The 56015-nt window shown below is 64.6% G+C and carries 53 protein-coding genes and 1 tRNA gene (2 of these 54 only partly in view); 33 read left to right on the top strand and 21 right to left on the bottom strand.

The features are described from left to right. The 3 genes from trpA to V6M50_RS10705 all read left to right on the top strand — a co-directional run. Window positions 1-557, top strand: the 3' portion of a protein-coding gene (gene trpA / locus V6M50_RS10715; RefSeq protein ID WP_332818549.1) for a tryptophan synthase subunit alpha. The gene continues 241 nt to the left of window position 1, outside the view; the window shows 557 of its 798 coding nt (coding positions 242-798); the start codon falls outside the window, past its left edge; it ends in the stop codon at window positions 555-557. Continuing rightward, on the top strand, window positions 554-1405 hold the full coding sequence (gene accD, locus V6M50_RS10710; RefSeq protein WP_332818548.1) for an acetyl-CoA carboxylase, carboxyltransferase subunit beta: 852 nt from the start codon (window positions 554-556) through the stop codon (window positions 1403-1405). Before trpA ends, accD begins: the two co-directional genes overlap by 4 nt. A gap of 124 nt (window positions 1406-1529) precedes the next feature. Next, a complete protein-coding gene (locus V6M50_RS10705) occupies window positions 1530-2879 on the top strand; it encodes a bifunctional folylpolyglutamate synthase/dihydrofolate synthase (protein ID WP_332818547.1) in 1350 nt (449 codons plus the stop codon). Between the two features lie 10 nt (window positions 2880-2889). On the opposite strand, the gene V6M50_RS10700 is transcribed toward V6M50_RS10705, so the two are convergent. Together V6M50_RS10700 and V6M50_RS10695 are read right to left on the bottom strand one after the other, a co-directional pair. Continuing rightward, window positions 2890-4446: an AmpG family muropeptide MFS transporter gene (locus V6M50_RS10700; protein WP_332818546.1), complete on the bottom strand. Its 1557-nt coding sequence runs from the start codon at window positions 4444-4446 to the stop codon at window positions 2890-2892. A gap of 102 nt (window positions 4447-4548) precedes the next feature. Next, window positions 4549-4986, bottom strand: a complete 438-nt coding sequence (locus V6M50_RS10695; protein WP_332818545.1) for a response regulator — start codon at window positions 4984-4986, stop codon at window positions 4549-4551. A gap of 156 nt (window positions 4987-5142) precedes the next feature. Here V6M50_RS10695 and V6M50_RS10690 point away from each other — a divergent pair, with 156 nt between their 5' ends. The 3 genes from V6M50_RS10690 to V6M50_RS10680 all read left to right on the top strand — a co-directional run bounded on the left by V6M50_RS10690 (window position 5143) and on the right by V6M50_RS10680 (window position 7543). After that, window positions 5143-6003, top strand: coding sequence for a pseudouridine synthase (locus tag V6M50_RS10690; RefSeq protein ID WP_332818544.1), 861 nt, complete (start codon window positions 5143-5145; stop codon window positions 6001-6003). A gap of 5 nt (window positions 6004-6008) precedes the next feature. After that, window positions 6009-6551: a 16S rRNA (guanine(966)-N(2))-methyltransferase RsmD gene (rsmD, locus tag V6M50_RS10685; protein WP_332818543.1), complete on the top strand. Its 543-nt coding sequence runs from the start codon at window positions 6009-6011 to the stop codon at window positions 6549-6551. A gap of 62 nt (window positions 6552-6613) precedes the next feature. Further along, a complete protein-coding gene (locus V6M50_RS10680) occupies window positions 6614-7543 on the top strand; it encodes a DMT family transporter (RefSeq protein WP_332818542.1) in 930 nt (309 codons plus the stop codon). On the opposite strand, the gene V6M50_RS10675 is transcribed toward V6M50_RS10680, so the two are convergent. After that, window positions 7538-8824 carry an MFS transporter gene (locus tag V6M50_RS10675; protein ID WP_332818541.1) on the bottom strand — a complete coding sequence of 429 codons (1287 nt, stop codon included), beginning with the start codon at window positions 8822-8824 and terminating at the stop codon, window positions 7538-7540. The genes V6M50_RS10680 and V6M50_RS10675 overlap by 6 nt on opposite strands. A gap of 233 nt (window positions 8825-9057) precedes the next feature. On the opposite strand from V6M50_RS10675, the gene V6M50_RS10670 reads away from it, so the two are divergent. From V6M50_RS10670 to V6M50_RS10645, 6 genes are all read left to right on the top strand, one after another. Beyond that, a complete protein-coding gene (locus tag V6M50_RS10670; protein ID WP_332818540.1) occupies window positions 9058-9939 on the top strand; it encodes an OmpA family protein in 882 nt (293 codons plus the stop codon). Between the two features lie 194 nt (window positions 9940-10133). Next, on the top strand, window positions 10134-11006 hold the full coding sequence (locus tag V6M50_RS10665) for a Rossmann-like and DUF2520 domain-containing protein (RefSeq protein WP_332818539.1): 873 nt from the start codon (window positions 10134-10136) through the stop codon (window positions 11004-11006). Between the two features lie 61 nt (window positions 11007-11067). Next, complete coding sequence (locus tag V6M50_RS10660) at window positions 11068-13365, top strand: ATP-dependent helicase (protein WP_332818538.1); 2298 nt, start codon at window positions 11068-11070, stop codon at window positions 13363-13365. A gap of 74 nt (window positions 13366-13439) precedes the next feature. After that, entirely contained in the window at window positions 13440-14330 is an 891-nt protein-coding gene (locus V6M50_RS10655) for a DUF4349 domain-containing protein (RefSeq protein WP_332818537.1), read from the top strand. 53 nt (window positions 14331-14383) lie between these two features. Further along, on the top strand, window positions 14384-15433 hold the full coding sequence (locus V6M50_RS10650; RefSeq protein ID WP_332818536.1) for an aspartyl/asparaginyl beta-hydroxylase domain-containing protein: 1050 nt from the start codon (window positions 14384-14386) through the stop codon (window positions 15431-15433). A gap of 22 nt (window positions 15434-15455) precedes the next feature. After that, window positions 15456-16619 carry an acyl-CoA dehydrogenase family protein gene (locus tag V6M50_RS10645; RefSeq protein WP_332818535.1) on the top strand — a complete coding sequence of 388 codons (1164 nt, stop codon included), beginning with the start codon at window positions 15456-15458 and terminating at the stop codon, window positions 16617-16619. Between the two features lie 17 nt (window positions 16620-16636). Here the strand turns inward: V6M50_RS10645 and V6M50_RS10640 are convergent. Beyond that, window positions 16637-16712, bottom strand: a tRNA-Ala gene (locus V6M50_RS10640). Between the two features lie 99 nt (window positions 16713-16811). Between V6M50_RS10640 and V6M50_RS10635 the strand changes: the two genes are divergently transcribed. Further along, entirely contained in the window at window positions 16812-17828 is a 1017-nt protein-coding gene (locus tag V6M50_RS10635; RefSeq protein WP_332818534.1) for an NADP-dependent oxidoreductase, read from the top strand. 12 nt (window positions 17829-17840) lie between these two features. Here V6M50_RS10635 and V6M50_RS10630 read toward each other — a convergent pair whose 3' ends face one another. Further along, the gene (locus V6M50_RS10630; protein ID WP_332818533.1) at window positions 17841-19244 is read right to left on the bottom strand and encodes a DEAD/DEAH box helicase; all 1404 of its coding nucleotides are present in this window, start codon (window positions 19242-19244) and stop codon (window positions 17841-17843) included. A gap of 114 nt (window positions 19245-19358) precedes the next feature. After that, the gene (locus tag V6M50_RS10625) at window positions 19359-19883 is read right to left on the bottom strand and encodes a hypothetical protein (protein WP_332818532.1); all 525 of its coding nucleotides are present in this window, start codon (window positions 19881-19883) and stop codon (window positions 19359-19361) included. 201 nt (window positions 19884-20084) lie between these two features. On the opposite strand from V6M50_RS10625, the gene V6M50_RS10620 reads away from it, so the two are divergent. Together V6M50_RS10620 and V6M50_RS10615 are read left to right on the top strand one after the other, a co-directional pair. Further along, window positions 20085-21509: an FAD-binding oxidoreductase gene (locus V6M50_RS10620; protein ID WP_332818531.1), complete on the top strand. Its 1425-nt coding sequence runs from the start codon at window positions 20085-20087 to the stop codon at window positions 21507-21509. A 122-nt stretch (window positions 21510-21631) separates the two neighbouring features. Further along, entirely contained in the window at window positions 21632-22411 is a 780-nt protein-coding gene (locus V6M50_RS10615; protein ID WP_332818530.1) for a SapC family protein, read from the top strand. 245 nt (window positions 22412-22656) lie between these two features. On the opposite strand, the gene V6M50_RS10610 is transcribed toward V6M50_RS10615, so the two are convergent. Further along, window positions 22657-22923, bottom strand: a complete 267-nt coding sequence (locus V6M50_RS10610) for a DUF1674 domain-containing protein (RefSeq protein ID WP_332818529.1) — start codon at window positions 22921-22923, stop codon at window positions 22657-22659. Here V6M50_RS10610 and V6M50_RS10605 point away from each other — a divergent pair. After that, the gene (locus V6M50_RS10605; protein ID WP_332818528.1) at window positions 22922-24223 is read left to right on the top strand and encodes an RsmB/NOP family class I SAM-dependent RNA methyltransferase; all 1302 of its coding nucleotides are present in this window, start codon (window positions 22922-22924) and stop codon (window positions 24221-24223) included. The two genes, V6M50_RS10610 and V6M50_RS10605, sit on opposite strands and share 2 nt — an antisense overlap. Here the strand turns inward: V6M50_RS10605 and V6M50_RS10600 are convergent. From V6M50_RS10600 to V6M50_RS10590, 3 genes are read right to left on the bottom strand one after another with little or no spacing between them, the layout of a single operon-like run. Continuing rightward, a complete protein-coding gene (locus tag V6M50_RS10600; protein WP_332818527.1) occupies window positions 24215-25987 on the bottom strand; it encodes an adenylate/guanylate cyclase domain-containing protein in 1773 nt (590 codons plus the stop codon). The two genes, V6M50_RS10605 and V6M50_RS10600, sit on opposite strands and share 9 nt — an antisense overlap. Then, entirely contained in the window at window positions 25984-27156 is a 1173-nt protein-coding gene (locus tag V6M50_RS10595) for a TIR domain-containing protein (protein ID WP_332818526.1), read from the bottom strand. Before V6M50_RS10595 ends, V6M50_RS10600 begins: the two co-directional genes overlap by 4 nt. A gap of 60 nt (window positions 27157-27216) precedes the next feature. Next, window positions 27217-28938 (bottom strand): DUF885 domain-containing protein, encoded by a 1722-nt coding sequence (locus V6M50_RS10590; protein ID WP_332818525.1) that lies wholly within the window; start codon window positions 28936-28938, stop codon window positions 27217-27219. 129 nt (window positions 28939-29067) lie between these two features. Between V6M50_RS10590 and V6M50_RS10585 the strand changes: the two genes are divergently transcribed. From V6M50_RS10585 to V6M50_RS10570, 4 genes are all read left to right on the top strand, one after another. Further along, complete coding sequence (locus tag V6M50_RS10585; RefSeq protein WP_332818524.1) at window positions 29068-30381, top strand: MFS transporter; 1314 nt, start codon at window positions 29068-29070, stop codon at window positions 30379-30381. Window positions 30382-30507: 126 nt separating this feature from the next. Then, window positions 30508-31176: an RBBP9/YdeN family alpha/beta hydrolase gene (locus V6M50_RS10580; RefSeq protein WP_332818523.1), complete on the top strand. Its 669-nt coding sequence runs from the start codon at window positions 30508-30510 to the stop codon at window positions 31174-31176. After that, on the top strand, window positions 31173-32093 hold the full coding sequence (gene cysK / locus V6M50_RS10575) for a cysteine synthase A (RefSeq protein WP_332818522.1): 921 nt from the start codon (window positions 31173-31175) through the stop codon (window positions 32091-32093). Before V6M50_RS10580 ends, cysK begins: the two co-directional genes overlap by 4 nt. A gap of 36 nt (window positions 32094-32129) precedes the next feature. Next, window positions 32130-33254, top strand: coding sequence for a cell wall hydrolase (locus V6M50_RS10570; RefSeq protein WP_332818521.1), 1125 nt, complete (start codon window positions 32130-32132; stop codon window positions 33252-33254). An 89-nt stretch (window positions 33255-33343) separates the two neighbouring features. On the opposite strand, the gene V6M50_RS10565 is transcribed toward V6M50_RS10570, so the two are convergent. The 6 genes from V6M50_RS10565 to V6M50_RS10540 all read right to left on the bottom strand — a co-directional run bounded on the left by V6M50_RS10565 (window position 33344) and on the right by V6M50_RS10540 (window position 39882). Then, window positions 33344-34483, bottom strand: coding sequence for a zinc-binding dehydrogenase (locus tag V6M50_RS10565; RefSeq protein WP_332818520.1), 1140 nt, complete (start codon window positions 34481-34483; stop codon window positions 33344-33346). Between the two features lie 258 nt (window positions 34484-34741). Then, entirely contained in the window at window positions 34742-35143 is a 402-nt protein-coding gene (locus tag V6M50_RS10560) for a hypothetical protein (RefSeq protein ID WP_332818519.1), read from the bottom strand. Window positions 35144-35231: 88 nt separating this feature from the next. Then, complete coding sequence (locus tag V6M50_RS10555) at window positions 35232-35975, bottom strand: 3'(2'),5'-bisphosphate nucleotidase CysQ (RefSeq protein ID WP_332818518.1); 744 nt, start codon at window positions 35973-35975, stop codon at window positions 35232-35234. Between the two features lie 2 nt (window positions 35976-35977). Further along, a complete protein-coding gene (cysN, locus tag V6M50_RS10550) occupies window positions 35978-37882 on the bottom strand; it encodes a sulfate adenylyltransferase subunit CysN (RefSeq protein WP_332818517.1) in 1905 nt (634 codons plus the stop codon). Next, complete coding sequence (gene cysD / locus V6M50_RS10545; protein ID WP_332818655.1) at window positions 37882-38733, bottom strand: sulfate adenylyltransferase subunit CysD; 852 nt, start codon at window positions 38731-38733, stop codon at window positions 37882-37884. The genes cysN and cysD overlap by 1 nt, the downstream gene beginning before the upstream one ends. A gap of 246 nt (window positions 38734-38979) precedes the next feature. Next, a complete protein-coding gene (locus V6M50_RS10540) occupies window positions 38980-39882 on the bottom strand; it encodes a LysR family transcriptional regulator (protein WP_332818516.1) in 903 nt (300 codons plus the stop codon). Window positions 39883-39982: 100 nt separating this feature from the next. Here V6M50_RS10540 and V6M50_RS10535 point away from each other — a divergent pair, with 100 nt between their 5' ends. The 6 genes from V6M50_RS10535 to V6M50_RS10510 are packed head-to-tail and all read left to right on the top strand — an operon-like array spanning window position 39983 to window position 42947. Then, the gene (locus V6M50_RS10535) at window positions 39983-41152 is read left to right on the top strand and encodes an isovaleryl-CoA dehydrogenase (protein ID WP_332818515.1); all 1170 of its coding nucleotides are present in this window, start codon (window positions 39983-39985) and stop codon (window positions 41150-41152) included. Then, window positions 41149-41499 (top strand): hypothetical protein, encoded by a 351-nt coding sequence (locus V6M50_RS10530; protein WP_332818514.1) that lies wholly within the window; start codon window positions 41149-41151, stop codon window positions 41497-41499. Before V6M50_RS10535 ends, V6M50_RS10530 begins: the two co-directional genes overlap by 4 nt. Next, window positions 41496-41846 carry a hypothetical protein gene (locus tag V6M50_RS10525; protein WP_332818513.1) on the top strand — a complete coding sequence of 117 codons (351 nt, stop codon included), beginning with the start codon at window positions 41496-41498 and terminating at the stop codon, window positions 41844-41846. Before V6M50_RS10530 ends, V6M50_RS10525 begins: the two co-directional genes overlap by 4 nt. Further along, window positions 41843-42268: a VOC family protein gene (locus V6M50_RS10520; RefSeq protein WP_332818512.1), complete on the top strand. Its 426-nt coding sequence runs from the start codon at window positions 41843-41845 to the stop codon at window positions 42266-42268. Before V6M50_RS10525 ends, V6M50_RS10520 begins: the two co-directional genes overlap by 4 nt. After that, window positions 42265-42666: a VOC family protein gene (locus V6M50_RS10515; protein WP_332818511.1), complete on the top strand. Its 402-nt coding sequence runs from the start codon at window positions 42265-42267 to the stop codon at window positions 42664-42666. The genes V6M50_RS10520 and V6M50_RS10515 overlap by 4 nt, the downstream gene beginning before the upstream one ends. After that, entirely contained in the window at window positions 42663-42947 is a 285-nt protein-coding gene (locus V6M50_RS10510; protein ID WP_332818510.1) for a hypothetical protein, read from the top strand. Before V6M50_RS10515 ends, V6M50_RS10510 begins: the two co-directional genes overlap by 4 nt. 21 nt (window positions 42948-42968) lie before the next feature. Here V6M50_RS10510 and V6M50_RS10505 read toward each other — a convergent pair whose 3' ends face one another. After that, window positions 42969-45053, bottom strand: coding sequence for a M13 family metallopeptidase (locus tag V6M50_RS10505; protein WP_332818509.1), 2085 nt, complete (start codon window positions 45051-45053; stop codon window positions 42969-42971). A 146-nt stretch (window positions 45054-45199) separates the two neighbouring features. On the opposite strand from V6M50_RS10505, the gene V6M50_RS10500 reads away from it, so the two are divergent. From V6M50_RS10500 to V6M50_RS10470, 7 genes are all read left to right on the top strand, one after another. Then, window positions 45200-46798: a carboxyl transferase domain-containing protein gene (locus V6M50_RS10500; protein ID WP_332818508.1), complete on the top strand. Its 1599-nt coding sequence runs from the start codon at window positions 45200-45202 to the stop codon at window positions 46796-46798. Between the two features lie 41 nt (window positions 46799-46839). Beyond that, window positions 46840-47523: a CPBP family intramembrane glutamic endopeptidase, BDIM_20840 family gene (locus V6M50_RS10495; protein ID WP_332818654.1), complete on the top strand. Its 684-nt coding sequence runs from the start codon at window positions 46840-46842 to the stop codon at window positions 47521-47523. Continuing rightward, on the top strand, window positions 47520-47870 hold the full coding sequence (locus V6M50_RS10490) for a DUF3088 domain-containing protein (protein ID WP_332818507.1): 351 nt from the start codon (window positions 47520-47522) through the stop codon (window positions 47868-47870). Before V6M50_RS10495 ends, V6M50_RS10490 begins: the two co-directional genes overlap by 4 nt. Continuing rightward, a complete protein-coding gene (locus tag V6M50_RS10485) occupies window positions 47867-48172 on the top strand; it encodes a hypothetical protein (protein WP_332818506.1) in 306 nt (101 codons plus the stop codon). Before V6M50_RS10490 ends, V6M50_RS10485 begins: the two co-directional genes overlap by 4 nt. Continuing rightward, window positions 48169-50109 carry an acetyl/propionyl/methylcrotonyl-CoA carboxylase subunit alpha gene (locus V6M50_RS10480; protein ID WP_332818505.1) on the top strand — a complete coding sequence of 647 codons (1941 nt, stop codon included), beginning with the start codon at window positions 48169-48171 and terminating at the stop codon, window positions 50107-50109. The genes V6M50_RS10485 and V6M50_RS10480 overlap by 4 nt, the downstream gene beginning before the upstream one ends. A gap of 112 nt (window positions 50110-50221) precedes the next feature. Continuing rightward, complete coding sequence (locus V6M50_RS10475) at window positions 50222-50674, top strand: MaoC family dehydratase (RefSeq protein WP_332818504.1); 453 nt, start codon at window positions 50222-50224, stop codon at window positions 50672-50674. After that, complete coding sequence (locus V6M50_RS10470; RefSeq protein WP_332818503.1) at window positions 50674-51525, top strand: HpcH/HpaI aldolase/citrate lyase family protein; 852 nt, start codon at window positions 50674-50676, stop codon at window positions 51523-51525. Before V6M50_RS10475 ends, V6M50_RS10470 begins: the two co-directional genes overlap by 1 nt. 122 nt (window positions 51526-51647) lie before the next feature. Here the strand turns inward: V6M50_RS10470 and V6M50_RS10465 are convergent, their stop codons facing one another. The 4 genes from V6M50_RS10465 to V6M50_RS10450 form a co-directional block, all read right to left on the bottom strand. Then, window positions 51648-53147 (bottom strand): phospholipase D-like domain-containing protein, encoded by a 1500-nt coding sequence (locus V6M50_RS10465; RefSeq protein WP_332818502.1) that lies wholly within the window; start codon window positions 53145-53147, stop codon window positions 51648-51650. 45 nt (window positions 53148-53192) lie between these two features. Then, window positions 53193-54995, bottom strand: coding sequence for an acyl-CoA dehydrogenase C-terminal domain-containing protein (locus V6M50_RS10460; RefSeq protein WP_332818501.1), 1803 nt, complete (start codon window positions 54993-54995; stop codon window positions 53193-53195). 54 nt (window positions 54996-55049) lie between these two features. Beyond that, window positions 55050-55481, bottom strand: a complete 432-nt coding sequence (locus V6M50_RS10455; RefSeq protein WP_332818500.1) for a MerR family transcriptional regulator — start codon at window positions 55479-55481, stop codon at window positions 55050-55052. Window positions 55482-55547: 66 nt separating this feature from the next. After that, a protein-coding gene (locus V6M50_RS10450) for a hypothetical protein (protein ID WP_332818499.1) crosses the window boundary here: on the bottom strand, window positions 55548-56015 show its 3' portion. 75 nt of this gene lie beyond the right edge of the window; 468 of the gene's 543 nt are visible here — the last part of the coding sequence; its start codon lies off the right edge, out of view — the gene reads right to left on this strand; the stop codon is at window positions 55548-55550.

Raw genomic sequence — 56015 nt, 5'->3', positions numbered from 1 at the left:
TCCGAGATCGTCATCCCGCCATTCCGCTTGTGCTGATGGGATACGCCAACACGATGGTGAACCCACAACTGGAAGACTTTGCAGAGATGGCTGCGTTGGTTGCAGACGCCGGTGTGGATGGCATCATTTGCGTCGATATTCCGCCTGAAGAGGATCGGGAACTCGACGCGTATCGGCAGTATGGAGTCGACATCATCCGCCTCGCCACGCCCACGACCGACACGGCGCGCCTGCCCGCCGTACTCAACGGCGCAGGCGGTTTCCTCTATTATGTCTCGGTCGCCGGCATCACCGGCCTCCAGCAGGCCGCGCAGACGAGCATCGACGAGGCCGTCGCGCGCCTGAAAGCCGCCACCGATCTGCCCGTCGCGGTCGGCTTTGGCGTCCGCACCCCTGCGCAGGCGGCCGAGATCGCCAAGGTCGCCGATGGCGTGGTCGTCGGTTCGGCCTTCATCGACATCATCGCTGAGCATGGCGACGCCGCCCCGCCCTATGTCGAGGCCTTCACCCGCTTACTCGCCGATGCTATTCACGGCGCAAAGGAGATCGCCGCATGAGCTGGCTCGACCGCGTTCGCAACGCCCTGCCCTTCGCCGCCAAGCGCGATACCGCCGACAATCTTTGGCACAAGTGCCGCCAATGCCAGCAGATGGTGTTCGTCAAGGAGTGGGAAGACAATCTCAACGTCTGTCCGCGCTGCGACCATCACGACCGCATCGGCGCGACCGAGCGTTTCGCGCAGCTCTTCGACGGCGGACTGCACGAGATGATCGCCGCCCCCGCGGCGCCCGAGGACCCGCTGAAGTTCCGCGACACCAAGAAATATGTCGATCGCATCAAGGCGGCGCGCGCGCAAACCGGCGACCGCGATGCCTATCAAAATGCCTTCGGCCGCATTTCGGGCCAGGGTGTCGTGATCGGTGTCCAGGATTTCGCCTTCATGGGCGGGTCGATGGGCGTCGCCGTGGGCGAGGCCTTCGTCGCCGGGGTCGAACAGGCGATCAAGCGCGGCACGCCCTATATTGCGATCACCGCCGCGGGCGGGGCGCGCATGCAGGAAGGCACGCTGTCGCTGATGCAGATGCCCCGCGCCACCGTCGCGCTCGCGCGCCTGCGCCGCGCGGGCCTGCCCTATATCGTGCTGCTCACCGATCCGACGACGGGCGGCGTGACCGCCAGCTATGCGATGCTCGGCGACGTGCAGATCAGCGAACCCAAGGCGCTGATCGGCTTTGCCGGCCAGCGCGTGATCGAAAATACGATCCGCGAAAAACTGCCCGAAGGTTTCCAGCGCGCCGAATATCTGCTCGATCACGGAATGATCGACATGGTCGTGCACCGCAAGGAACTGCCCGAAACACTGGGTCGCCTGATCGGCTATCTGGCGCCCGAAAAGGCGGCGTGAGGCTTCCTCAATCCTCGTCATTGCGAGGAGCCGAAGGCGACGCGGCAATCCAGAGTCGCCTAAACCGCCCTGGATTGCTTCGCTTCGCTCGCAATGACGCTGATTATTTCTAGGCAAAGCCCTAATGCCCGACCACGCCCACAGCTCCGACCCCGCCGTCCAGGCCCAGCTCGACCGCCTCGCCGCGCTGTCGCCGGGCCGTGACATCCTCGGCCTCGAACGCATCGCCGAACTGTGCGCACGCCTCGGCAATCCGCAAAACCAGCTTCCGCGCACCTTCCATGTCGCGGGCACCAACGGCAAAGGGTCGACCTGCGCCTACCTCCGCGCGATCCTTGAGGCGAGCGGCCGCCGCGTTCACAGCTACACCAGCCCGCACCTCGTGCGCTTCAACGAACGCATCCGCATCGCCGGGACGCTGATCAACGACGCGCTGCTCGCGGTATTGCTCGAGGAGGTGCTGGATGAGGCCGAGGGGCTGCAAGCCAGCTTCTTCGAAGTCACCACCGCCGCCGCCTTCCTCGCCTTCGCGCGCATCCCGGCCGACGATTGTATCATCGAGGTCGGCCTCGGCGGCCGCCTCGACGCAACCAACATCATCCCGGCGCCCGCGGTTTGCGGCATCGCCTCGCTCGGCATCGATCATGAAGCCTTCCTGCTCGAACCCGAAGCCGGGACGCCCGCCGAACCCGCCGCGCGCATCGCGTGGGAAAAGGCGGGGATCATCAAACCCGACACACCCGTTGCAACCTTCAGCTACCCGCCCCTCGTCCGCGACGTCATCGCCGCCAAGGTCGCCTCCGTCGGCACCACGCTCTTTCCAGAGGGCGACGGCTGGACCGTAGAAGCTGACGGCGACGGCTTTCGCTGGACGTCGAAACTGGGTTCGATCGACCAGCCGCTGCGCCCACGCATGGCCGGCGCGTACCAGATGCGCAACGCCGGGCTCGCCATCGCGATGCTTCGCCTCGCCCTCGGCCCGCAGCCCGCCGACGCAGACATCGCGCGCGGGGTCGCCGACGCCAATTGGCCGGGGCGAATGCAGCTGCTCGGCCCGGGGCCACTGACCGCGCTGATGCCGGACGGCCATGACATCTGGATCGACGGCGGCCACAATCTCGATGCCGCGATGCAAGTCGCCAGTTTTCTCGACGATACGCTGGCGCGGCGCGAGCCGGTCGACCTCGTTCTGGGCATGCTGGCGAACAAGGATGCCGCCGCCTTCCTGCACATGCTCGCGCCGCATGTCCGGCGCGTGATGACGGTTCCGATCACCGGACACGACCATCACGACCCCGCTAGCCTTGCCAGGATCGCCCTCGGCGCAGGCATCGCCGCGGCGGTGCCGCGCGCCGATGTGGCAAGCGCGGTGCGCGCGCTCGCCGCCGACAGCCCGGCGCGAAACATCCTCATCGGCGGATCGCTCTACCTCGTCGGGCAGGCGCTCGATTTCAACGGGGAATGGCCGGTCTAGTCGAGCGGCCTTACGCGGTCTTCGGCGCCTTGCCCTTCCACGCCAGCAGCATACCGGCCACAAAGGCAATGAGCGAAGCGGCGAGGATATGGGTGCCGAGTTCGAGCTGCTGGTACATCAGCACGCCGACGAGGCCCGCGACGATCAGCGTGAAACCGAAAATGCGCCACGCGCCGACCGGCTGCTTGAGTTGCTGGTCATCGACAACGGCGGTCTGGCGGATGCTTTCCACTACATAGCCCTTGTTCCACAGGATCCAGAGCAGCAGCATCCCCGGGATCGCGGCGACCACCGTAAAGCCCCAGAAGCCGACCCAGCCAAGCTTCTCGGCGACGATGCCCGCCGGTCCAGCCATGAAGGTCCGCCCAACGCCGGCAAAGGACGACAGCAGCGCGAACTGCGTGGCGGTATAGGCGATGCTCGACAGGCCGGAGAGATAGGTGGTGAACACCGTCAGCCCGATGCCGCTCGTCAGATTTTCGGTGACGATCGCGGCGACGAGCATCCAGTAATGGTTACCGGTGGCGGCCAGGATCATGAACATGACGTTCGAGAACATCATCATCAGCCCCGAAATCAGCAGCGCGCGGCCCATGCCGAGCCACAACAGGAAAGGAGCCCCTAGCGCCGAACCGACAATGAGTGCCCCAAAGCCCCACATTTTATTGGCGGAGATATAGTCGAGGTCGGGAAAACCCAGGTCGACGATCATTGGCCCCAGCATCGTCTGCCCCATCGCATCGCCGACCTTATAGACGAGAACGAAACCGAGGATCAGAAACGCACCGTGGCGCGTCAGGAATTCGCGGAACGGGTTGACGACAGCCTCGGTCAGCCACTGCCCGGCCTTCATCCCCGCGGCATGTTCGAACCGGTCGACGAACTTGCCCGGCCCTGCCCACAGCGCGCCAATGATCGCGGGAACGATGCAAAAGGCGGTCAGGCCATAGGCGGTCGCCCAGCCCAGCCCCAGCCCTTCGCTCGACGCGAAATAGATCGTGCCCGCGCCCGCGATCAGATTGCCGGTGCGATACCCGAACTGGTTCGTTGCGGTGCCGTGCGCGAACTCGTCTTCTTCCAGAATCTCGATACGATAGGCGTCGATAACGATGTCCTGCGTCGCCGAGAGAAAGGCGGTGATCAGCGCCCAGACCGCGAACAGTCCGATGTCGCCGGGCTTCGGGTCGCTCGCGCCGAGCTGCCAGATCGCGACGAACAGCAACGCCTGGATGAAGAACAGCCAGCCGCGCCTTTGTCCGAACGTCTTGGTGAGGAATGGCAGCGGCAGCTTGTCGACCAGCGGCGCCCACAGGAATTTGAGCGTATAGGGAATACCCAGCGCGACCGCGAAGCCGATCGTCGCGGTGTCGATCCCGACCTTGGCAAGCCAGAAGGTCATCGTCGCGATCAGCAGCGTCAGCGGAAAACCGCTCGATATGCCGAGCAGGAAGGTAATCATCGGATTTTTGCGCAAATAGGGCCGGAACGCCGGGATCGATAGCGCGACGATCACCAGCCCGCCGAGGATCGCAACAAAAATAATAAACCGAATCAGATCAACCGACATGCCGATGCTCCCCGCGCATCCGCTCGGCGGACGCCTTGTTATGGGCCAAGGCCTATAGCCTTGGCTTCAAATTGGAAGCGGCTATTTATCGGCTGATCGCGCTCACGCCGCGGCGGGGCGCCAATAGGTCTGCAATCCGCTGACCTTGCGCGGCGGCTGGTTCTTGCACGTCATCGTTTCGACCGCGCGCAGCGCCGCGACGAGCGCCGAGGCGCTGTGTGGTTTGCCGAGGCAGGCGACCGCGATGTCGGCGGCGTCTTCGGGGCATTTTCCGGTCACCAGCAGCACCGCGATCCCGCGGTCGCGCGCGATCCGCGCCACCTCGCGCCCGGTCATATGGCCGGCAAGGCCCAGGTCGAGAACGACCGCATCGATCGCTTCGCCCGCAATGATCGGCACCGCGGCTTCGCCCGAATCGACCGTCGCGATGACATCGTAGCCGCTGTGTTTCAGCGTCCGCTCATTGTCGAACGCGACCAGCGGATCATCCTCGATGATCAGCAGCCGCTTGATGCAGGACGGGCGATGGACGAAGAGCATATACACTCCCTTTAACGTCGCCATGACTCGCTCCCGGCCTCCGTGCAAGATTGCTTCTGCTTGCCATCGACGAAGCGACACTTTTCCGGCTATGAGCGTGATCACAACGCAACACTTTTCATCCCGAATAACGACAAGAAAGCCGCATCTGTTCCCATGAACACACGCCGCCCACCCCGCCCCGCGCCCCGCGCGGCGCCGAAAGCCCTTGGCGATCGCGACGCCCCGAAAGGCCGCCGTGCCGCGCGCGGCGCCGCATCCGCGCTCAAAACCAAACCCGCCGAGGCCGAGCGCGAGGACGGGCCGCAGCGGATCGCGAAGCTGCTCGCGCGCGCCGGCGTCGGCTCGCGCCGCGACGTCGAGCGGATGGTCGAGGAAGGACGCATCGCGCTGAACGGCCAGGTCATCGTCCACCCCGCGCCTTTGCTCACCTCGCTCGAAGGGCTGACCGTCGACGGCAATCCCGTCGCGAAGCCCGTCTCGACACGCCTCTACCGCTTCCACAAACCCGCGGGCTGCATCACCGCGGCGCGCGATCCCAAGGGCCGCAAGACGATCTACGACTTGCTGCCCAAGGGCCTGCCGCGCCTGATGCCCGTCGGCCGCCTCGACTATAATACCGAGGGGCTGCTGCTGCTCACCAACGACGGCGAATTCAAACGCCAGCTCGAACTTCCCGCCAGCGGCGTCGAGCGCACCTATCGCGCGCGCGCCTTCGGCGACATCAGCCAGGCGCAGCTCGAGGAGCTCGCGATGGGGATCACGATCGACGGCGTCACCTACGGCAAGATCGACGCCAATCTCGAACGCCGCACCGGGCGCAACCAGTGGGTCGAAATGACGCTGACCGAAGGCAAGAACCGCGAAGTGCGCAAGGTGCTCGAACATTTCGGGCTGCAGGTCAGCCGCCTGATCCGCACGCGTTACGGCGCGTTCGAACTCGACGGCCTGCCGATGGGAGCGGTCGATGTCGTGTCGCGCGACGAATTGTTCAAATTCCGGCGGCATATGGGCTGATGGCGATGCGCGTGATTGCCGGAGAATGGCGGGGCCGCAAGCTGGTCGCGCCCAAAAACGATACAACGCGCCCGACCGCGGACCGCACGCGCGAGACGCTCTTCTCGATGCTGACGAGCCGCCTCGGCAGCTTCGAGGGGCTGGTCGTCGCCGACCTGTTCGCGGGGTCGGGCGCGCTCGGGATCGAAGCGCTGTCGCGCGGCGCCGGGCAATGCCTGTTCGCCGAGCAGGATCGCGACGCGCTCGATGCGCTGCGGAGCAATCTGTCGTCGCTCGGCGCCACGCCGCGCGCCGATGTGCGCGCCGGATCGGTCCTCGGCCTCGGCCCCGCCAAGCGCACTTACGACCTGCTGATGTTCGACGCCCCCTATGGCACCGCCGCGGCCAGCGTCGCGCTCGACAAAATGAATCGCCTCGGCTGGATCGGCCCCGACAGCTGGGTGTCGGTCGAAACCGCGCACAGCGAAACCATCGATGTTGCGGGCTTTGCCGTGGACACCGAGCGCAAGGTCGGGAAGGCGCGTCTGACGCTGCTCACCCCGATTTAGCGGCCGCTTTGATCGCAAGAAGCGGGACGCCGCGGCCGAGCGTCCACCGCTAGGGAATTCCCATGATGCAGCCGATACGATATCGCATGGAGGCCGGCGAATGGTCCATCCTGATCCTTCTTTCGGTCATGTGGGGCGGCTCGTTCTTCTTTCTCGAAATCGCGCTCGACGAATTGCCGCCGCTGACGCTTGTCCTGTGCCGGCTCGGGCTTTCGGCCTTGCTGATGGTCCTGTTCATGGCTTTCACGCGGCGCGCGATGCCTCGGCGTCCGGGGCTGTGGCCCGCGCTCTTCCTGCTCGCCGCGCTCAATAATGCCATCCCTTTCACGCTGTTTGCCTATGCCCAGACCCAGATCGCCAGCGGGCTCGCCTCGATCCTCAATGCCACAACGCCCTTGTGGGGCGTTATCGTCGCCCATCTGCTGACCTCCGACGAAAAGGCTACGCCGGCAAAGCTGGGCGGCGTGCTGGCAGGGATCGCCGGGGTTGCCGTGATGATCGGCGGCGATGCGCTGGACTGGCGCGGCGGCACCATGCTGGCGCAGCTCGCCTGCCTTGGCGCGACCCTGTGCTATGCGCTGGCGGGGGTTTACGGCCGCCGCTTTCGGGCCTGGGGCGTGCGGCCGCTGGAAGTGGCGACGGGCCAGTTGATTGCGGCCACGCTGTTGATCCTGCCGCTCGCGCTGTTCGTCGAGACGCCCTGGCATCTTCCAGTCCCGGGGATGCGGACGCTGTTCGCGGTCGCCGGACTGGCCATCCTGTCGACGACGGTCGCCTATTTTCTCTACTTCAGCCTGATCGAACGCGCCGGCGCGACCAATGCGCTCCTCGTCACCCTGCTCATCCCGGTCACCGCGATCCTGCTCGGCACATTGGTGCTGGGCGAGATACTGCGTCCGCGTCACTGGGCGGGCATGGCCCTGATCGCGGCCGGACTGGCGGCGATCGACGGCCGCCTTATCGACCGGTTTCGCCCGGACCCAAAACTATAGCCGTGCGGCGCCGCGCGGCGCGCGCCGGACCATCATCAGCCCGCCCCAGCTCACCGCGCCCGCCAGCACCAGATACAGCCCGACCGTCGCCGTGCCGCCGCGTTCGCTCAGCCATTGCGCTATGATCGGCGCCATCGCCCCGCCCAATATTCCGCCCAGGTTGAACGCCACCGAGGCCCCCGTATAACGCACGCGCACCGGGAACAAAGTCGTGAGCCACGCCCCGAGCGGGCCATAGACCAGCCCCATCACGAACAGCGCGGCGGCCAGCCCCAGCCCGACGATGAACCACGATCCCGACGCCAGCGACGGCCCGAACAGGAACCCGACCAGCACCGTCGCGCCGCATCCCCACGTCAGCACCTTTTGCGTGCTCGACGCATCGCTCGCATAGCCGGCAAAGACGATACCCACCGCCATGAACAGGATCGCGCCGAGCTGGATCAGCAGGAACTGCTCCTTCGGATAACCCAGCTCCGTCGTCCCGTGCGCGAGTGCGAAGGCGGTCGCGAGATAGAAGATGGCAAAGCAGGCGACGACCGCAAAGGTCCCCGCAAGCGTGGCGACCAGATGATGCCGCAGTAGTTCGCCGATCGGCACCCCGACCGGCGCCTCCTTCTCCAGCGCCTCGGCAAAGGCGGGCGTCTCGCCGATCTTGAGCCGCACCCAAAGCCCCAACCCGACGAGCACCGCCGAGACGAGGAACGGAATGCGCCATCCCCATGCCGCGAAATCGGCGTCGCTCAGCCACAGCCCGAGCAGCAGGAACAGCCCGTTCGCCGCGATGAAGCCGACCGGCGCGCCCAGCTGCGGCGCCATGCCGAAGCGCGCGCGCCATCCCGGCGGCGCATTCTCGACCGCAAGCAACGCCGCCCCGCCCCATTCGCCGCCCAGCCCGAAACCCTGCCCGAAACGCAATATGCAAAGCAGCAGCGGCGCCACCCACCCGACCATCGCATAGGTCGGCAGAAAGGCGATCAGCAGCGTCGAGGCACCCATCAGCATCAGCGACGCAACGAGCGTCGACTTGCGCCCGATCCGGTCGCCATAATGGCCGAACACGATGGCGCCGACGGGTCGCGCAAAAAAGGCGAGCCCAAAGCTCATGAAGCTGAGCAGCAGCTGCGCCGACGGCGACTCCGATGGAAAGAACAAAGGCCCGAACACCAGCGCCGCCGCGGTGCCATAGATATAGAAGTCATAAAATTCGACCGCGGTGCCGACAAGGCTCGCGGTCAAAATGCGGCGATGCGCGCGATAGGGTGCCAGATTCACGGCCAAAGCCTCTCCCCATTTGGTGACGGCGCCGCTTTGAACGCCCTGCCCCGTCCCATCAAGCGGAATGCGCGTTTGTCCGAACGCGCAAGATTGCGCTTGTGCAGTGCAGACTTATCGACGCGCCGTGCAAAGCGGCCGATGACCTGCGCAACTATCGACCTTGCCGCGAGTATTCTTGTGCCAGAAAGGGCCACATAAACACGCGGGCCCTGCTGATCCAATTGAAGGAGTAGGGTATGGGTGCAATTTCCAAGAGTTCAGGATCTCTGTTGCTGCTGGCCATGCTGGCCGGGCCAGCGACGGGCAGCCTGGCTGCGCAGCCGCAGGACACGTCCGGTGGCGAAGTCATGACGACCGTCTATGGCACGGCTCCGCCTGAAGCGGCAGAGATGACCAAGGGGCCCGAGATCGAAGGCATCATCTCCGCGCGCAGCGAAGGCAGGATGCAGGTCACGACCGCCGACGGCAACAACACGATTATCGCGCTCAATGAGAACACCCGGATCAAGTCCAGCGGTGGATTTTTGGGCCTCAACCGCAACAAGCTGGCCGCGGATTCGCTGCTCAACGGCCTACCGGTCAGCGTCGAGACATTGCAGGGCGGCGGCGACCTGGTGGCGAGCGAGGTCGAACTCAAGAACAAGGACCTCCGGACCGCATCGATGATCCATACCGGCACCAACCAGCGCTTTGCCGAACAGACCGCGGCAACCGAGGCGCTGCGCAGCCGCGTGGGCGATATCGACCAGTATAACGTCAAAGCCACGACGAACGTGAACTTCGACACCGGCAAGGCCGTGCTGTCCAGTCAGGCGCAAGCCGATCTCTGCGCTGCGGCAACCCAGGCCGAGGCGACGGATAACGCTCTGTTGCTGGTCGTTGGCTACACCGATTCCACGGGAAGCCAGGAACTCAACCAGGCGCTGAGCGAAAAGCGAGCGAGCCGCGTCGTCAATCATCTTCAGCAGGCCTGCGGCTGGAAACCCTATCGCATGCTGACCCCCACCGGCATGGCCGAAGCCGACCCGACAGCGGACAATAGCACCGCCGAAGGCAAGGCACAGAACCGCCGCGTTGCGGTGAACATTCTGGTCAGCAAGGGTCTTGACGGTCTGTAAGACGCTCGGGGTGGGCTTCGCCCACCCCGGGATTTTCGGCTGGGAAACGCCAATTCGGTCGTGACCGAAATTCGAAATCGGCGGCATTGGCGTGGGGCATGAGGTTGGCCGAAAGCGGCTGCTAGCCGTCACTTCATTCTCCGGTCGACAAGCGCGTTGGCGAAACCGCCGCGGCCGCGTTACACCCACCGGCCATGACATATCCTCCATTGCATCAACTCGGCATCATCGGTTCGGGTCGCGTGGCGCAAGCGCTCGCGCTGGCGCTCAGCCCGCATTCGGCCGCGCCGCCATTGCTGTGGGGTCGGTCGCCGGAAAAGCTGCGCGCCGCGGTCGCGCGCGTTGGCCGCGCAGCCGCCGCGTCCTCCGCCGATCGCCTGACGGCCGATTGCGATGTCATCGCCATCGCGGTTTCCGACGATGCTGTGGCGGCCATCGCGGCAGATACGGTCCGCACGATGCCGACAGGCCGTGCGCCTTTTGTTTTTCACGTCAGCGGGCGCAGCGGCGCCGCCATTCTCGAACCGCTCCGCGCTGCCGGCGCGCTGACGGCGGCGATCCACCCCGCCATGACCTTCACCGGGCATCCGCAGAACGAGGTGGTGCGAATGGCGCAGGCGCGTTTCGCAATCACCGGCTCTACGCCGGAAGCCATCGAACGGGCGAGAAGCATGGTCGGCTTGCTCGAAGGCACCGCCGTCGAAATCGCCGAGGAACGACGGTCGCTCTATCATGCCGGCCTCTGCCACGCGTCCAACCATCTGGTGACGCTTATGGCCGGCACATCGCGCGCTTTGGAGGTGGCGGGTGTCGACGACCCGGCGATGCTGCTTGCACCGCTCGTCCGCGCGGCACTGGAAAACAGCCTCGAGTCGGGCTTTGCGGCGCTGTCGGGGCCGTTGCTCAGGGGGGATAGCCAGACGATCGGCGATCATGTGGACGCGCTCGGCGCATATTGTCCCGAACTGCTCCCCGCCTATCGCGCCATGGCGCTCGCCACGGTGGATGAATTGGAACGCGACGGCTCTCCCCAAGCCCTCGCGATGGTTCGGGGCAAGCTCGCCTAGCTGACGGCAAACAGCCTCAGCGCACTGGACAGCCCGGTCGCTGTTCCCTAATCGTTCGCGCGTGACCGATACCCCTGCCCTTGTGCCCGATGCGTCCGATCCGCCCTATCTCGCTGGCCTGAACGGCCCGCAGCGCCAGGCGGTGCTCACCACCGAGGGCCCGGTGCTGATGCTCGCGGGCGCGGGCACCGGCAAGACCGCGGCGCTTACCGCGCGGCTCGGACATATCATCGCGACGCGGCGCGCCTGGCCGTCCGAAATCCTCGCGGTCACCTTCACCAACAAGGCGGCGCGCGAGATGCGCGAACGGATCGGCCGCATGATCGGCGATGCGGTCGAGGGTATGCCGTGGCTTGGAACGTTCCACAGTATCGCGGCAAAAATGCTGCGCCGCCACGCCGAGCTCGTCGGGCTGCAAAGCAATTTCACTATCCTCGACACCGACGACCAGCTTCGCGTGCTCAAACAGCTGATCCAGGCAGAGGGGCTCGACGAGAAACGCTGGCCCGCGCGCCAGCTTGCCGGCCTCATCGACAAATGGAAGAACCGCGGCCTCGTGCCCGGGGATCTCGACGCCGCCGACAAGGAATCCTACGCTGACGGCAAGGGCCAGCATTTCTACGCGCTCTATCAGGCGCGGCTGAAGACGCTCAACGCCTGCGATTTCGGCGACCTGCTGCTCCACATGCTGGTGATCCTCAAAAACCACCGCGACGTGCTCGCGCAATATCAGGACCGCTTCAAATATATCCTCGTCGACGAATATCAGGATACCAACGCCAGCCAATATCTCTGGCTGAGATTGCTTGCGCAGACCCGGAAAAATATCTGCTGCGTTGGCGACGACGACCAGTCAATCTATTCGTGGCGCGGCGCCGAGGTCGCGAACATCTTGCGCTTCGAAAAGGATTTTCCCGGCGCGACCGTGATCCGGCTTGAACAGAATTACCGCTCGACGCCGCAGATCCTCGCCGCCGCCTCGGCGCTGATCGCGCAGAACAGCGGCCGCCTCGGCAAGACGCTGTGGACCGAGCTCGAGCCCGGCGACAAGCTCCGCGTCGTCGGCGTGTGGGACGGCCCCGAAGAAGCACGGCGCATCGGCGAGGAACTCGAAAGCCTCCAGCGCCAGCGCGTCTCGCTCGACCACGCCGCCATCCTTGTCCGCGCGCAGTTCCAGACGCGCGAGTTCGAAGACCGCTTCATCGCGATCGGCATGCCATACCGCATCGTCGGCGGTTATCGCTTCTACGAGCGCGCCGAAATCCGCGACGCCCTCGCCTATCTCCGCCTCGTCCAGTCGAGCGCCGACGATCTGGCGTTCGAACGGATCATCAACACCCCGAAACGCGGGCTCGGCGACAAGGCGCTCGCGCGCATCCACCAGTTCGCGCGGGCCGAGCAGGCCCCGCTGCTCCACGCCGCGTCGCGGATCACCGAGACCGACGAACTGACCCCGCAGGCACGCCGCCAGCTTGCGAATTTTGTCGCCCAAATGCGCGGCTGGCAGGAAAAGGCCAACCAGCTCTCGCACCCCGAACTGACGCAGCTGATCCTCGACGAATCGGGCTACACTGCGATGCTCCAGGCTGACCGCAGCGTCGAAGCCGCGGGTCGCCTCGAAAACCTCTCCGAACTCGTCCGCGCGATGGAGGAATATGAAACGCTCGAGGAATTCCTCGAACATGTCAGCCTCGTCATGGACCGCGACCAGAACGACGACACCGAGACCGTCACGATCATGACGATCCACGCCGCCAAGGGCCTCGAATTCGACCATGTCTTTCTCGCCGGGTGGGAGGATGGCGTTTTCCCGTCGCAGCGCTCGATGGACGAAGGCGGCACCGCCAGCCTCGAGGAAGAACGCCGCCTCGCCTATGTCGCGATCACCCGCGCCCGCCAGCGCGCGAGCATCTATCACGCCGCGAACCGGCGCATCTATGGCCAGTGGATGAGCAGCATCCCCAGCCGCTTCATCGCCGAAATCCCGCCCGAACATGTCGACAGCGAAAACAGCTTCGGCGGCGGGGCATCTTTGTGGCGCGCCAACTGGTCGGCGCAGGGCGATCCCTTCGCGCATGTCGCCGAGCGCCAATCGGCGCGCACGATGACGCGCGGCCCGGCATGGCAGCGCGCCGTCGCCGGCTCCTCGACCGTCACCCGCGCCCCGGCACCGTCGGAGCGTGGTCCCGCCGCATCGGTCGGGGCCAAGGCGCGCGCCGATCTCGCGATCGGCATGCGCGTGTTCCACGAAAAATTCGGTTATGGCGGCATCACCGACATCGACGGCAACAAGCTCGAAGTCGACTTCGAACAGGCGGGCAGCAAGAGAGTCCTCGACAGCTTCGTCAAGCTCGCCTGATTCTTATTGTCAACTATATCAGTTATGATATGTCGTCCCATGCGGCCACGAGTCGCGTTTTGGGAGAATCTTCAATGAAAATGAAGCTCTTAGCGGGCTTGATGGCGCTCGCCCTGGCCGGCTGCTCGGAACGGGCATCCAAGGATGCCGCGACCACTGAAAGTCCCGCCGCCGCCGAAGCCGCAGCCGATGCCGGTTCTCCCCGGATCGGCATCGAAGCCGCCCCCGGCGTCGCCTTCGACTATGCCTATACCTTCCGCCTCGCCGACGACCGCATCTCGAAAGTCCAGGAAGAGCATGCCGCCGCCTGCGAAACGCTCGGCGTCCAGCGCTGCCGCATCGTCGACGTCCGCTACCAGCTCACCGACGAAAAGCTCGTCGAGGCGCAGACCCAGTTCAAACTCGACCCCGGCATCGCTCGCAAGTTCGGCGCCAATGCGATCGCGAGCGTCGAAAAGGCCGAGGGCGTCCTCGCCGACGCGAGCGTCGCCGGCGAAGATGTCGGCACCGAAATTCTCGCCTCGCAACAGCGCAGCGCCGGTTCCGAAGCCGAAATCGCCCGGCTCGAAGGCCGGCTGAAATCGGGCGGGCTCGACAAGCGCGAACGCGCAGAACTGCTGGCGCAGATCAGCCAGCTGCGCCGACAGATTGGCGACGAGCGTCAGAGCCGCCGGTCCGGAGAAGCACGCATCGCCTGGACGAGCGTCGCGTTCAATTATGTCAGCGACGGCGGGTTGCCGGGCATCGGACATGAAAATCCCTTGGCCAGCGCCGGTGAGACGCTGATGCGCAGCGGCAGCACGGCGCTGACTTTCGTCCTTACGCTCGGCGCGGCCATCCTGCCTTGGGGACTCCTCCTCGCGCTGCTCCTTGCCTTCTGGCGCAGCCGGTTCGTGAGCGCCGTCCGTCAACAATTGCGGGCAAAGCCCGCGGCGAGCGATCCGGCGACGCCGCCCGCAAGCTGAAGCACGGCAGGGCGTCGCTTGCAAAGGTCCGGTGCCGCGTTATGGCAAGAGCCATGACGGGGCAGGCAACATGGCTGGACCAGGCGCGCGACGCCCACCACCGCGGCGATGTCGCGGCGGAAACCAAGGCGCTCGACGATGCGATCCGCGCCGACCGCGGCAATATCGCGGCATTGCTCGCCATGGCCGAACTCAAACGCCGCTTGGCCGACGACCGCGCGGCGGGCAGCTTCTACCGTCTCGCGCTCGGCACCGCCGCCAATGCGCGAAGTGTCCCCCCTGCCCTCCATCCGGGCCTCCAGCGCGCCGAACAATTTCTTGCCGCGACCGATCGCGCCTTTGCCGATCATTTGCTCGGCCAGTTGCGCAGCGCAGGGATCGACGCCGGCACGGCGACGCCGCGCGTCGCCGAGGCCTTGCGGGTGCTCGCGGGCGAACAGCCGCTCTACCTGCAACAGCCGAGCATGTTTTATTTCCCCGGCCTTGCGCAGCGTCCCTTTTTCGAGCGCGATATGTTCGACTGGGTGCCCGATGTCGAAGCCGCAACCGATGCGATCCGCGCCGAATTGCTGGCCTTGGTCGACACCGCGTCCGATCGCTTCGGCCCTTATGTCACCGCCAGCCCCGACCGTCCGCCGCCGAACAATCCGCTGCTGGACAAACCCGACTGGGGCGCCGCCTGGCTGTGGAAGGACGGGGTCGTCGCCGACGGGATGGAAACGCTCTGCCCGGCGGCGCTCGCCGCGCTGGAGCACGCTCCGCAGCCGGTGATCCCGGGCCGCGCGCCGCTCGCGCTCTTCTCGCGGCTCACCCCCGGAACGCATATCCAGCCGCATCACGGCATGCTCAACACCCGCCTCATCTGCCACCTGCCGCTGATCGTGCCCGACGACTGCGGATTGCGGGTCGGTGCAGAGACGCGAAGCTGGCGCGAAGGCGAACTGCTGATTTTCGACGACAGTTTCGAACATGAAGCGTGGAACCGCGGCACCCGCGATCGCACGATCCTGCTGTTCGAAATCTGGCGCCCCGACATCGACGCCGACGAACGCGAGCAATTGACCCGCATTTTCTCCGCGATCGACAGCTATGCCGAACAATGAAAGCCAAAGGGACAGGAAGACGATGACCAATCCGGGAATGGACGCCGACATCTACGAAGCCTTCATCGAACAGCTGCAGCGCTATGTCCGCGAGCGGCTGATCCCGGCGGAAGACCAGCTCGAAGAACTTGGCCGCGTTCCCGACGACATCCTCGCCGAAATGCGCGAGATGGGCCTGTTCGGCGTCACCATGCCGGAGGAATATGGCGGGGCGGGCATGAACGTCAGCCAGTATGTCGGCTTCATCCGCGAGATCGCCTATGCCTCGCCTGCCTATCGCTCGATCATCTCGATCAACATCGGCATGGTGTGCAAATCGCTCGTCGGCTTCGGCACCGAGCAGCAGAAGGAGCACTGGCTCCCCAAACTGGCCATGGGCGCCATCGCCGCCTTCGGCCTCACCGAACCCGACAGCGGGTCGGACAGCGCGGCGATGAAGACCCGCGCGGTGCGCGACGGCAACGGCTATGTGCTCAACGGCACCAAGCGTTACATCACCAACGCGCCCTTCGCCGACGTCATCCTCGTGATGGCGCGCACCAATGCCGAGGCGCTGCCCAAGAACGCCCATGTCAGCGCCTTCATGGTCCCGCGCGACGCGCCCGGCGTGTCGATCGGCAGGCCCGATGGCAAAATGGGCCAGGCCGGATCGCAGATCGCCGACGTGATCCTCGAGGATGTGCATGTCGATGGCGACGCGCTGCTCGGGGGCGAGGAAGGCATCGGGTTCCGCGCCGCGATGCAGAGCCTCGACAACGGCCGCCTGTCGGTCGCCGCGGCCAGCGTCGGCTATGCGAAGCGAATGCTCGACGCCGGCCTTAAATATGCAATGGAGCGCAAGGCGTTCGGTGAGCCCATCGCCAATTTTCAGCTGATCCAGGCGATGCTCGCCGACAGCAAAGCCGAAATCTATGCCGCCGAATGTATGCTTGCCGACGCCTGCGCACGCGCCGATCGCGGCGAGAAAATCCTGGTCGAAGCGGCAGCGACCAAGATGTTCGCGAGCGAAATGTGCGGGCGCGTCGCCGATCGCGTCGTGCAGATCCACGGCGGCGCCGGCTATCTCAAGGAATATCTGGCCGAACGCTTCTATCGCGACTGCCGCATTTACCGGATTTATGAAGGGACGACGCAGATCCAGCAGCTAGTCATCGCAAAGAACATGATTCGCGATTTTGCGGGCTGATGGATCGGAAGGGTCGCTGGTGGAGCCGAGGGGAATCGAACCCCTGACCTCTGCAGTGCGATTGCAGCGCTCTCCCATCTGAGCTACGGCCCCGCGACCGGCGGGGTCTTAACGGCACTGTTTGGCAGTGGCAACGGCTTTTCTGACGAATGCCGCTGTCGCCGGGTGAAATTGAGGAATGGGGGGATTCCGATGGCCAAGGCATGGCATTTGACCAGTCGTCCGCAAGGACTGCCGACGAGAGATAATTTTGCGCTTCGCGAGGTGCCCGACGGGCCGCTGGACAAGGACCAGATGCGTGTCCGCAACCTGTGGCTTTCGGTCGACCCCTATATGCGCGGACGCATGAACGAGGCGAAAAGCTACGCCGCGAACTTCCAGATCGACCAGCCGATGACCGGCGGCGCGATCGGCGAAGTCATCGAAAGCGCGATGGAAGGTTTCGCGCCGGGCGACCTGATCCTCCATATGGGCGGTTGGCGCGACGGCGGGATCATCGGCCTCGACATGATGCCCAACAAGCTCCCCACCGAGGCGCTGGCCGCGGGCCTGACCCCGCAGACCTTTCTGCACAATATGGGGCTGACCGGCGGCACGGCATGGATCGGCCTGCTTCGCATCGCCGCCGCCAAGCCTGGCGATACGGTGTTCGTTTCCGCCGCGGCGGGTGCGGTGGGCTCGGCGGTCGTGCAGATCGCCAAGGCCCGCGAAATGACCGTGATCGGTTCTGCCGGCGGCGCCGAAAAATGCGCGTGGGTCAGGGATTTGGGCGCCGATGCGGTGATCGATTATAAGGCGGAACCGGTGCTTTCGGGGTTGGCACAGGCGCTGCGGGATCTCGGGAAATCCGGGGTCGATGTCTATTTCGACAATGTCGGCGGCGAGCATCTCGACGCCGCCTTTGCGGTCGCCAACGATTTCGCGCGCTTCGCCATCTGCGGAATGATCGACGTCTATAACGACACCAAGCCGCAGGAGATGAAATATCTCGTCCGCGCCATTCCGGCGCGAATCCGCATGGAAGGCTTTATCTACACCGACCAGTTCATCGACTGCATGGAAGAATTCCATGCCGACATGGGCGGACTGATCGCGAGCAGCGCCGTCACGATGCGCGAAACGGTACACGACGGGCTGGAATCGGCGCCGGACGCCTTCCTCGGCCTGTTCTCCGGCGGCAATATCGGGAAAATGCTGGTCAGGCTCTGACCAGCACCCGCGTCAGCTACCGAAACCGACCGACAGGAAACCCGGCATCGGGCCGTTCCAGCCGTCGTCCGGACCATCCTGATCGTCGTGTCTGGGCGACGGTGCCGGTTTGCGATCGGCGCGGGGCTTCCGCTCTTCGCGCGGCTTGGCCGGCTGCGCTTCAGCGGCAGCTGCAGGGCGTGACTCCGGCGCCTTATCGGGCTTCGCGGCACTTCTGCCGCGCCCGCCGCGCGCCGAACGTTCGCGCCTCGGCTCGCCTTCTGCTTCGTCGCGGGCCGGTTTAGCCGCTTCGGCCGCCGGTGCCCCGCCGCCATGGACGGGAATCTTGTACCCGGTCAGCTTCTGGATGCTGTCGATCGCCTCGTCATCGGATGGCGTCACCAGCGTAAAGGCGCGTCCCTGGGCGCCCGCACGGCCGGTACGGCCGATGCGGTGGACGTAATCGTCGGGGTGCCACGGTGCATCGAAATTGAAGACGTGGCTGACGCCCTTGACGTCAAGGCCGCGCGCCGCAACGTCGGATGCCACCAATATGTTGATCGTACCGGCCTTGAACCGGTCGAGTTCGGCGGTGCGGCTCGACTGGTCCATGTCACCCTGAATCTCGCCCGCCTTGTAGCCGTAGCGCTGCAGCGATTTTGCCAGTTCGCGCACGGTGGTTTTGCGGTTGCAAAAGACGATGGCGGTGCCGACCTTCTCGGCCTCGATCAGGCTGCGGAGCGTATCGCGCTTGTTGCGTTCGGAGGTCTTGACCAGAAACTGCTCGATATTCTCGTTCCGGCTCGCCGGACGCGCGACCTCGATCGTCTTCGGGTTCGACAGGAATTTGTCCGCCAGCCGTTTGATCGGCGCGGGCATCGTAGCCGAAAAGAGCAAGGTCTGCCGAGTCGCGGGCAGCTTGGTACAGATATTCTCGATGTCGGGGATGAAGCCCATGTCGAGCATCCGGTCGGCCTCGTCGATCACGAGCAGGTTGCAGCCGGTCAGCAGGATCTTGCCGCGTTCGAACAGATCCATCAGGCGGCCCGGCGTCGCGATCAGCACGTCGACGCCCTTTTCCAGCGCCTTGACCTGATCGCCCATCTGCACGCCGCCGATCAGCAGCGCCATCGACAGCTTGTGATACTTGCCGTATTTTTCAAAATTCTCCGCGACTTGCGCTGCGAGTTCGCGCGTGGGTGCGAGGATCAGCGAGCGCGGCATCAGCGCGCGAGCGCGGCCGTGGGCAAGAATATCGATCATCGGCAGCACGAAGGATGCGGTCTTGCCGGTCCCCGTCTGCGCAATGCCGATGATGTCGCGCATCATCAATACCGACGGGATGACTCCCGCCTGAATCGGCGTCGCTTCATTGTAGCCCGACTCGTCGATGGCGCGCAAAAGTTCGTCGGAAAGGCCGATGTCGGCAAATTTCATAAGGTTAACATGTCCGGAAAAGAGGATGCGCCCAGCCGCCCACGCAGGCGAGCGTTGCCGCGGCCCTTGGGCAAATAGCGATGAAAAGTCAAGGAAAGGCTATTAAAAGCGCGATCAATCGTCGTCGCGGACCGGAACCATCAACCGGAACTTGTCGATCTCGCACTTGGCGCCGGTTCGCGCGTGAATCTGGTCGCGATCCTCGCAGAGCTGCCCGTCCTTGCTGCCCTGCATGTAGAAACCGGCATAGAAGTCGAGCGCGCGGCAGCCGCGATTGAGCTGGGCGCGCAGCCGCTGCCGCTGCCGCGTGATCAGGTCGATGCTGTCGCGCTGGACCGCCTGCATCCCCAATATGTTGCGCATCGACACGCATTTGGGCGCCTTTTTCTCTTTCCAGACGACCGGCAATTCGGTGGCGCGCCTGGAAGGCGCCGGTCCCGCGGCGAAATTGTTGAGCGGCGAACGTTGCGCGGGCACACGGATGATGAGCTGCTGTTCGATTACCACTTGCCAGAAGGACGCGGTCTGTTCGGGGGTTCGCTGGGACACTGCAACCAACTGCTCCGGCGCGGCAACGGGCGTCGCCGCGTCAGCCGCCGGTGCGGAGGCCGCGAACCACAGGAATGCCGCCGTCAGCACAACCGCGCTGCCGCTCCTTCGGCGTCCTGACAAAAGATGCTGCTCACCTGTGGCTCCCGCGTCCAAGTCCGCTGGACGAAAAGATACTATTCGTCCATCGCCCCCTTTAACAAGGATGATTGAACATCAAATGAACTGCTGTCGACCCCTGCCCGCCCGCGGCCCGGTTTGCGGCGGTGAAAATTTCCGGAGTGGAACGGCATGACGCGCCCGCCATCTGCATCGCTGCTCGATGCTCTCGCAAAATTGCTCGGTCCGAAGGGATATAGCGCCGACACTGATGTGATGGCGCCGTGGCTGACCGATTGGCGCGGCAAATATCATGGACGTGCCGCGGCGATGCTGTCGCCGGCAACCACCGGAGAGGTGGCCGCGATCGTGCGCCTCTGCGCCGAAGCACAGGCCGCGCTCGTGCCGCAGGGTGGCAACAGCGGCATGGTCGGCGGGGCGACCCCCGATGCAAGCGGCGATCAATTGCTGATCAGTCTGCGACGCATGAACCGCGTGCGCGGGATCGACACCGCCGCGCAGGTCGCCGTTGCCGAGGCGGGTGTGATTCTCGAGAATTTTCACAATGCCGTCCTGGCGCACCAGCTTCGCTTTCCGCTCACCCTGGGGGGTAAGGGATCGGCGACCATCGGCGGGCTGGTGTCGACCAACGCGGGCGGCACGCAGGTACTTCGCCACGGCACGATGCGTGCGCTGGTGGCCGGCGTGGAGGCCGTACTGCCCGACGGCAGCATTTTCGACGGGCTCGCGCCGCTCAAAAAGGACAATCGCGGCTATGACCTGCGGCACCTGTTTTGCGGCGCCGAGGGGACTTTGGGGATCGTCACCGCCGCCTGTCTGCGCCTCGTCCCCTCGGCCGCGGCCCGGCGCACCGCGTGGATCGGGGTCGATTCGCCCGAAAGCGCGCTCGTGCTCCTGCGCCGGCTCGATACCGCGATCGGCCGCGAACTCGAAGGGTTCGAACTGATTCCGCATGGCTGCCTTGATGCCGTGCTGCGTCATATCCCCCAGACGCGCGCGCCGCTCGCGGCCGCGCATCCCTGGTATGTCCTGACCGAGCTCGCGGGTGAAAACGACCAGTCCTTGGGCGAGGCGCTCGAACAGCAGCTCGCCGCGGCGCTGGATGCCGGGCTGATCCGCGACGTCGTGATCGCCAAAAGCGATCGCGAGAGCGACGATTTCTGGCGGCTCCGCGATTCCATTTCCGAGGCCGAGCGGGCCGAAGGGCCGGCGCTGCAGCACGACATCAGCGTCCCCGTCGACCTGATGCCGGCCTTCATCGCCGAAAACCCAGGCCGGCTGGAGCAAGCCTTTCCCGGCGCGCGCGCCTTGTCTTTCGGACATCTGGGCGACGGCAATGTCCATCACCACGTCCAACCCCCAGCGGACGGCGATGGCGCCGCGTGGCTTGCGGCGCATGGCGCTGCGGTCAGCCGGCTGGTCTATTCGCATGTCATCGAACTGGGCGGGTCGATTTCGGCCGAGCATGGCATCGGGCAAATGAAGCGCGACATCCTCGCCGAACTCGACAGCCCGGCGCGATTGGCCGCGCTGCGCGGTGTCAAGGCGGGGCTCGATCCGGTAGCCATCTTCAATCCCGGCAAACTGATCGCCTGACGGGTTTATCCGGCCGCCGGGCCGTTCCGCGCCATCGCCCTCTTGCGCCGAGGGACGCGGGTCAATAAGGCGCTTTATCTTTTTAGTCCCCGACCGTCGGGACACCCTACCGGAGTTCGATCATGGCCACTGCGCCCGCCCCTGCCAACCTGCCGCTTTTCTACAAGGACCTCGCACCGCTTTCGAGCGTCGACCATGCCGATTTTCACGCGCGCCCGCTCGACAAGGCCGATTTCCTGATCAACCAGCACGCGATCCCGCTGACGTCCGACGAGTTCGTGTCGGCTTGCCGCTTTTTCCCGATCGTTTTTTCGGCGGGCGACAATCCGGTTCCGCTCGCGCTGATGGGCCTCAACGAAGGCGTGAACACCTTTGTCGACGACGAGGGCAAGCTGGTCAATCCGGTCTATGTTCCGGCCTATATCCGCCGTTACCCCTTCCTTCTCGCCCGGCTTCAGCAGGATTCGGAAGAATTGTCGCTGTGCTTCGATCCGACCTCGAACGCCATCGGCAAGTTCGAGGAAGGCGATGCACTGTTTGAAAACGGGCAGCCCACCGCCCCCGTCCAGGCCGTTCTCGAATTCTGCAAGAATTTCGAAGAAGCCGGCCAGCGCACCGGCATGTTTGTCGACGAGCTGAAAAAGGCCGACCTGCTGATCGACGGCGAAGTCAGCATCCAGCAGGAAGGCAGCGACAAACCCTATATCTATCGCGGTTTCCAGATGGTCGACGAGAACAAGCTGCGCGAACTGCGCGGCGACGTCCTGCGCAAGTTGATGCAGAACGGCATCCTTGGCCTGATCTTTGCCCACCTCTTCTCGCTGCAGCTGATGCGCGAAGTTTTTGCCGAGCAGGTCAAAGCTGGCAAGGTGCCGGAAATCGTGGAGGTTCCGACCGTCTGAGGACGTTGACGCCCAGGGCCACCGTGGCAGACGCCGGCAGCACCGCCGGTTTGCGTCATGCCAAGGTGGCCATATGGCTGACCGGCGATCGGGCTGGCGATGATCGTCAAATCCGGTCTCGCCATGTCGGTCGGGGATGGGCCGCGCAAAACGCGCGCCGCAGCGACTTTGAAACAATGATTTGTCCGTCGCGCGGGACTTATCGGGCGGATAAGCCCCTTTTGACCGTTGCGCTGTCCGACGCGTCAGAAATCTATTGCGAGCCCCTTGAGCTCCCAGTCGCCATAGCGCACCGGATTGCGCCCGCCCGGTTGATCTTCGGGCTTGTCCTCGCGGACCGGCTCGGGCGCGGGGACCGGGTCGTTGGTCCAGCTTGCGGGCGCCTTTACATGCGCGGGTCGCTTCGTCGCGCGGCGCGTTTCGCCGATGGTGCCGTTTTTGCTGCTGTCGATCATGATGCCGTCCCTATAGGATTTTCCATGCCCCACGCCAACCTCGCCGATTCCCGTCATGAATGACCGCCGTCCACCCCGAAAACGGCGCGCGTCGAACGAAGCCGATCCGCCGGGCACCGCGCAGCGCCGCGCGGCGCTGCGACTTCTCGATGCGATCCTGCGGCGCGGCGATCCGCTGGACGTCGCGATGCACGCGGCGGCGCAGGGCCTGACCGGCGCCGACCGCGCCTTTGCCGTGGCGATTGCATCCGAAACGCTGCGCTGGATGGTCGATCTCGACGCGTTGATCGACAGCGCGACGACCGAAATCCTGCCCGATGACGTCAAGGCGCGCTCCGTGCTGCGGATCGCGCTGGCGCAATTGCTGGTGCTCAAAAGCCCCGCCCATGCGGTTGTGTCGACGGCCCTGCCGCTTGTCGCGGGCGGGCCACGACGACTGGTGCACGCGATATTGTCGCGCGCGCAGCAGGAGGAATGGCAGCTCCCCGAACGCGCCACCCTGCCGGCCGCCACAGCGGAACGATGGACCGGGCAATGGGGCGCCGAGATGACCGACGCCGCCGAGGCTGCGTGGAGCGCCCCGCCGCCGATCGACCTCAGCTTCGCCGCCGAGCCGGGGGCCGACGAATGGCCCGATGCCGCGTCGTTCGCGCCGCGTCATCGCCGCCTGCCGCGCGGGCAGGCGGTCGAGGACATGCCGGGCTATCGCGAAGGCGGTTGGTGGGTGCAGGATGTGGCGGCAAGCGTGCCCGCGCGCCTGCTCGGCGCCGGCGAAGGCCGGACCGTACTCGACCTTTGCGCCGCGCCGGGCGGAAAGACGATGCAGCTCGCGGCGGCGGGATGGCATGTCGTCGCGGTCGATGCCAGCGCGAAACGGCTCGACCGGCTGCGCGCCAATATGGAACGCACCGGCCTTTCCGCCGACATCGTTCAGGGCGATATTCGCTCGTGGGCGCCCCGGGAGCCTGCCGATGCCGTGCTCCTCGACGCACCCTGCTCGGCGACGGGCATTTTCCGGCGTCATCCCGACGTGCTGCATCGTATCGAGCCCGCGCAAATTGCGGAAATGGCCATATTGCAGACCGAATTGCTCGCGCGCGCGGCACGCTGGGTCAAGCCGGGCGGCGTCTTGATCTATGCGACCTGCTCGCTCGAACGCGCCGAGGGCGAGGATCAGGTGTCGACTTTCCTCGATCGTCACAAGGGTTGGGCGATCGACCCCGCCCGCACCGTTGAGCTGCCAAGCGCTGTCGCCCCCGATGCCAACGGCCTTGTTCGCACCGTGCCCGGCATGCTCGCCGACGCCGGCGGTCTCGACGGCTTTTTCATCGCGCGATTGCGCGCGCCGTCAGATTGATCGGCGCGAGAGGCGATAGAGTGCGAGTTCGCCATAATCCTTGGCGAGCCGGACCTTGCCGACATAGTCGCAGTCGAAATCGCGGGAATTGGCAAGCGCCAGCATCGCGGCGAGCGGCTGCGTGCAATAGACCTGCCCGACCAGCGTGACCGGTTCGATCCGCGCGGTGCGGGTCACTTCGGTGCCGTACCATAGTTCGTTGCCGACGACAGGATCGTGGCCGCGATAGATCGGGCCGAAATGAATGCCGGTGCGCATCCCGGCCTTTTGCCCGTCGAGCCCGAGTTCGGGTGGAAGGACGTTTAATTTCTCCTGCATAGCCAACGCGATGCGCGCCGCCGTTGCCGGATTGCCGATGATGGCATAGACGGCATCGCCCCACGTATTGCGGAACAGCACGGCATCGCCGAAATCGTCGAGGATGCGGCCGATGCCACCCATCACGTCGCGGGCGAAAATCGGCAATTCGGCCTCGCCAAGCTTTGAGAAGCCGGCGAAATCGGCGAATAATATGGCGTAGAGCCCGCGCCGCGTCCCCTCCGGCGGTTTCGGCGCGGGAGGGAAGTCGAGGTTGCGGTCGAGATCGCCGACGGCAATGGCCAGCGTCTCGCCGCCATGATCCTGCCACAGCGCGATGTCGGCATTGGTCCCGGCAATAACGGCCGACGGACGCGCGGCAATCTCGGGATCGACCACCGCCAGCTGGATCGCGATCGTCTCCAGCTCGCGCGCGCGCAGCTTGGCGAGGCCCATCGCGGTGTGCGAACCAAGGATGAACTGGCAATCGTCGCTGACGTAGCGCGCGCTGCTGGCGAAATGGACCATCGCGGCCCGGTCGCGGCACCGGACGTAGCGCGCCAGCCATGCCTCGCCCCCCGAGGCGACCGATTGCGCTACGAAATCATCCTCGGCAAAGGGCAGCACGATGGTCAGATCGATTCCGCGCGCCAATGCTTCTTCGGCGAACAATATGTCGGCGCCGCACGCGAGCGGGCCGATTAGCGCCGACAATGGCTGGGCGTCGAGCGCGGCGGCGATGGCGGACCGGGCGTTTTCCTCGCCTACCCCGCCCGCGCGGAACATGCGGCCGCAATATGCACCCACTGGCGGCGGACGCAGCAAATCGACGATCGCCTTCGCATGGACGGCATCGATTGCGCCGCTATCGGCAAGCCGCGCGATCTGGCGACACGTCGAAGCGCGGTCGCCGGCACGCGTTCCCGCCTGGTCTTTGGCTGTCCGCGCGTGGATGAGCGCCTCGTCGCCGCGCCCGAGCAGCAACAACGCCTCGACCAGTGTCGCCTGGTCCCAATAATTGTCGCCCGCGCCATTGGCGGCGATCGGCTCGGCGAACGCCGCGGCGCGGTCGGGTTCGCCCAGCATCGCATAGAGGCTTGCCGCATTGATCGCAGGGAAGAAGGCGCCCGACGCCCGCCACGCATGGTCATAGGCCGACGCCGCCTGCCGCAGCGACGCCATGCGGCGCGCGCCGTCATGGTCAAAGGCTTCGTCCTTCCAGATACGCCCCGCGAGCGCGAGGCTGTCGACGTCGCCGGTCGCGGCGAGATCGAGTTGCTCATAAAGGTGCATCGCGCCCAGGCTGTCGCCCGAGGCGGCGAGCGCGCGTACCATCAGGTAGCGCAGTCGGGGGCTGTCCACCCCCTCGCGCCGCGCCGCGGCCGCGCAGTCGAAAGCACTGAGGGCATCGCCCTCGCCCAGACGATGCGCGACCTCGGCTTCGACGGCTTCGGCCGGCGACGTCATTGCGCCGCGGTTTCGGCCGATTTCAGCAAGGCGACATTCGTTTTCTCGATCGGCGACAGCGAGACATTGCCGGTCGTCGGGCGATACCAGTCGAACTGGCTGAAATGCGCGCGCAGCGCCGAGTCATTGAACAGCATCCCGCGGCGAGCGAATATTTCGTTGCGTGCGATGCGCAGTTCGAGCGCGCTGTAATTGCCGAGCTCATCGGCCGTTAGCAGGCGTTCGGACGAATCGGGGATGACGACACCGCTGCCGCCGACACCCGCCGGCATCGGTCCCGCGGGTTGGACGGGAGCCGCGGACGCGCCGCCTTCGATCAGCCGGATATATTTGCGGAACATGAAGCCCGTCGTGCCGTCGGCCTTGCGGACGCGCCACCATTGGCCGGGCTGTTTGTAGGTCAGGAATTTCTCGCCCTCGAGCGCCTTGCCGACGATGGCGGCTTTCACGCTCTTGCCCGAACGAATGTTGGTGAAACCGTCGGGGTCGTCGATCGTCGCGGCCAGCGTGAAGGCCTCGCTCGGGGCTCCTGCCGTCGAGGCGGCGACCTCCGGGGCTGACGTCGCGCCTTCGGCCACGACGGGACGCTCGGGCGTTGCGGGAGCAGGCGACAACAGCTTCCACGCAAACAGGGCCACAGCGATCGCCGCCAGTCCAAGCAAGGCCCAGGGCAGGAAGGATGACTTTTGCGCAGGGTGCGCCGCCTGTCCGTCGCCTTCGAACTCCGCTGGCGCTGCCTTCGGTGCGGGCGTCAACAGCGGTGCCGGGACCGCGGCGTCACGCCCGCAAAGCTCTTCGAGGCTCATCAGCACCTTGCGCCAGCCGCGATGGTCGGTCTCGCCATGCCAGTCGCTGAGGTCGGCGAACTGGATCTGGTTGAACGGAAGCGGCGGCATCACATCGTCGATCGCCGTCTGCACCAGCTTCTTCTGGTTGCGCGCGACATCGGCCTCGGCACGCACCCATTCGGACTGCGCCGACAAATGCGACCAGACAACGATCGCCGCCTTCGCGCTGCCGATCTTTTCGGTGATGACATCGCTGTACGAACGATGCGGCGGCAGTTCGGCATCCCACCAGACGTCATAGCCCGCCGCGGTCACCGCCGCCGCAATATCCGCCACCCGCGCCTTGTTGTCGCGCGAATAGGAAATGAACACATCGACCATCGGCTAGCCCCCTTTTGAAAGGAGGCTAGCCATCAATGGTTCGATTTGCCAGCCCGGGGCTCAGAAGACCGCTTTTGCCGTCTTTTCCTTCATCATCGCCGCGCGCACCATCGGGATCGGCGGGCCGCCATAGGACAGGAATTCGTCGTGGAATGCCTTCCATTTCGTCTTGTCGCCCTTGGTCCAGTCGTCGCGCAGCTTGCGGATCATCAGCTTGCCCATCGTGTAGTTGAGATAGGCCGGATCATAGGTGCCGCGCGCCGCTTGTTGCCGGGCGTTGCCCTCGTCCTGATAGCATTGCTCCTTGAACAGCTTTTCGCTGTCCGCGACCGTCATGCCCTTGGTGTGAAGCCCGATCGCCGACAGGTAGCGGCAATCGCGCAGCAGCGCGTTCGACAGCTGGCCGATATGCGTTTCGGGGTCGCCCGCGCCAAGCCCGGCGTCCCACATCATTTCCTCGGTATAATGCGCCCAGCCTTCGGCGAACGCATAGCCGACGAACAGCTTGCCGAAGATGCTTGTCGCGCGGTTCGAATGGAGGAAATTGAGGAAGTGGCCCGGCCACACCTCGTGGACCGAGGTGAACATCAGATCCTTGCGCCCCGGCACGAAGTCGGCCTGCGTCTGCTTGTCCCATGTCGGATCGGGCGGCGAGATATAATAGACCGACGGCAGGCCTTTTTCATACGGCCCGGGAATGTCGATATAGGCGCTGTTCTGTCGGTTATAGGGCGGCGATTCCTCGACCTGTGCCTGTTCGGTGCCGGGGATGGTGACGAGATCCTTTTCGACGAGGAACGCACGCAGCGCGGGCAACTGGCGCCGCGCTTCGGCGACCGGACCGTCGGCGGGCTTGTCGGCGTTCATTTTCTTCATGCAGTCGGCGATCGTCATGCCCGCGGCATAGGTCGCGCAAGCCGCCTTCAGCGCATCCTGATTGCGCTTGAGATCGGCCTGCCCGATCCGCTCGAGTTCGTCGAGCGAGGTATCGACGCCCTCGTTCGTCAGGATCATCTTCGAGAATTTCTCGGCGCCCAGCGCATAGCCGTCGGCGGTCCCCGGCTGCGACCCGACATATTTGGCGAGGTCGGACATCGCGGCGCCAGCCTTGGCCGCCGCTTCGTCGAATTGCTTTTGCAGCGCCTCGTCCTTGACCGAGGCAAAGGCCGCCTTGGCGTCACCCTTATAATAGTCGGCAAAGCCACCGAAGCCCGCGGTGCCGTATTTGACAAAGGTCGCAGGTAGCGGAAGCTTCAGGTTCGCCTTGATCTGCGCCGCGGCCGCCGGGACCTTCTCGGCATAAGCGATGAACGCCTTCATCCGCGTCGTCGCGTCGGCATAGGGCCGCGCGATATAGACATTGGGGTCGAGCGCGCCGGTGTAGAAGGCCGGGTTCTTCTGCGCGAAATCGGTGTCGCGCAGGAAGAACAGTTGCCCCTGGGCGACGTGGATCAGATAGTCGCGTTCGAACTTCTCGGACGCGCTCATCTCGCCATCGAAGGCTTTCGCATCGGCGATGGTCTTTTCGAGATAGGCCGCCTGCTTTTCCAGCCCCTCGGGCGACCAGTCGGGCAATTGCCCATCGAATTCATGCTTGCCCTGATAGACCGCGAAATTCGGATTGAGCGGGAAATAGCCCTTGAGGAAATTGTCGCGGAACTCGGTCCAGTTCTTCGCGCTCGGGGCGGTGGCCGATTTGTTATCCGACGCGTTGCACGCGGTGAGGACCAGCAACGTCGCCGCCATCGCGGCGCCGCCGAAGCGAGCAAATTTGCTTTTCATTCGAGAATCTCCCTGAACTCCGATGCGAGCGCTTCTGCCAGCGGCTCCGGTCGATGGCACCCGATAATCGACGAACGGCAAAGCTATGCCATCTGGACAGCCGCGAAAAGCGGGCTACGGCGAAAGACAATGGCGACGATCCCCCCAGCAGATGGCGACGAACCGGTAATGCCGGCAGCAACGCCCAAGGCCCCCTCCCCGCTCAGCTATCCCGACTTTCGCTATTTCTGGCTCGCGCGCTTCACCGCGGTGATGGCGACGATCGCGATGGTCGTGGTTATCGGTGTCCAGCTCTATGACACCGCGCGCACCGACTATGGCATGTCGGTTCACGAAGCCTCGTTTCAGCTGGGCTTGCTCGGCCTCTTCCAGTTCGTTCCGCTGGCGGTCCTGACGCCGGTGGCAGGATGGGCCGCCGACCGGTTCGAACGGCGCAGTGTCGCGATCTTCTCGAACCTCGTCGACCTTGGGATCGCGGCGACGCTCGGCTGGTTCACCTGGACCGACGGGCTGACCCTTCCCCTGCTGTTCGGCCTTGCGGCGCTGCACGGCGTCGCACGCGTCTTTTCGGGGCCGGCGATGAGCGCGATCGCGCCCAATATTGTTCCTCCGGCGGTGCTGCCCCGCGCGATCGCGATGAGCAGCATCGCGTGGCAATCGGCGTCGGTCATCGGCCCCGCTGCCGGCGGACTTATCTTTGCCGCACATCCTGCGTCGGTCTATGTCTTCGCCGTCCTGTTGCTCGCGATCTCGGCCTTCACGATCAGCCGCGTCCGCCCCGTCCTGCCGCCGCCCGCCGAAGTGCGCCGTCACCCGTTGCGCGAAATGGCCGACGGGCTGCAGTTCACCTGGCGCGAACGCTTCCTGCTCGGCACGATCACGCTCGACCTGTTCGCAGTGATCCTTTCGGGCGCGACGGCGCTCTTCCCCGTTTTCGCCCGCGACATCTTTCATACCGGGCCCGACGCCGTGGGATTCATGCGTGCAGCGGTCGCGCTGGGGTCGGTGGCGGTCGGCGTCGGCCTTGCGATCCGCCCGATCGAACGCAACGTCGGCGTAAAAATGCTCTGGGCCGTGGCGGCATTCGGCGCCGGGACCGTGGCGTTCGGCCTGTCGACGAACCTCCTGCTGTCGCTGGCACTCCTCGTTGTGATGGGCGCTGCCGACATGTTCTCGGTCTTTGTTCGCGGCACGCTGATCCAGCTCAACACACCCGATCATATGCGCGGACGCGTCAGTGCGGTTTCGGGACTCGCGATCTCGGCGTCGAACGAACTCGGTGAAATGCGCGCAGGGTCGATGGCAGCGGCCTTCGGCCCCGTTTTCGCGGTCGTATTCGGCGGCGCCGCGGCGATCGGCGTCACCGCGCTCTGGGCGTGGATTTTCCCCGAGCTGCGCCGCGCCCGTACGTTTGAACCGCAGTTCAAACAAGGCAGCGATTAGCATCTCACCGTTCGCCGCAATTCATCCTCATTCCGTCTATCGCCTATTGTCAATTTAATCAGTTGAGTTATCTATCACACACCCGTCTCCGCGGTTCCCCTCTCTCCCAACGATGGAGCGACCGCCATGTATGATTCGAACATCCGCCACAAAATCCTGACCATTCCCGGCCTTTACAACAGCGGCCCGACCCATTGGCAAAGCCTGTGGGAACGCCGATTCACGCGTTGCGAGCGAATCGAACTCGGCGGCTGGGACGAGCCGCTGAAGGACGAATGGGTCGACCGGATCGCAGCCGCAATCGATGCCGAGCACGAACCCGTCCTCATCGCCGCGCACAGCCTCGGCTGCCACGCCTTTGCCCACTGGTTCGCGTCGGCAAGCAGCGTCGCACGCGACCGCATCGCCGGCGCGCTGCTTGTCGCGCCACCCGACCTGACGCAGCTCAAGCGAGGGGGGCGGGCGGAAAGCTTCACCGACTCGCCGCCGCTGTCGTCGCAGACGCCGATGATCGTCGTGGCCAGCGATGACGATCCCTATGCCAAAACCTCCTATGTGTGGCGGCTTTCGCGGCACTGGGACGCCCGTTTCGTCAACGCCGGCCCCTTCGGTCATATCAACGCGGACTCGGGCGTGGCGGACTGGCCTTATGGACAGTATCTGCTCGCCTCGTTACAACCCGCGGCGACGCCGGCGCTGGCGGACGAGGCACACTGGCTCCGCGCCGGAGACTGGCCAAATCGTGTCCGCCGCGACCCGCGGTTCGAATTCAAGGAAAGAGCGCACCGATCATGAAAGCCAATTCGATCCTCGATACCATCGGCAACACGCCGCATATCCGCATGGCAAAATTGTTCCCCGACGCCGAAGTCTGGGTGAAGTCGGAGCGCAGCAATCCCGGTGGATCGATCAAGGATCGGATCGGCCTCGCAATGATCGAAGCCGCCGAAAAGGACGGCAGCCTGAAGCCCGGCGGCACCATCGTCGAGCCGACTTCGGGGAACACCGGCATCGGCCTGGCGATGGCCGCCGCGGTCAAGGGATACAAGCTCGTCCTCGTCATGCCCGAAAGCATGTCGGTCGAGCGCCGCCGGCTGATGCTCGCCTATGGCGCGACCTTCGACCTGACGCCGCGCGAAAAGGGCATGAAGGGCGCGATCGAGCGCGCGATCGAACTGGTCGAAACCACCCCGGGGGCGTGGATGCCGCAGCAGTTCGAGAATGAAGCCAATATCGAGGTCCATTTCCGCACGACGGGCCCCGAAATCCTCGCCGACTTCAAGGATAGCCCGATCGACGTGCTGATCACCGGCGTCGGCACCGGCGGCCATATCACCGGCACCGCGCAGTTCCTGAAACAGCATTGGCCGAACCTGAAAGTCTATGCGGTCGAGCCCGAAGCCTCGCCGGTCATTTCGGGCGGCCAGCCCGCGCCGCACCCGATCCAGGGCATCGGCGCCGGTTTCATCCCGCGCAACCTGCACACCGATCTGCTCGACGGCGTGATCAAGGTCGACGCCGCAGCCGCGAAGGATTTCGCACGCCGCGCCGCGACCGAGGAAGGCCTGCTCGTCGGCATCTCGTCGGGCGCCACGCTCGCCGCAATCGAGCAGAAGCTGGCCGAATTGCCGCCGGGCAGCCGTGTCCTCGGCTTCAACTACGACACCGGCGAACGCTATTTGTCGGTCCCCGATTTCCTCCCGGAGATTTGAGTCCGGCGTATGCGCTCCGAGGGCGATCAAACGGCGTTGCCCCTGGGGCGCGACTGGACCGGTTGGCTGTTCGTTCTGCTTGCAGCCGTTGCCATCGGCGCGGTGCTCCATGCCAGCAATCCGGGCGGCACGGGCTCCCTTGCGACGCGGCCGCACCCGGTTGCGCCGCCCGCCGACGTCGTGCCCGAAGTGCTGCCGATGGAGCTGGCGCCGGTGACCGAGGATGATGCCCGCTCCGCCAATGCGCGCATCGCGCTGATCACCAAGGGCTTCATCGCCGCGCGCCCCTTCCTCTACGCCGGAAACGGCGACGCCCGGCTCCGCGCGCGCGACTGCCTCGCCGCCGCGATGATCTATGAGGCCGGTGACGACGCCAAGGGGCAGCAGGCGGTCGGCCAGGTCATCATCAACCGCGCGCGGCACCCGGCCTTTCCCAAATCGATCTGCGGCGTGGTGTTCCAAGGGTCGGAGCGCACGACGGGCTGCCAGTTCACCTTCACCTGCGACGGCGCGCTGGGTCGCCGCTATTCGGACGCGGCGTGGATCCGCGCGCAGAATAATGCCGACATGATGCTGTCGGGCGCGACCTATCCGCCGGTCGGCCTTGCCACCCATTATCACACCGACTGGGTCCGCCCCTATTGGAGCGATAGCCTCGAAAAGATCGCGATCGTCGACACGCACCTGTTTTTCCGCTGGCCGGGGTATTGGGGTACGCCGGGCGCGTTCCGCGGTGCGGTGTCGGGTGGCGACGGGCCGGTCGCGAAGATGGCGGCACTGTCGCCGTTGCACGCGATCGCACTGGGGCTGCCGACCGCAATCGCGGGCGTCGATGCCAACGCCGCGGTCGGCGAAGCGCGCGTCGTGGCGGGTGCTGGCGAAGCGACGGGACGCGACGCCATCTATATCCAGCTCGACCGCAAGGCCGCGCCCGAGAGCTTCGTGACGACTGCGCTCAGGCTGTGCGGCGACAAGCCCTATTGCAAGTTCATGGGCTGGACCAACCCGGTGCTGAAGCCCGACAGCGATGCGATGAACGATACCCAGCGCGCCGCGATGACCTTTTCCTACCTCCGCGACGACAAGGCGGGGTTTGAAAAGGCGCTGTGGAATTGCAGCGAATATAAGCGCGACGACGTGCGCCAGTGCATGAAACGGTAATGATTCCGTCGCCCCCGCGAAGGCGGGGGCCGCCTTAGGCCTTGGACAAGGTTGCCAGCGGCCCCGCCTTCGCGGGGGTGATGCTATCATTAACCATGCGGCTTGATCAGATATTTCTCGCCAGTCCGCTTGGCGTTATAGGCCTGCGCTACATCGATCGACAGCGCCTCGGCCAGCGAGATTTCGTGGCTGTAATGGCTCTTGAAGGTCGTCGTCAGCTCGTCGACAACGCGTTTTCGCATGCGGCCAACGGTTTCCATGCCCGCCTTTGCCATGAAGGGCGTGAGCAGGAAGCCCGAGAGCGACCAGGTCAGCCCGAAACTGCGCGCGGAGAAGGTCGTCGGCGAGAGATCGAGCGCGCCGTAGATATAGACCTGCTTGAAGGTATCCGAGCCATAGCGGCTGTAGGTCGTCATACGCTTGACCGCCGCCGCCTCCATCGCGGTGAGAACCTGCCCCGCCAGCTTGCCGCCGCCGGTCGCGTCGAAGCCCAGCGTGGCACCGGTCTCGACAATCGCGTCGACCAGCCGCTCCATGAAATCGTCGGCGCTGCTGTTGACGATATATTTCGCGCCGATGCCCTTCAGGATCTCGACCTGCGCGTCGCTGCGCACGATGTTGACGAGCGGAATGCCGTCCTTCGCGCAAATCTTGACGAGCATCTGGCCGAGGTTCGATGCCGCGGCGGTGTGGACGATCGCGCTATGTCCCTCGGCCTTCATCGTTTCGGTGAAGGCAAGGCTGGTGAGCGGATTGACGAAGCAGGATGCGCCGTCTTTCGGATCGGTGCCGTCGGGAAGCGGCATCGTCATCTGTACCGGCAGGCAGCGATATTCGGCATACATCTCGCCGCCGAGCAGCGCGACGGTCTTGCCGAGCAGCGCCTGCGCCTCGGGCGAATCCCCCGCCGCGACAACGGTCCCGCAACCCTCGTTGCCGATCGCCAGCGCGTCGCCGATGCGGCCGCCCATCGCGCGCATGCCCGCGGGCGGTACATCGGCGGTGATCAGCGGCAGGCCGTCACGCGTCGAGGCGCGCGCGGTCGACATGTCGGCGCCGCCGAACAGCAGGCCGAGGTCGGACGGATTGATCGGCGCCGCGAGCACTTTCACCAGCACCTCGTGCGGTTTCGGCGTCGGCATCGGGCGGCGTTCGAGCGACACCTCGAGCTGCCCTTCGGGCTTCACGAGGGTCAGCATGGTGAGGTTGGTTTCAGGCAGGTCGGTCATCGCGTGTCTCCCGTTTTCGGTTTCTCGATGCAACGGATTAAGACGGGCGAAGGCGGCTGGCAATCACTAACCTACCTGCTGCCGTTCGCCACCTGTGTGTGCTTTGGGTTAGAGGACGGACAGCGGCCTTCCCGCCTTCGTCATCCCGGACCTGATCCGGGATCCATGGCTACGCCGGTCGCTTGGACCCCGGATCAAGTCCGGGGTGACGAGGAGTTAAAAGTCCACGACGGGTCGAATTCCGTCGTCCGCGCGCCGCTAGCGACCGAGCGTCCCCCGCTCGCAAACTCTCCGGAAAAGATGCTGGTCCGAAGCGGTTTCGTTGAGCGCCGCCCAAGGCGATGGTATGTCGCCCTTCGCGATGGCGGCCTCTATGTGCTGACCATTGGCGTCGAGCATCTGGGCATCGATTATACGCGATCGGCGCGCCTTGCATTCGACCTGGACGATCCCCTTAAAGGCAATGGCGCCGCCCAGCTCCGGCTCTGCCTCGCCCATTTCGAGCGAAAAGCCGATCTGGCGCACCGCATCATCCACCTGGCGGTAGGTGTCGGGGTAAAGGACATAGGTCACCTTACCGTCGACAAGTCGATCGGGATTGGCCGGCGCCGGGGCGACGGCGAGGGAAAGCGGCAGCATCACGGACAGCAGGTTGATCATAACATCCTCTTGGCCGCTGGCGAGCCGGCGGCCAAGTGCGAAATAGACGCGGCCTTCGGATTACGCCCTACCGCGTGAGCTTCGCGACCTACGCCGTCGGCACATATTGCGCCGCGAAGCGCACCGCATCCTCCGCCAGCTCCTTCCGGCAGATCAGCAGGTCGGGAAGATAGGTGTCGGGATTATTGTAACGGATCGGCGACCCGTCCGCACGGCTGACGTGCAGCCCCGCGGCCTGTGCGACCGCGACGGGCGCACAATTGTCCCATTCATATTGGCCGCCGGTGTGCAGATAGATATCGGCTTCGCCGCACACGACCGCCATCGCCTTGGCGCCCGCCGATCCCATCGGGAGCAATTCGGCGCCGATCCTTTCGGCGACATACACCGCTTCGGCCGCGGGACGCGTTCGGCTGACGAGCATCTTTGGCGGATTATTGGCGGGCCGGAGTGGCCGTGGCGCGGCGGAAGTCAGCGTGATGCCCAGCCCCGGCAGCGCAACCGCCCCGACCGTCGCGACGCCGTCGACCGCAAGCGCGACATGGACCGCCCAATCGTCCCTGCCCTCGCCATATTCGCGAGTGCCATCGAGCGGGTCGACGATCCACACGCGGCTCTGTCCGCAGCGCGCCCGGTTATCCTTTTCCTCTTCGGACAAAAGCGCATCGTCGGGTCGCGCCGCGCGCAATTCGCGGCAGAGCATCGCGTTGGCGGCTTCGTCGCCCGCCTTGCCGAGCGCCTTGCCGTCAAGCCCGGCAGCACGCAGTTCGAGCAAGATCGCCCCCGCCGCGGTAGCGAGCCGTTCGGCCAGCTGATCGTCGCTTTCGGCCATATCTATCCCAGCAGGCGATCGATGATGAGGTCCGCCGCTTGTTCGGGGGTCATCGCGGTCGTGTCGATACGAACTTCTGGGCTCTCGGGCGCCTCATAGGGGCTGTCGATACCGGTGAAGTTCTTGAGCTGACCAGCGCGTGCCTTCTTGTAGAGGCCCTTCACATCGCGCTTCTCGGCTTCGGCGAGCGGTGTGTCGATGAAGACCTCGATAAACTCGCCTTCGGGCAGCATCGATCGCACCATATCGCGCTCGACCTTGAACGGTGAGATAAAGGCCGTGATCACGATCAGCCCGGCGTCGGTCATCAGCTTTGCGACCTCGCCGACGCGGCGGATATTTTCGATCCGGTCGGCCTCGGTAAAGCCGAGGTCGCGGTTCAGGCCATGGCGGACATTGTCGCCGTCGAGCAGGAAGCTGTGCCGGTTCATCCGGTGCAGGCGTTTCTCGACGAGGTTCGCGATCGTCGACTTGCCCGACCCCGACAGGCCGGTGAACCACAGGAGGGCTGGCTTCTGGTTCTTGAGGCCCGCGCGCATGTCGCGGCTGATGTCGGTCGCTTGCCAGTGGACATTCTGCGCGCGGCGCAGGCTGAAGTGCAGCATGCCCGCGGCGACGGTCGCGTTGGTGAGCTTGTCGATCAGGATGAAACCACCGAGCGTGCGGTTGTCGCCATAGGCTTCGAAGACGATCGGCTTGTCGGTCGACAGTTCGACGACGCCGATGCCGTTGAGTTCGAGCGTCTTCGCCGCGAGATGGTCGAGCGTGTTGACGTTGATCTCGTACTTCGGCGGCTGGATCGTCGCCGAGACGCTCTGCGTCGCGAGCTTGAGCCAATAGGCGCGGCCCGCGATCATCGCCTCGTCGGCCATCCAGACGAGCGTCGCCTCGAACTGGTCGGCCGCCTCGGGCGGCGCGTCGGCGGCGGCGATGACGTCGCCTCGCGAACAGTCGACCTCGTCCGAAAGTGTCAACGTCACCGACTGGCCCGCGACCGCTTCATCGAGGTCGCCGTCGAGGGTAACAATGCGGTCGACCGTCGTCGTTTTGCCGCTGGGCAGGATGCGGACGGCGTCCCCCGGCTTGACCGATCCGCCGGCGATTTGCCCCGAAAAGCCCCTAAAGTCGAGGTTCGGACGATTAACCCATTGAACAGGAAGGCGAAAATCTCCGCCAACCTCACGCTGCGCGGCAACTTCGACAACTTCCAGATGCTCGATCAACGCCGGCCCCTTGAACCACGGCATATTGTCCGAGAGCGCGGTGATATTGTCGCCCTTGAAGCCCGAGATCGGGATCGCGGTAAAGTTGGTGATGCCGATTTCGGAAGCGAACGCGCGATACGCCAGCGTGATGCGATCGAACACGGTCTTGTCGTAGCCGACGAGGTCCATCTTGTTCACCGCGAGCACGATATGCTTGATGCCGATCAGGTGCGCGAGGAAGCTGTGGCGGCGCGTCTGGGTAAGCACGCCCTTGCGCGCGTCGATCAGGATCACGGCGAGGTCGGCGGTGGAGGCACCGGTGACCATGTTGCGCGTATATTGCTCGTGCCCCGGGGTATCGGCGACGATGAACTTGCGCTTTTCGGTGGTGAAAAAGCGGTAGGCGACGTCGATCGTGATCCCCTGCTCGCGCTCGGCGGCGAGGCCGTCGACGAGCAATGCGAAATCGATCTCCTGCCCCTGCGTGCCGACACGCTTCGAGTCCGCCTCGAGTGCTGCAAGCTGATCCTCGAAGATCATCTTGCTGTCGTAAAGCAGGCGCCCGATCAGCGTCGACTTGCCGTCGTCAACCGATCCGCAGGTAATGAAACGGAGCAGCGATTTTTGCTGATGCTGTTCGAGATAGGCGTCGATGTCTTCGGCGATCAGCGCGTCGGTGACGTAAACAGGATCGGTGCTCATCAGAAATACCCCTCCTGCTTCTTTTTCTCCATGCTGGCGTCGCCGCCGTCCTTATCGATGATGCGGCCTTGTCGCTCGCTGGTCGTCGTCAGCAGCATTTCCTGAATCACTTCGCTGAGCGTCTTCGCTTCGCTCTCGACCGCGCCGGTGAGCGGGTAGCAGCCGAGGGTGCGGAAACGCACCGATCGTTCCACCGGCGTTTCGCCGGGCTGCAACGGGAAACGCTCGTCGTCGACCATCAGGAGCAGGCCGTCGCGCTCGACGGTTGGCCGCGGCGCAGCGAAATAGAGCGGGACGATCGGGATATTTTCGCGCGCGATATATTGCCAGATGTCGAGCTCGGTCCAGTTCGAGATCGGGAAAACGCGGATGCTCTCGCCCTTCGCCTTGCGGGCGTTGTAGAGGTTCCAGAGCTCGGGGCGCTGTTTCTTCGGATCCCAGCCATGCGTCGCAGTGCGGAAAGAGAAGATGCGCTCCTTCGCGCGGCTCTTTTCCTCGTCGCGCCGCGCCCCGCCGAAGGCGACGTCGAAACCGTGGAGGTCGAGCGCCTGCTTCAGCCCTTCGGTCTTCCACATGTCGGTGTGCAAGGGGCCGTGGTCGAACGGGTTGATCCCGCGCTGCTTCGCCTCGGGGTTCTGATAGACGAGCAATTCCATCCCGCTCTCGCGCGCCATGCGGTCGCGCAACTCATACATCGCCTGGAACTTCCACGTCGTATCGACATGGAGCAGCGGGAACGGCGGCGGCGAGGGATAGAAAGCCTTGCGCGCGAGGTGCAGCATCACCGCGCTGTCCTTGCCGACCGAATAGAGCATCACCGGCTTGACGGCGTCGGCCATCACTTCGCGCATGATATGGATGCTCTCGGCCTCGAGCCGGTCGAGATGCGTCAACTCCAACGATCTTGTCTGCAGATCAGACGATAACAAACTTCGCCTCCTCACACTTCCGCCGTGAAGCAGCGGAATAGGGCATTATTGACCCTGTCATACGTCCAAATGGACGGGGTAACGGACGACGCCGTAACGCCGCGCCACGCGAACGGGCAAACGTTATGGACTTTCCACGCTGCAAGCCAGGCTTGTGGAGCCGCAGGGTCATGCAGCGGCATCGACCTTTGTCTGGCGCCATTCCCCGGCGACCGCACCGATCGTTTCGAGGGCGTGCGCCAGGCGCGGCCCGACCTCCGGCAGCGCCCGCCATGCCGGATCGACGATCAATCCCAGTTCGCGCCGAAAATCATAGCCCGCGACCTTCAGCGGAACGATGCCATCGATCGCCAGCGACACCGGCGCGGTCGTGATGCCAATCCCGGCGGCGACCATGCGAAGGCAGCGCTCGTCGCTCTCGCTGCGCAATGCAAAGCGCGGGCGAACGCCGTGGCGCGTGAAGAAGCGGCTCGTCGCGTCGAGAAACTCGCACGAGCGACGCGCGATCATCGTTTCGGCGGCGAGGTCTTCGGGGTCGACCTCGATGCGCCCCGCCAGCGGGTGGTCGGAAGCGATGAACATCACGAGCGGCTCTTCATACAGCGGAACTACATGATCGCCGCGCTCACCCGGACGGAGCGGGAGCAGCGCCATGTTGATGCGGCCGCTGCCGAGCGCGGCGCGCAGTTCGGAATCGCTGTTTTCAACCAGCTCGATGGCAAAGCTCGGCCGCAGCGCCGCGGCGACCGCCTGCAGCAACTCGCCGGGCGCCGACCGGACGATCCCCAGCTTGAGCTCGGTCGCCTGGCGGTCGCCATCGCGGCCGAAACCGTCCGCGGCGCGAAACCCGCGATCGAGGTCGCGCGCGATCGGCAGGAAGCGCCCACCCGCTTCGGTCAACCGGATCTGACGACGGTTGCGGATGAAGAGCGGCGTCCCGATGAGTTTTTCGAGATCGGCGATGCCGGTCGACAACGCCGGCTGGGTGACGCGAATACGGAGCGCGGCCTGCGTAAAGCTGCCGGCGTCAACGACGGCGAGGAACTGGCGAATATGCGCACGCTTAATCATAACTTTTACTTATGCGAAATCCCCTGCCGTTTCAATTTCCATATACTGGAATTTTGATGCAGTATCGCGGCCTGTCCCGCCCTCGATCGATAGGTCCCTCATGCGCGCCACTCCCGATTTCGACTTCGCTATCAGCGAAACCGCCGACATGATCCGCGACACCACTGCCCGTTTCGCCGACGAACAGATCGCCCCGCTCGCCGCCAAGGCCGATGCCGAGGACTGGTTTCCGCGCAACGAACTATGGATGCAGATGGGCGAGCTTGGCCTGCACGGCATCACCGTCGAGGAAGAATGGGGCGGGCTCGGCCTCGGCTATCTCGAGCATGTGATCGCGGTCGAGGAAGTTTCGCGTGCCTCGGGTGCCATCGGCCTCTCTTACGGCGCGCATTCGAACCTTTGCGTCAACCAGATCCGTCGCTGGGGCAATGCCGAGCAGAAGGCGAAATATCTGCCCAAGCTGATCAGCGGCGAACATGTCGGCAGCCTGGCGATGTCCGAAGCGGGTGCGGGCAGCGATGTCGTTTCGATGAAGCTGAAGGCCGAGCGGAAGGGTGGCGGATACGTCCTCAACGGCACCAAATTCTGGATCACCAACGCAACGCACGCTGACACGTTGGTTGTGTACGCGAAGACGAGCCCCGAGGCGGGGTCGCGCGGGATCACCGCCTTCTTGATCGAGAAGGACATGCCGGGGTTCGGTATCGGGCAGAAGATCGACAAAGTCGGCATGCGCGGCTCGCCGACCGCCGAACTGGTCTTCACCGATTGCGAAGTTTCCGAAGAACAAGTGATGGGCCCCGAGAATGGCGGTGTCGGCGTGCTGATGTCGGGGCTCGATTATGAACGCGTCGTACTCGCGGGGCTCCAGCTCGGCATCATGCAGGCGTGCCTCGATACCGTCATCCCCTATGTTCGCGAGCGCAAGCAGTTCGGCAAACCGATCGGCGGTTTCCAGCTGATGCAGGCGAAGGTCGCCGACATGTATGTCGCGCTCCAGTCGGCGCGCTCGTACGTCTATAATGTCGCCAAGGCGTGCGATGCGGGGCAGACGACGCGCTTCGACGCCGCGGGCTGCATATTGCTCGCGAGCGAGAGCGCGGTGAAGGTCGCGGGCGAAGCGATCCAGGCGTTGGGCGGTGCCGGCTATACCAAGGACTGGCCGGTCGAGCGTTACTGGCGCGACGCGAAGCTGCTCGACATCGGCGCGGGGACGAACGAGATTCGCCGCATGCTGATCGGCCGCGAACTGATCGGCGCCGGCGCGTGATCTGGCTCTGGCTGTCGGCCGCGACGATGGCCACGACCGCGCTGATACATTCGCTGTTCGGCGAAAAGGACCTGATCCGTCCGTTGCTCGGGATCGACGAAGGTATTCTGAAGATCGAAATTGAGCGCAAGACCATCCGCCTGGCGTGGCACCTTACGAGCATGCTGATGCTCGTATCGGCGGCGCTCGTGGTGTGGCCGGACACCCCCCGGTCGCTGATCCTCTTGACGGGAAGCGCATGGGTGGCGGTGGGAGTCGGCGCCGCGATTTACACGAAGGGGCGGCATCTCGCGGGCCCGATCTTCATCGCCGCGGGCGCCTTGGCATGGGTTGGAGCCGGAGCATGACCTGGCTCTGGCTGTCGGCTGCGTGCATGGCGACGACAGCATTGGTCCACGGCGCCCTGGGTGAAAAGCGGCTGATCCAGCCGCTAATGACGCTCGATGACGGCATCATGGGCGTCGACCTCGCGCGCAAAGTCTTCCGCTTCGCGTGGCACGCCATGTCGGTACTGATGCTGGTGTCGGCGGCGGTCGTCCTCTGGCCGGGAACGCCGCGCGGCCTCATCCTGCTGACCGGCGCGGCGTGGACGGCGGTCGGATTGTTCGATGCCGTCTATACACGCGGCCGGCACATCGGCTGGCCCATCCTGACCGCGTCGGGGGTCTTCGCCTTGATGGGTGCTGCGGCATGAGCGCCCGCGGGCTCATCCATCATATCGACCTGACGGTCAGCGACCTTGCCCGCTCGCGCCCCTTTTATGAGAGCGTGCTGGGATTTCTCGGCTACCGGCGTTCGGCCGATCATGACAATGGCAGCGACTGGGACCTGGCCGGCGAGCCTTTTCATTCGATCGGCGTTTTGCTGGCGCGCGGCGAAGGCGCAGGCCGGGCGCACGACCGCACTTCGCCCGGTCTGCATCATCTGGCGTGGACGAGTGACAGCCGCGAGGATGTCGACCGGCTGCACGCCTTGCTGCAGGAGATTGGCGCAACGATCCTCGACGCGCCCGCCGACTATCCGCGCTACGGTCCCGATTATTATGCCGTCTTCTTTGCCGACCCCGACGGGTTGAAGCTGGAATATGTGCATGGCAGGACGGCGAGCGAGCTGTGAGCGCCGGGCTTTCCTTCGCCGTCACCGGTTTCGATCATATCGTGCTTTGCGTTCGCGACGTCACCGAAACGCGCGCCTTCTACGAACGCGTGCTCGGGATGGTCGCGCGCGAGGAGCGGCCGGGAAAATATTCGCTGCAGTTCGGTGCCAACAAGATCAGCCTGCAGGATGCGGCAACGGCGCCGGGTATCGCGCGCGACACGGTGCCGGGCAGCGGCAATTTCTGCCTGCTGAGCGATATGCCGGTTGCGGAATGGCGTGCGCATCTGGCCGAGCAAGGCGTCGAAGTGATCGACGCTGGGCTGCGCGATGGCGCGACCGGAACGATCGACTCGCTCTATTTCCACGATCCCGATGGCAATCTGGTCGAGGTCAGCAACCTCGTCGCTCCGCGATGAGCGATACGCTGCTTACCGCCCTGCAATATTATGGCGCCGCGGCGGCGACACTCGCGGCGCTGCTCGTCTCGCTCAACCTCGGCGAACGCTGGAACGGCTGGGCGTTCGTGATCTTCGTGACGAGCAGCCTTGCGCTCATCGCCTGGGGCTTCCTGCAGCCCGACAGCGAGGGCATCGGATGGCAGAATGTCGCGCTGCTCGGCATCAATCTGGTTGGTGTCTATAGCCACTTGATCCGAAAAAAGCCTGCTGCGCCCAGGAACGAAGGCGGAGCAAAATAATTGCCCCGCCCTGCCCTGACATCATCCCCAGACGCGCACGCGCTTGTCGGGCGCGAGATACAGCTTGTCGGTCGGCTGGACATTGAACGCCTTGTACCATGCGTCGAGGTTCCGCACCGTCAGCGCGCGATACATGCCCGGCGCGTGCCCGTCGGTCGCGACACGCTGGCGCAGCGCCTCGGCACGCATCTTGGTCGCCCAGGTCTGCGCATAGGCGATGAAGAAACGCTGGTCGCCGGTGAAGCCGTCGATCACCGGGGCTTCCTTGCCGCCGAGCGAGGCGCGATAGGCGTCGTACGCCGCCTGCAGCCCCGCGACGTCGGCGATATTTTCGCCGAGCGTCAGCTTGCCGTTGACCGCCAGGTCGGGGAACGGCTTGTACGTATCATATTGCGCGGCAAGGGCGTCGCCCGCGGCGTTGAACTTCGCAAGGTCCGCCGCGGTCCACCAGTTGCGCAATGCACCGGTCGAATCGAACGCCGCGCCGTTGTTGTCGAAGCTGTGGCTGATCTCGTGGCCAATCACCGCGCCGACCGCGCCATAGTTGAACGCCGGATCGGCCTTGGCGTTGAAGAAGGGCGGCTGCAGGATCGCGGCGGGGAAGTTCAGTGCGTTCTGCACCGGCAGGTTCACCGCATTGACGGTCTGCGGGACCATCCACCATTCGCCCTTGTCCATCGGCTTGCCGATCTTGGCGAGCTGGTGCGCATATTCGGCCTGTTGTCCCGCGACCTCGTTCGCATAGGCATCGGCGCCGACGGCGTAGCTGCCATAGTCGCGCCACGTGTCGGGATAACCGACGCCCACCGCGATCGTTTCGACCTTCTTGATCGCTTCCTTCTTGGTCTCGGGCGCCATCCAGTCGATCGTGCTCACGCGCGTCGCAAAGGCGGCCTTGATGTTCTTCACCATGTCGCCGACTTCCGCTTTGGCAGAGGCGGGGAAATATTTGTCGGCGTAGGCCTTGCCCACTGCGTCGCCGAGATAGGTGTCGAGCGCATCGAGCGCGCGCTTTTCGCGGCTGCGTTGCTGCGGCGTGCCCGACAGCGTTGTGCCGTAAAAGGCGAAATGGGCGTTATCGATCGCGCTCGGCAGCACGTCCGAATGGCTGTTGATCTGATGGAAGCCGAGCCAGTCCTTCCACGCGTCGAGCGGCTCGGACGCGACGAGCGCCGACAGGCCGGTGATCGCGCCGGCATGATAGGCGCCGACCTTCGCCGCGCCGTCGAGTTTCGCGGCGCCCATGAAGGCAGCCCAGTCGATCCCCGGCGCCTTCCTGGCGAAATCGCCCTTTGCCCAGACGTCGGCCGACTTGGTGAAATCCTCGCTCTGTTCGCGCGACGCGTGCACCTTCGCGATCTTGACCTCGAGATCGTAGATGCGTTTCGCCTTCGCCGCCGCGTCGCTCTGCCCCGCGGCGGTCAGCAGCTTGGCGATATAGGCCTGGTAGGCGGTGCGGATGCTCGCCATCTTCGGATCGGCCGAGAGATAATATTCGCGCTCGGGCAGGCCGAGGCCGCCCTGCAGCAGATAGGGGATTACCTCGCCCGGCGTGGCCAGCCCCTGCGTCACAAAGACGCCGAAGAGGTTTTCGGTTTTGAAATTGGTCGCGTTGAGCGGATCGACGTCGGCGCGCAGCTGTTCGCCGAGAACCTTCGAAAGCGCGGCCTTGTCGCCGATCGCGGCAAAGCGTGCGAGGTCGGCGGCCACGGGCTTCATGCCCGCGGCATCGATAGCCTTCACATCGGTAAAGGCCTTGTAGAAAGCGGCGATGCGGCCTTCGTTGGTATCGGGTGCGGCATCGCCCTTGGCGATCGCGTCGACCAATTCGCGGTTCCGCTTCTCGGTCTCGAGCTGCGCGACATAGAAGGCACCGATCGACGAGCGGTCCGCAGGGATTTCGATCGTCTTGTCCCAATTGCCGTTGGCATAAGCGTAGAAATCGTCACCGGGCTTGGCCGCACTATCCATCGCCGCCTTGCTGATCCCGAGTTCGGTGCCGACGGTGTAGGCGGCGCTGCTTTCCTCTTTCCCGCTGGTGCAGGCGACGGGACCCGCGACGATCGCGGCGGTGGACAGCAGGATGGCGAAGACAGCTTTATGCATGAGGATGGCCTTGTTTTTGCGAGGACAAGCGGGAGGCATAGGCCTGTGACGAATTGGTTTCAACGCCAACCATTTTCGGCCTGCGGCGCTTTCCAATCGACGAGCGACGGGCTAGTTCCGAACAGATTACAGGGAGAGAATATACAGTGAGCGCACCGGTCCTTGGCACCAGCATCAACACGGACAGCGACGAGTATCGCACCCGCACGGCGCACAATCGCGCGCTGAAGGACGTACTGTGGGCGCGGGTCGCCGAGGCGGCGCTCGGCGGCAACGAGAAATCGCGCGAGCGCCACACGAGCCGTGGCAAGTTGCTGCCGCGCGAACGCGTCGAGCGACTGCTCGATCCGGGTTCGCCCTTCCTCGAGATCGGCCAGCTGGCGGCGAACGACCTGTATCAGGGCGAGGTGCCCGGTGCCGGCCTGATCTGCGGCATCGGGCGCGTGTCGGGGCGCCAGTGCATGATCGTCTGCAACGATGCGACGGTGAAGGGCGGCACCTACTACCCGATGACGGTCAAGAAGCATCTCCGCGCGCAGGAGATTGCGCTGGAGAACCGCTTGCCGTGCATCTACCTCGTCGACAGCGGCGGCGCGAACCTGCCGCATCAGGATCAGGTGTTTCCCGATCGCGACCATTTCGGGCGCATCTTCTTCAACCAGGCCAATATGTCGGCGAAGCGCATCCCGCAGATCGCGTGCGTGATGGGCAGCTGCACCGCAGGCGGTGCCTATGTTCCCGCGATGAGCGACGAGACGGTGATCGTGCGCAACCAGGGCACGATCTTCCTCGCCGGCCCGCCGCTGGTGAAGGCGGCGACGGGCGAGGAAATCAGCGCCGAAGATCTCGGCGGCGGCGATCTGCACGCGAAGAAGTCGGGCGTCGTCGACCATCTTGCCGAAAATGACGAGCATGCACTGACCATCGTGCGCGACATCATCAGCCATCTGGGCGAGGACAAGGGCCTTGAGGTCGCGATCAAGGACCCGCGTCCGCCCAGTTATGATCCCGAGGAGCTGTATGGTGTCGTTCCCGACGATGTCCGCGCGCCATATGACGTGCATGAGGTGATCGCGCGGATCGTCGACGGCAGCGAATTTCACGAGTTCAAGGCGAATTACGGCAGCACGCTGGTTTGCGGCTTCGCGCATATCTGGGGCCTGCCCGTCGCGATCCTCGCGAACAACGGCGTGCTGTTCAGCGAGAGCGCGGTCAAGGGCGCGCACTTCATCGAACTCGCGCAGCAACGGCGCATCCCCCTGCTCTTCCTCCAGAATATCTCGGGCTTCATGGTCGGCGGCAAATATGAAGCCGAAGGCATCGCCAAACATGGCGCGAAGCTGGTCACAGCGGTCGCGACCGCAACGGTGCCCAAGATCACCGTGCTGATCGGCGGCAGCTTCGGCGCGGGCAATTACGGCATGTGCGGCCGCGCCTACTCACCTCGCTTCCTCTTCACCTGGCCCAATGCGCGGATCAGCGTCATGGGTGGCGAGCAGGCGGCGTCGGTTCTGGCGACCGTCCACCGCGACGCCGACAAATGGACGCCCGAAGAGGCCGAAGCCTTCAAGGCACCGATCCGCCAGAAATATGAGGATGAGGGCAACCCCTATCACGCGACCGCGCGATTGTGGGACGATGGCATCATCGACCCGGCACAGACACGCGACGTGCTCGGCCTCGCCTTTGCCGCAACGCTGAACGCCCCGGTCGAGGACCGCGGCTTCGGCATATTCAGGATGTGATGATGCCGGATTCTTGCATCTCTATACTGGCAATCGTGGCGATGTTGTTGGTTGCGGGCTTTGCCTTTGGCCTGACCGCCCGCAGCGGGTTTTCACCGCGCTGGCTGTTCGTCGCGGCCGGGCTGGTCGTGCTCAACGACGCGCTGCTGACCAATGTTTACGGCGCTCTGCCCGACCTGTTCGGCGGGAGCGACTGGAACTGGCAGGGTAAGCTGCTGGCGCTGGCGGCCACGCTCGCGATCGCATCGCACCCGGCGATCGGCTGGCAGCGGTCCGGACTGACCCTGAAGCAGAATTCCGGTTCGCTTCGCGCGGCGGTGCCGGTCGTGCTCCTCTATTGCCTCTTCTTCCTGGCGCTGGCGCTTTCGTTTCCGAACGAGCCTGTCTCCGGCGAAACCATGGCCTTCCAGCTGACGATGCCGGGGTTCGAGGAAGAACCCTTCTATCGCGGCATATTGCTCCTCGCTCTCAACGAAGCGCTCCGGGGCCGGATCAGGCTGCTCGGAATCGATTGGGGCTGGGGTGCAGTGCTGTCCTGTGTATTATTCGGGCTGGCGCACGCTTTCAGCTATTCGGCCGGCGACGGGTTTCAGTTCGACGCGATGACAATGGCGCTGACCGCCGTCCCGTCATTCCTCGGCGTCTGGCTGCGCGAGCGCACGGGCAGCCTGCTCCTTCCGGTCGCCGTGCACAATTTCGGCAACGCAATCATGTCGATGGTGTGACCGTGCGCGATCGCCTCTACTTCCTCCACGCACTGTTCAGCGACCCCGCGCTGCCCGGGCGGCAATTCTATTGCCGCGACTGCATCGCCATCGAGGGATTGTTGAAGAGCTTTCCCGACAGGGCGACAAAGCTGGAAGTAATCCGCATCGCCTTCCCGCGCCCACGCGATGCCGTGATCGCAGCGATCGGCGAGGCGAACCAGAACCTTCCGGTCTTGGTGCTTGCCGACGATGCGCCCGCCGACCTCGCCGACGGCGAGCATCAGGGCACGCGCTTCGTCGGCGACTTCAAACGGCTGCTTCACGCGCTGCATGTTCGCCACGGATTTCCAGAGGCGCATCCATGATCGCGCGGCGCTGGCATGGGATCGTTCCGAAGGCGAAGGCCGAAGCCTATTTCAAGCTGATGCTCGACGTCGCCATTCCCGATTATCGATCGGTCGCGGGCAATCGCGGCGCATGGTGCCTTCAGCGCCCCGAGGGCGATGTCGTCCATTTCGAGATGCTGACCTTCTGGGACAATCTCGAGGCGATCGAGAGCTTTGCCGGGACCCCCATCGACACGGCCAAATATTATGATTTCGACGACGTCTTCCTGATCGAAAAGGAAGCGCATGTCCTGCATTTCGAAGTGAACGGAACCCTATGATCCAGTCCCTCCTCATCGCCAATCGCGGCGAGATCGCATGCCGCATCATCCGCACCGCGCGCGAGATGGGTATCCGGACCGTGGCAGTCTATTCGGACGCAGACGCGAAGGCGCTGCATGTGCGGCAGGCCGATGAGGCGGTGCATATCGGGCCGTCGCCGGCGCGCGAATCCTATCTGATCGGCGAGAAGATCATCGCCGCGGCCAAAGCGACCGGCGCCGAGGCGATCCACCCCGGCTATGGCTTCCTCTCCGAAAATGCCGAGTTCGCGCAGGCGGTGATCGATGCCGGGCTGGTGTGGGTCGGACCGAAGCCGTCCTCGATCACCGCGATGGGGCTGAAAGATGCCGCCAAGAAATTGATGGCCGACGCGGGCGTGCCGGTGACGCCAGGCTATATGGGCGAAAACCAGGATCCGGCCTTCCTTGCCGAACAGGCGGCAGAAATCGGCTATCCGGTGCTGATCAAGGCGGTCGCGGGCGGCGGCGGCAAGGGGATGCGCAAGGTCGATGCCGCGGCCGATTTCGCCGACGCGCTCGCTTCGTGCCAGCGCGAGGCGGCATCCTCGTTCGGCAACGACCATGTGCTGATCGAGAAATATATCCTGACCCCGCGCCATATCGAGGTGCAGGTGTTCGGCGATACCCACGGCAATGTCGTCCATTTGTTCGAGCGCGATTGCTCGCTGCAGCGCCGCCACCAGAAGGTGATCGAGGAAGCCCCTGCCCCCGGCATGGATGAGGTAACCCGCGAGGCGCTGTGCGCCGCCGCGGTGCGCGCAGCGCAGGCGGTCGATTATGTCGGTGCGGGGACAATCGAGTTTATCGCCGATGCCAGCGAAGGCCTGCGCGCCGACCGAATCTGGTTCATGGAAATGAACACGCGGCTGCAGGTCGAGCATCCGGTGACCGAAGAGATTACCGGGGTCGACCTCGTCGAATGGCAGCTACGGGTCGCGAGCGGTGAGCCGTTACCGCTGCGACAGGATGAGTTGTCGATCAACGGCTGGGCGATGGAGGCGCGGCTTTATGCTGAAGACCCAGCGACAGGCTTCCTCCCTAGCACAGGGACCTTGATTGATTTCGACCTGGGCTTTCGTGGCCGCGTTGAAACGGGCGTCGAACTGGGCGATTCGATCTCGCCATATTACGATCCGATGATCGCCAAACTCATCGGAACCGGACGTGATCGAGAGTCGGCTGGATATCGTTTGCTGGAAGCGATTCGCCAAGTTCAGGTTTGGCCCGTAAAAACCAACGCGACTTTCCTTGGCAAATGCTTGTTAGATGAAGATTTTATCGAAGGTATTTTCGATACAGGTTTGATCCAACGTAAGGCGGATGAGTTAACCGCAAAGCCGATCGTAGATGAGGCGGAAAAGGCAGCCGGCGTCTTAAATCTCATGAAGGACTTCGGTGCTGATCGGATGTTAGCTCCGTTACTGAGACCAGATGGGTCGCCCGATTGGATGATCCAAAATAGCTCAAAGTTGAGCAGCCTATTTGGATTCCGGTTGAACGGCGAACCGCAGCGCCGAATTTTGGTCAGCGTCGATGGCGAACCTACCACGGTCAGCCTGTCCGAGCCGCTCCTTGGTCATCGGAACAGGCATTATGGCCGATATGGGGATGCCTGGAGCAGGTTGGAGGACGGCTTCGTTCATCGCTTCTCACTGGATTGTCGTGCCGAAGGCGTTGGCGCAGGCACAGTCAGCGACGGCGCGATCCTGTCGCCGATGCCCGGCAAGGTCATCGCGGTCGAGGTCGCCGCGGGCGACAAGGTGACCAAGGGTCAGAAATTGCTGACCCTCGAAGCGATGAAGATGGAGCACAGCCTGACCGCGCCGTTCGACGGAGTCGTTACCGAACTCAACGCGACCTCGGGCGCGCAGGTGCAGGTCGAGGCGCTGCTGGTGCGGATCGAAAAGGAAGAATGAACTTTATCTTCTCGTCACCCTGAACTTGTTTCAGGGTCCATGGCCCAAGGTTTCGGCGTCCGACCATGGATGCTGAAACAAGTTCAGCATGGCAAATTATTGGAGCATTAAAATGGCAGGCCGCTTTTTCGACGAGTGGAGTATCGGCGACACGCTAACGCACGAGATCCGCCGCACGGTGACCGAGACCGACAATCTGCTGTTCACGGTGATGACGCATAATCCGCAGCCGCTGCATCTCGACATCGAGGCGGCGAAAGCATCGGAATTCGGGCAGATCCTTGTCAACGGCACCTTCACCTTCAGCCTGATGGTCGGGCTGTCGGTCGGCGACACGACGCTGGGAACGCTTGTCGCGAACCTCGGTTACGACAAGCTCGTCATGCCCAAGCCGGTGTTCATCGGCGATACGCTGCGCGCGGAGAGCGAAGTCATCGGCCTCAAGGAGTCGAAATCGCGCCCCAATGCGGGGATCGTCACCTTCCTTCACCGCGCCATCAACCAGCGCGATGAACTTGTGTGCCAGTGCGAGCGTTCTGCCCTTGTCCAGCGGAAGGCCAGCTAATGCGACTTCGTTCCCTCCTCTTTGTTCCCGGCGACCGGCCCGAGCGCTTTGCCAAGGCGGCGGCGTCGGGTGCCGACGCGATCATCCTCGATCTGGAGGATTCGGTGTCGCCCGCGAACAAGGACGCCGCGCGCCATGCGGTCGCCGATTATCTGGCGGGGACACGTGAGGTCGTGACGCTGGTGCGCGTCAACCCCCTCGACGGACATTTGACCGCTGCCGACGTCGCAGCGATCGCCGCGGCGCGGCCCGACGCGATCATGCTGCCCAAGGCCGAAGGCGCGCCGAGCATCGCGCAACTCGACACGATCCTGCGCAGCGAAGCGGCGCGCGATGCCTCGCTGCCTCCCATCCTGCCGATCGCCACCGAGACGCCAGCGGCACTCTTCACCCTCGGCAGCTATCGCGAGGCGAAAGACCGTCTGCTCGGGCTGACGTGGGGTGCCGAAGACCTGCCCGCCGCGATCGGCGCGACGACAAGCCGCGAAGCCGACGGCCGCTATACCGCACCCTATGAGATCGCGCGCGCGATGACCCTGTTCGCCGCGCACGCAGCGGGCGTGGCCGCGATCGACACTGTGTTCCCGGCGATCAAGGATGAAGCGGGTCTTGCCGCCTATGCCGCCCGCGCGCGCCGCGACGGCTTTACCGGCATGATGGCGATCCATCCGTCGCAGGTCGATGCGATCAACGCGGCCTTCACCCCCAGCGCCGATGAGGTGTCGCGCGCGCAGGCGATCGTCGATGCCTTTGCCGCCAATCCGGGCGTCGGGGTGCTGCAGGTCGACGGCAAGATGGTCGACGCCCCGCACCTGAAGCAGGCGAAGCATATCCTGGCGCTGTCGGATTAGGAGCGGACGGCTTCGTTCCGCTGCTTACGTCATCCCGGCGAAGGCCGGGATCTCACCGGTGCGGCTAACCTCGACGTCGAGATCCCGGCCTTTGCCGGGATGACGATATAGGGGGCGCTAACCTAGGTTTTGCCCCGCCCGAATGGCCGATGCCGCCGCATCCGGTCGCGTCCGCGATGCCAGCTTTTCTTCAGGCCGCGTTCGGTGAAGCTTTCGAACATCGCGTCGGGGCTCGTTGGGTCGAGAAGCTCATTCTCGGCTATATATTCGTCGAACGGGCCGGGGCTGACGAGGTCGAGCAGTTCGAGCGAGCGGCCCTTGCCGCGCAGTGCCTCGATCGTCTCGATCAACGAACCGGTGCGTTTGAATTCCGCAACGACATCCTCGGGCGCAACATCGAGATGTTCGGCGATCAGCGACTCGCGCAGGCACATTATCGTCGGCTCGACACCCTCGTTCGCGGGCAATGCAGCGTCGATCGTCACGTCGCATTCGCTGTCGAGCCCCATCGAGCGGTTGTTCATGTTCGCCGACCCGACGCGCAGGAATCGGTCGTCGACGATCGCGGTCTTGGCATGAACGTAGATCGGCTCGCCGCGCTTGGTGCGCGGGAAATAGACGCGGAGGCGATCACCGTGCTTCGCCTTCGCAATCTCGCGGACCAGTTGCACCCGCGCGGCGTCCATCGCCATCTGCTCGAGCCAGCCGTCGGCGGTCTTCGGCATCACCATCACGAATTCGGGCGGATCGTCCTCGTTCAGCCGCTCGGCGATCGCGGCGGCGATCTTGTCGCAGGTGAAATATTGATTCTCGAAATAGATGAAGCGCTTCGCGGCGGCGATCATGTCGAGATAGAGCTGCTCGATCTCGCGGATTTCCTCGCAGCCCTCATATTCGGCGCGGGTACGCGAGATCGCGACGTCGACGCCCTCGAAATCGGGTTCGAGATCGTCGGGCCAATTCTCGCCCTCGCCATCGACCTCGCGCAGCGGCTTTTTTGTCGCGCGCTGCCAGCGCTCGTTGCCGAGGTCGGCGAGCGCATTGCCGACGGGCCCCGCGAGGATCATCGTCGAATCGTGCCACGGCATATAGGCTTTGCCATCGGGCGCCGTGCGGTGCGGGTCGCCATCCTTGTGATCGCGCGTGTCCCAGCGGCGTGAGCCGACGTCGATGCCGCCACACACCGCGAGATGGTCGTCGAACACCGCGACCTTCTGGTGATGGCTGCACCCGACCGGATGCGCGCTGTCGAGACGGAAACTGATCGCGCGCGTTAGTTTCCAGCGCGCCACCATCGCCAGAATGCGCAGCATCGCGAACTGTTTCAGCCCGCCGAAGTTCCAGCGCAAAATGTCGATGTCACGCTCGGGCTTTTCCTTCGCGAGCCGCAGTAGATAATCGCCGAGAGGCTCGCCCTTGCCCTTCTTGTCGGGTTTGAGCGCGATGCGCGGATCGAAATCCCAGCCGATGAGCAGGATCCGTTCCTTCGCGTCGGCCATCAGCCGTTCGAGCAGCGCGTAATAATCGGCGGCATCGACGATCATCCGTGCCTTGTCGGCGCGCTCGATCCGCCAGCAATTGCGCCCTTCGACGACAATCGGAGAAAGGTCTCGCGTGCTCATCGCCCACGCCACGCATGGCATGGGCGATGGTTGCGTCGGGCCGGGTCAGGCGGCGTAGAATTGTTCGGGCGTCAGCGCCATCATCGCCTCGCTGCCCGCCTCGATCTTGCGGCGCAGCGATCCGGCGTCGGGCAGGAAGCGTTCGCCGAAATAGCGCGCGGTGACGAGCTTGGCTTCGAGGAAGGCCTTGTTGCCGCGGCCTTCGGCGAGCGCCTTCTGCGCGGCTTCGGCCATCATCAGCCACATCGAGCCGAGCGCGACGATCCCCAAGATGTGCATATAATGGTGCGCGCCGGCGCCGATATTGTTCGGGTTCGCCATGCCGTTCTGCATGAACCACATCGTCGCCGCCTTGAGCTCGCCATTCGCTTTTTCGAGACGGCCCGCGAAGTCGGCGAGCGCCTCGTTGTCTTTGGCGCGGCCGCACTCTTCGTCGATGATCGCGAAGAAGGCCTGGATGGCACGGCCCCCGTTCTGCGCAAGCTTGCGACCGACGAGATCCATCGCCTGCACGCCGTTCGCGCCCTCGTAGATCATCGTGATGCGGGCATCGCGGACATATTGGGACATGCCCTGTTCTTCGATGTAGCCGTGACCGCCGAACACCTGCTGCGCGTTGGTCGCGACCTCATAACCCTTGTCGGTGCCATAGCCCTTGATGACGGGGGTGAGCAGGCTGACGAGGTCGTCGGCGCGCTGGCGCTCTTCCTCACTCTCGGCGACATGCGCGAGGTCAACCTGCAGCGCCCCCCAGGTGCAGAGCGCGCGGAGCCCCTCGACCGTCGCCTTGCCGTCCATCAGCATACGGCGCACGTCGGGATGGACGAACAGCGGGTCCGCCTTTTCCTGCGGGTCCTGCGGCCCGGTGAGCGCGCGGCCCTGACGGCGGTCCTTAGCATATTGGACCGCGTTCTGGTGCGCGACGTCGGCCTGGCCGAGGCCCTGGATGCCGACGCCGAGACGCGCTGCGTTCATCATCACGAACATCGCAGCGAGACCCTTATTCTCCTCGCCGACCATCCAGCCCTTCGCCCCATCATAGTTCATCACGCAGGTCGAGTTCGCGTGGATGCCCATCTTGTGCTCGATCGACCCGCACTGCAGCGCATTATGGTCGCCGAGCGAGCCGTCTTCGTTCACGAGATATTTGGGCACGATGAAGAGCGAGATGCCCTTGACGCTATCGGGCGCATCGGGGGTCTTGGCGAGGACGAGGTGGATGATATTGTCGGTGAGGTCGTGCTCGCCCGACGAGATGAAGATTTTCGTCCCCGTGATGTCATAGCTGCCATCGCCGTTCGGGACGGCACGCGTGCGGATGAGGCCGAGGTCGGTGCCGCAATGCGGCTCGGTCAGGTTCATCGTCCCGCCCCATTCGCCCGCGATCATCTTGGGGACAAAGGCAGCCTTCTGCTCGTCCGAACCCTTGACGAGGATCGCCGCGGTCGCGCCCTGTGTCAGCCCCGGATACATGGCAAAGGCCTGGTTGGCCGCGTTGCGATATTCCTCAACCGGAAAACCGATCACATGCGGCAGGCCCTGACCGCCGAACTCTTCCGGCGCGGTCAGCAGGCCCCAACCCGCGTCGCAATAGGCCTTATACGCTTGCTTGAAACCTTTGGGCGTTGTGACGCTGCCGTCTTCGTGGCGGGTGCATCCCTCAAGATCGCCCGACTGGTTGATCGGAAACAGGACTTCCTCGCAGAATTTCCCCGCCTCGGTCAGCACCGCCTCGATCATGTCGGGGGTCGCATTGGCGAAGCCGGGCAGGTTTGCGTAGCGCTCGACCCCGAGCACATCGTTGAGCAGGAAAAGCGTGTCTTGCACGGGTGCGCGATAGACGGGCATGGGAAATCCTTCTGAAAATCAGGTTGGCAATGTCAAACTTGCCTGGGGAGAGGCTCAACCGACCTTTTGGCCGGCGTCGACTTTCTTCACCATATCGATAAATCGCGACAATTCCTCGACGGCGCTGTCGATGTCGTCGCGTTGGCGCTGCAGCAGGCCGATGCGCTGTTCGCATTTCTCGATCGTCACCTGACGCTGCAGCTTGCGGCCGTCGCCGACGTCGTAAAGGTCGATCATCTCGCGAATGTCGGCGAGGCTGAACCCCGTGCGCTTGGCGCGCAGGATCCACGCCAGCCGCGCCCGGTCGCGTTTCGAATAGATGCGCGACAATCCCTTGCGCGACGGGCTGATCAGCCCTTCATCCTCATAGAAACGCAGCGCGCGGGCGGTGACCCCGAACTCGGTCGACAAGTCGGTGATGCTGAATTGTTCGCGCCCAAGATGGTCGGGCGTATCGATATGGGCGTGGCCATATGGGTCTGTCATGCGGATGAAACTAGTTTCCGTTGACGTGAACGTCAAGACCGACGGATCGCGGTATTTCGCGCCGCGTCAGCCCCCGCAAGGACGCTGCATATTGCCCTGCCGATCGGCCATCCGCAAGCCCCTTGCATCGGCAGCCGACCAGCTCGCGCGCGGCAGGCGCAAACCGGACAGCGAGGCGCGATCGGGGCAGAGGCGGGCGCATCGCGAGGGCAGGCTTCCGGGCAGTTGCAGTTCGTCCTCTTGCTCGCGCACCAGAGCGTCGCAGCCGTCGGCACCGGCAAAACGCATCCGCCAGCCGCCGTCCTCGCGCGCCATCGTCCCGGTCGCGGTGCAGGACAATCCCGGACCGAAGGCGGCGGTGACGGCAAAGCGCCACCGACCCGCGCCGTCGGGAATGACGCACATCGCATCGCGGCCGAGATCGTGGGTGCGCTCGAATACGCCGGTCGGTGTCGATGCTTCGGGACGAACGACACCGCGTTCGCGCGCCGCAACCTCGAGCGGATTGTCGGCGGCGGCGCCCTTCGCGCCGCC

This window comes from Sphingopyxis sp. (assembly GCF_036675685.1).
GTDB lineage: Bacteria > Pseudomonadota > Alphaproteobacteria > Sphingomonadales > Sphingomonadaceae > Sphingopyxis.
This window is presented reverse-complemented; position numbering and strand designations above follow the sequence as displayed.

What these genes read in the sequence shown, in the direction of transcription:
- V6M50_RS10480 (WP_332818505.1), top strand. Translation starts at nt 48,169, where the DNA reads ATGATCCAGTCCCTCCTCATCGCCAATCGCGGCGAGATCGCATGCCGC.
- V6M50_RS10610 (WP_332818529.1), bottom strand. Translation starts at nt 22,923, where the DNA reads ATGACGGGAATCGGCGAGGTTGGCGTGGGGCATGGAAAATCCTATAGG.
- V6M50_RS10560 (WP_332818519.1), bottom strand. Translation starts at nt 35,143, where the DNA reads ATGATCAACCTGCTGTCCGTGATGCTGCCGCTTTCCCTCGCCGTCGCC.
- V6M50_RS10700 (WP_332818546.1), bottom strand. Translation starts at nt 4,446, where the DNA reads ATGTCGGTTGATCTGATTCGGTTTATTATTTTTGTTGCGATCCTCGGC.
- V6M50_RS10465 (WP_332818502.1), bottom strand. Translation starts at nt 53,147, where the DNA reads ATGAGCACGCGAGACCTTTCTCCGATTGTCGTCGAAGGGCGCAATTGC.
- V6M50_RS10695 (WP_332818545.1), bottom strand. Translation starts at nt 4,986, where the DNA reads ATGCTCTTCGTCCATCGCCCGTCCTGCATCAAGCGGCTGCTGATCATC.
- V6M50_RS10605 (WP_332818528.1), top strand. Translation starts at nt 22,922, where the DNA reads ATGAATGACCGCCGTCCACCCCGAAAACGGCGCGCGTCGAACGAAGCC.
- V6M50_RS10460 (WP_332818501.1), bottom strand. Translation starts at nt 54,995, where the DNA reads ATGCCCGTCTATCGCGCACCCGTGCAAGACACGCTTTTCCTGCTCAAC.
- V6M50_RS10645 (WP_332818535.1), top strand. Translation starts at nt 15,456, where the DNA reads ATGACCAATCCGGGAATGGACGCCGACATCTACGAAGCCTTCATCGAA.
- V6M50_RS10670 (WP_332818540.1), top strand. Translation starts at nt 9,058, where the DNA reads ATGGGTGCAATTTCCAAGAGTTCAGGATCTCTGTTGCTGCTGGCCATG.
- V6M50_RS10705 (WP_332818547.1), top strand. Translation starts at nt 1,530, where the DNA reads ATGCCCGACCACGCCCACAGCTCCGACCCCGCCGTCCAGGCCCAGCTC.
- V6M50_RS10495 (WP_332818654.1), top strand. Translation starts at nt 46,840, where the DNA reads ATGTTGTTGGTTGCGGGCTTTGCCTTTGGCCTGACCGCCCGCAGCGGG.
- V6M50_RS10470 (WP_332818503.1), top strand. Translation starts at nt 50,674, where the DNA reads ATGCGACTTCGTTCCCTCCTCTTTGTTCCCGGCGACCGGCCCGAGCGC.
- V6M50_RS10510 (WP_332818510.1), top strand. Translation starts at nt 42,663, where the DNA reads ATGAGCGATACGCTGCTTACCGCCCTGCAATATTATGGCGCCGCGGCG.
- V6M50_RS10520 (WP_332818512.1), top strand. Translation starts at nt 41,843, where the DNA reads ATGAGCGCCCGCGGGCTCATCCATCATATCGACCTGACGGTCAGCGAC.
- accD (WP_332818548.1), top strand. Translation starts at nt 554, where the DNA reads ATGAGCTGGCTCGACCGCGTTCGCAACGCCCTGCCCTTCGCCGCCAAG.
- V6M50_RS10485 (WP_332818506.1), top strand. Translation starts at nt 47,867, where the DNA reads ATGATCGCGCGGCGCTGGCATGGGATCGTTCCGAAGGCGAAGGCCGAA.
- rsmD (WP_332818543.1), top strand. Translation starts at nt 6,009, where the DNA reads ATGCGCGTGATTGCCGGAGAATGGCGGGGCCGCAAGCTGGTCGCGCCC.
- V6M50_RS10595 (WP_332818526.1), bottom strand. Translation starts at nt 27,156, where the DNA reads ATGGTCGATGTGTTCATTTCCTATTCGCGCGACAACAAGGCGCGGGTG.
- V6M50_RS10690 (WP_332818544.1), top strand. Translation starts at nt 5,143, where the DNA reads ATGAACACACGCCGCCCACCCCGCCCCGCGCCCCGCGCGGCGCCGAAA.
- V6M50_RS10525 (WP_332818513.1), top strand. Translation starts at nt 41,496, where the DNA reads ATGACCTGGCTCTGGCTGTCGGCTGCGTGCATGGCGACGACAGCATTG.
- V6M50_RS10590 (WP_332818525.1), bottom strand. Translation starts at nt 28,938, where the DNA reads ATGAAAAGCAAATTTGCTCGCTTCGGCGGCGCCGCGATGGCGGCGACG.
- V6M50_RS10535 (WP_332818515.1), top strand. Translation starts at nt 39,983, where the DNA reads ATGCGCGCCACTCCCGATTTCGACTTCGCTATCAGCGAAACCGCCGAC.
- V6M50_RS10650 (WP_332818536.1), top strand. Translation starts at nt 14,384, where the DNA reads ATGACGGGGCAGGCAACATGGCTGGACCAGGCGCGCGACGCCCACCAC.
- V6M50_RS10635 (WP_332818534.1), top strand. Translation starts at nt 16,812, where the DNA reads ATGGCCAAGGCATGGCATTTGACCAGTCGTCCGCAAGGACTGCCGACG.
- cysN (WP_332818517.1), bottom strand. Translation starts at nt 37,882, where the DNA reads ATGAGCACCGATCCTGTTTACGTCACCGACGCGCTGATCGCCGAAGAC.
- V6M50_RS10565 (WP_332818520.1), bottom strand. Translation starts at nt 34,483, where the DNA reads ATGACCGACCTGCCTGAAACCAACCTCACCATGCTGACCCTCGTGAAG.
- V6M50_RS10600 (WP_332818527.1), bottom strand. Translation starts at nt 25,987, where the DNA reads ATGACGTCGCCGGCCGAAGCCGTCGAAGCCGAGGTCGCGCATCGTCTG.
- V6M50_RS10630 (WP_332818533.1), bottom strand. Translation starts at nt 19,244, where the DNA reads ATGAAATTTGCCGACATCGGCCTTTCCGACGAACTTTTGCGCGCCATC.
- V6M50_RS10680 (WP_332818542.1), top strand. Translation starts at nt 6,614, where the DNA reads ATGATGCAGCCGATACGATATCGCATGGAGGCCGGCGAATGGTCCATC.
- V6M50_RS10555 (WP_332818518.1), bottom strand. Translation starts at nt 35,975, where the DNA reads ATGGCCGAAAGCGACGATCAGCTGGCCGAACGGCTCGCTACCGCGGCG.
- V6M50_RS10540 (WP_332818516.1), bottom strand. Translation starts at nt 39,882, where the DNA reads ATGATTAAGCGTGCGCATATTCGCCAGTTCCTCGCCGTCGTTGACGCC.
- V6M50_RS10585 (WP_332818524.1), top strand. Translation starts at nt 29,068, where the DNA reads ATGGCGACGATCCCCCCAGCAGATGGCGACGAACCGGTAATGCCGGCA.
- cysD (WP_332818655.1), bottom strand. Translation starts at nt 38,733, where the DNA reads ATGCGCGAAGTGATGGCCGACGCCGTCAAGCCGGTGATGCTCTATTCG.
- V6M50_RS10665 (WP_332818539.1), top strand. Translation starts at nt 10,134, where the DNA reads ATGACATATCCTCCATTGCATCAACTCGGCATCATCGGTTCGGGTCGC.
- V6M50_RS10655 (WP_332818537.1), top strand. Translation starts at nt 13,440, where the DNA reads ATGAAAATGAAGCTCTTAGCGGGCTTGATGGCGCTCGCCCTGGCCGGC.
- V6M50_RS10615 (WP_332818530.1), top strand. Translation starts at nt 21,632, where the DNA reads ATGGCCACTGCGCCCGCCCCTGCCAACCTGCCGCTTTTCTACAAGGAC.
- V6M50_RS10620 (WP_332818531.1), top strand. Translation starts at nt 20,085, where the DNA reads ATGACGCGCCCGCCATCTGCATCGCTGCTCGATGCTCTCGCAAAATTG.
- V6M50_RS10475 (WP_332818504.1), top strand. Translation starts at nt 50,222, where the DNA reads ATGGCAGGCCGCTTTTTCGACGAGTGGAGTATCGGCGACACGCTAACG.
- V6M50_RS10580 (WP_332818523.1), top strand. Translation starts at nt 30,508, where the DNA reads ATGTATGATTCGAACATCCGCCACAAAATCCTGACCATTCCCGGCCTT.
- V6M50_RS10455 (WP_332818500.1), bottom strand. Translation starts at nt 55,481, where the DNA reads ATGACAGACCCATATGGCCACGCCCATATCGATACGCCCGACCATCTT.
- cysK (WP_332818522.1), top strand. Translation starts at nt 31,173, where the DNA reads ATGAAAGCCAATTCGATCCTCGATACCATCGGCAACACGCCGCATATC.
- V6M50_RS10505 (WP_332818509.1), bottom strand. Translation starts at nt 45,053, where the DNA reads ATGCATAAAGCTGTCTTCGCCATCCTGCTGTCCACCGCCGCGATCGTC.